Source organism: Sphingobacteriaceae bacterium (assembly GCA_016715905.1).
GTDB lineage: Bacteria > Bacteroidota > Bacteroidia > B-17B0 > Aurantibacillaceae > Aurantibacillus.
Genome location: JADJXI010000003.1, coordinates 288358 through 346028 on the forward strand (window position 1 = coordinate 288358; position 57671 = coordinate 346028).

Consider the following 57671-nt stretch of genomic DNA (forward strand, 5'->3'; position numbering starts at 1 on the left):
TTTACCACAACGTGTTGATCTTTTAGCTAAATGTATAAAAGATTATGAGGCCGACGGTTATATAACCAATTCCATTAAAAGTTGTAATTCCTTCTCTGCAGGTCAACTTTCAATGATGCGTGAAATAGAAGATAGACTTGAAGTGCCGGTTGGCTTCATTGAATCAGACCTGGTAGATCCAAGATATTTTTCTTATTCCAATATTAAAAACAGATTAGAATCTTATTTTCAAATGCTTGCCCAACGTAAGCAAATAAAACAAAAAGAAACCGTATAAGTTAAACGTTCAATTGAAAAAGTCATGAATAAATATTATTTAGGAATTGATTTGGGTTCAACCACATCAAAAGCAGTAATTATAAATCAAAATGATGAGATAGTTGGCAGAGGTATAACCAATACCCGGGCTAACTATAAAGTGGCAGCAGATATTGCACGTGAAGAAGCGATTTATGATGCAAGATTTACTCTCTTGTCAAATAAAATAAAACAAGACATGGATGCCAAACCTGAATTTAAAAAATACATGAGCGATATTCGAACTGTTTTTCAATATCAGCAATTTAAGCGCAGAATGGAAAGTATGGAAGCTATGCTCAAAAAAACAGTTTCCGATTTTACGCATGAAAATAAACATAATATCATTGAGAAATTAAATTGGATCCTTGAAACTATCCGACCCGAAATTAGGACAGAATTTATATATGGCAACTTGGGTTCTAAGAATCAATTCTTTCGTGATATTGTAAGTGAAAAATATAATTTGAAAGTAAGTGAAATTGGTAAGGAATATTATGAACCCTTAATGCTTGCGTTTGATAAAAGTATTACACCGGTTGAAAATGAAATGGTGCAGTACAATTTTAAAGAATTAGTTCTTGAATCAATGGCTGTGCTAGAAGAAAAATATAAAGGATTAGTAGATGAACAAGAGGATGGTAGTAAAGAAGATTGGTATTATGCTGAATTAAATGCAGTAAAAAACAATTACAAAAATGTAGAGTATTCTCTACGTGAACACATTGAGTCAATTGCAGGTGAAGAAATATTCATTGCCAAAATGGTTGGAACAGGATACGGACGTGCCTTGTTGCCTTTCCCCGAAGATTGTATTAAATCAGAAATTCTTTGTCATGCATTTGGCGCTCATGCCATTTTTCCAAACACCCGAACTGTATTGGATATCGGTGGTCAAGATACCAAAGCAATTCAGGTAGATTCGCATGGGTTAGTAACCAGTTTTCATATGAACGATCGTTGTGCTGCAGGATGTGGAAGATATTTGGGATACATTGCAGATGAATTTGGTTTGTCATTGAATGAATTAGGGCCCGAAGCAAACAGCGCTACTAAAGAAACAACAATTTGCTCAACTTGTACGGTTTTTGCAGGTGCCGAAGTAAAAGAATTGTTACATAATGGAGAAGAGCGTCCGAACATACTTGCAGGTTTACATAAAGCTATAGTTCAAAGAGCTATGTCGCTTATCGCGCGTTCAGGAGGAGTGAAAAATGAATTTACGTTTACAGGTGGTGTTGCTAGAAATCAGGCTGTTTTAAAATACGTTAAACAAATGGTTAGAGATTCATATGGGGAAGTAACCATGAATATTCACACAGATTCAATTTTCATGGGAGCTTTAGGTGGAGCTATGTTTGCTAGAAGAAATATTAGCGCAGATTTACCAAATCAAAAATCAAACCAGAAACAAGAAGTACAATAATATTTATCATTAAAATTATACAATATGGGAAATACAATTAAAACCATGGGCGTAGATGTTGGAGGTAGTTATGTGAAAGTAGTATTGATGGAGTATGACAATATAAATGGTGATCATAAATTGCTCGATAAACAAACTGAAAAAATTAGGAAAAGAAATCCTAAAGATGTGGTAGTAGACGCAATTGATATGATTCTGGAAAGAAATAATTTGAATTATGATAAAGATATTTCTTACCTGGCATCAACCGGTGAAGGAGAAATGGTAGAGAAAAAAACAGGACATTTCTACTCCATGACTTCTCATGCAAGAGGTGGAATTTACTTTGCACCAACAGCTAAAACGGTTGTTGATATGGGTGGGTTATATGTGAGAGCAATTAAAGTAGACAATAGAGGGAAAGTTTTGGATTACAAAATGACCGGTCAATGTGCGTCGGGTTCAGGACAATTCATTGAAAATATTTCACGCTATTTAGGTTTAGCCATTGAAGAAGTAGGGGAAATGTCACTTAAAGCTGATAACCCTGAAGTTCCTTCCGGGATTTGCGCCGTTTTGGCCGAAACTGATGTTATTAATTTGGTGTCTAAAGGTTTGTCAACTCCTAATATAGTAAAGGGAATTAATATCTCAATCGCTCAACGTGTGGTAAAATTGTTAGGTTCACTCAATGCAGAATCACCTATTGCTTTAGTAGGAGGAATGGGAATGAATGTGGGAATGGTTCAGGCTATTCAGGAATTATCAATTGAGAATAAAAAGAAAAGTATGGAATTTGTTACGCACACCGATTCAATTTATTCAGGGGCAATTGGCGCAGCATTATGGGGCGGTTTTAGATATTATAAATTAAAAACACAGAAAAAGTTGCAAGTAGCATAGTAGCTGTAATTAATTGTTTAAATAAAAACTTAAAATACAGTAAGTACAAAATATCAGGTAGCATGAAAGTATTAAAGTCGGATAAAGATTTAAGTGAGGTTCTGCCGAATATTGCAACTTTGCTCAAACAAAACGCAGAACAATTTGCTAATGATCCTGTTTTCTTTGAAAAGGATTCGAATGGAAAGTATGTTGCAATACTTTGGAAAGATTTTTATGATTCAATTCTTAATATTGCTTTTAATCTGAAAAAGATTGGTTTAATGTCCGGGGAAAAAGTTATTCTTTTCTCAAGAAACAATATTAAAATGTTGGAAGCAGAATTAGCCATCATGGCCATTGGAGCAATAGCTGTTCCAATTTTTTCCAACTTTAAAAAAGATACAGCAGAATTACTTATCAATCATTCAGATGCTTCCTATCTAATTGCAGCAGATGAGCAACAACTAGATCAATTAAGCGAAGATCTACCTTTAAAAAGAATATGGACTTATAAATCGGTCATAAATGAAAGATTCAATAATCTTTTTCCATTTGATGAGCTTACACAAAAAAGAACGGACTCGGCTTTCTCATTAAACACCCAGGCATTACCCAATGAAATTTGTTTGAATATGTATACCTCCGGCACAATGGGAATACCTAAATGTGTACAGCTTACTCATGCAAATATTTTATCACAACAGGCAGCATTGAAACAAATTTGGAAGTTGGATAAAAACGATCGATTCTTATCATACCTGCCATGGCATCATAGCTTCGGTGGTATCTTCGAATTGTTTTCGGCGCTTTATAATGGAGCCGCCTATTATTTAGAAAGTAGCTATGGCAAAGATCCTAATAGTATTCTTGAAAATTGGCAAATTGTAAAACCAACTGTTTTTTTTAGTGTACCTAAAGTGTATCAATCCTTACTAGAATTAACATACGAAAACAGAATTGCGGATGATACTCTTTTTAGTAATGAGTTAAAATTCATTTTTACTGCCGCAGCCGCTTTACCAGAAAAACTTTCTAATGAATTTGAAAAAAGAAACATACCGGTAATCGAAGGATGGGGTCTGACAGAAACATCACCTTGTTGCACACTTACCGATTCAAGTTTAAAAAGAGAGAATGGTTTGGTGGGTAAACCAATTCCCGGCGTTATGATACGTATTGCTGAAGATGATGAAATTCAAGTAAAGGGACCAAATGTGATGGTTAGCTATTACAAAAACGATGAAGCAAATGAAGCTATATTCACAGAAGATGGTTGGTATAGAACCGGTGATGTTGGGGATATTACCGAAAATGGCTTAAAACTTATTTCAAGAAAAGATAGGATTTTTAAATTATCTAATGGTGAAAAGGTAATTCCTTCCGATCTTGAAAAAGCAATAGAATTAAAATGTCATTACGTTCAATATGCTATTGTTGCCGGTAGTGGCGAAGAACATCCTGTTGCCCTAATTTTTCCAAATAAAAAGTTACTTAATAAACCCGATTATCAATTATCTCCGGAAGAGGGCTGTTTTTGTCCAAGAAGTTTAAATGAATTAGGTCGGTGCTTAACCGGCTGCCTGGCAAAAGCAAACGACAGCATAGGACAAAAAATTTTCTAAAGTAAAATCAGCGGCAATTATTTGGGATGAATTGACTTTTGATAATAACACGTTAACCCCTTCACTTAAAGTGGCGCCAAAGAATGTAGTAGAAAAGTATAAATCACACTTACTAAAACTTTATGGAAATGATGTGCCTGTAGAAGAGGAAGTGTATGTAATAGAATTAGGTGTAGGAAAAAACGCAAAGCCATGTACAAAATAAATTCAACGGGGGAGATGAAAAAAATAATGGAGGATTATTTTCTTTCATTGGAAAAAGGAGAAAAAAAAATCGCCTGGTGCACCAGTGTTGGTCCGGCTGAACTTTTGCGTTCGTTTGGATTTGAAGTGTACTTTCCCGAAAATCACGGTGCCCTACTTGGCGCTACTCGTACAGCAATGGATCATATACCCGAGGCAATCAAATGCGGTTATTCCGGACATGTATGTTCATATACTACGGCAGACATAGGTGCGTATCTTAAAAAACAAACGCCTCTCAAAAGTCATTATGGCCTAAATGGAATTCCAAAACCTGATTTAATCGCATACAACACAAATCAATGCAGAGAAGTTCAAGATTGGTTTCAGTTTTTTGCCAATGAGTTTAAGTGCCCGATAGTTGGAATTATGCCACCGCGGCATGTTGATGAGGTTAGTCAAGATGAGGTGGATTTGGTAGTGAATCAATTCAAGAATATGATTCCGGCTTGTGAAAAAGTGAGTGGACAAAAGTTTGATCTAGAAAAATTTAAGGAAACAGTTCGCTTAAGTAAGGAGGCAACATTATTATGGCAAAAAGTTTTAAAAACATCCATAGCCGATAATGCACCGCTTAGCTTTTTTGATGGAACTATACATATGGGTCCAATTGTTGTTTTAAGAGGTACTCAAATAGCAAAGGATTATTATACCGGTTTACTCAAGGAATTAGAGGATAATGTAAAAAATAACAAAGGCTTTTTACCTGAAACAAAAACACGAATATTTTGGGAAGGAATGCCTATATGGGGAAAGCTTAGAATGATGAGCGATTTATTTACATCCAATGGAGCCGCCGTGGTTGCTTCCACCTATTGCAGTAGCTGGGTGTTTGATAAATTTGATGAACATGATCCATGGAATTCTACTGCGAGAGCTTATACAGAAATTTTCATTAATAGAAGCGAAAAAATGAAGATGAAAATGTTGTACGATTGGCTCAAAGAATATAAAATTGATGGAATTATTTATCATGATACGAAAACCTGCTTTAATAATTCTAATGCAAAATTCGGAATGCCCCAACGATTAAAAGAATTAACTGGAATTCCGTCAATGGTGATAGAAGGGGATCTATGTGATTTAAGATTTTTTAGTGAAGGACAAACTATAACTAAAGTTGAGACATTTATCGAGCAGTTACAAGAACTTAAGGTTTAACTCGAATGGAAGCTGAAAGAAAAAAGTATAAAGTTGCAATCATAGGAATTGGACCTGTAGGAATGATTCTTGCTGTTAAATTACAAGAAGCTGGGTGTGAAGTGGCCCTTTGTGAAGTAAATGAAGGTAAAGCAACAAAAATAAGGAACGATGGATTGATACTTGAAAACGTAATAAAAGCTAATGCAAGTTTTTCTAAAGTTTATCATACAATTCCAGAACTCAAGGAATTTGGGCCTGATTATATTTTCTTTTCTTTAAAATCAAATCATACTGCACATGCTGTAAAGCAAGCTGAATGTTTAATAACTGATAAATTAACTGTTATATCAGCACAAAATGGAATAGATGTTGAGCAATTATTAGTTGCCGGATTTGGTGAAAACAGAACATTAAGATTGGTGATAAACTTTGCCGGGAATACTATATCGCCTAATTGTACAAAAGTTACTTTTTTCACAGCACCAAATTATATTGCTTCGATTAATGATGCGCTTACGGATAAAGCAAAAGAACTGGCCTTGTTATTAACTTCAGTTAATTTGGAAACAAAAGCAATTGATTCTTTCGAGTTAACAAAGAGGGCATGGGAAAAACAATTTTAAACGCCTCGTTAAGCCCACTTTGTGGCGTGAGCAGACTTACCATGGCCGAAGCAATGGCTGATAAGGATACTGTTGAACTAATTGAACAAATTATCACAGAAGGAATTTTAGTTGCCGAATCTGAAAAAATTCGTTTCCCTGATGATTTTTTACGTAATTGTATGCGGTATCTGAAAAAAGGAGGAGATCATTTTCCTTCTCTTGCCGTCGATCTTATAGCAAATAGGCCAACCGAAATTGATTATTTCAATGGTAAAATTGTTGAGTATGGTCGCAAACATTATATACGTACTTCCTTAAATCTGGCATTCACCAATATGGTTAAAGCCATGACCAACAAGAATATTATTTCACGGATTCCGGGTGCAGCCGGAGAAGTAAATAAAAAGATTTTAGAAAAAGGAGCGTTGAATAAAATAAATAGTTCAACTTATAAAAATGCAAATTGTTTTTTAGGATTAGACCTTGGATCTGCTTATGCTAAATTTACCGTAATTGATGAAAGTAGCACACCTATATTCAATTATTTGTTACCCACACTAAATAACGATAAAAATGCTTTTAAAAATGTAATACAAGCAATCAATTCCGGTTTTAATATTAAATACAGTTGCGCTACGGGTTATGGTCGAAAACATTATAATAATACTGATTTAATTAAAACAGAAATAAATTGTGCAGCTACAGGTGTTTCCTTAAATCATCCCGGCGAAAAGAACATCATCGATATTGGTGGAGAGGATATTAAAGTTATTCGTTGTGATAAAGACAATAATGTGCAGAATTTTTATATGAATGATAAATGCGCCGCCGGTACAGGATCGTTTTTGGCAGAAATAGCTGAAAAAGCAAATATTAGTATTTCCGAAATGAGTGGTATGGCTGAGCTTTCTTCCTATGATAAGGAGTTAAATAGTTTTTGTACTGTATTTGCAAAAACCGAAATTATGAATTGGGTTTTTGAAGGAATGAAAATGGAAGATATTGCCAGGGGAATTTATATTTCGATAGCGAACAGAGTTTCTAAAATGCGATTAGATTCCGGTATTCCAACTTACATGATTGGAGGAGTAATTGCCTATCATCCTTATTTAAAAGTGTTATTGAATGAAAAATTCGGAAAAGATATACAGATAATAGAGCAACCTCAATTTGCTGTTTCCTTGGGAGCCGCAATTATTGCAAGGGATGCATGGCTAAAACAAAAAAATTTACAACCAACTGAAAAGGTTGATTCAAAATCTAATATTAAATAAACATGAAAGGATTTCACGATAAACAAAAAGGATTCGGTATTACATACGATGATATTTATTTAGTAAATGGCGCAAGAACTCCATTTGGTAAATTGTGCGGTTCACTCGCCAATATATCGCCAACAGATTTAGGGATTTATGCAACTCGTGCGGCTATTGCTAATTCTGGAATTGCGCCAGAACATATTGATCAATTATTGTACGCCAATATTGGTCAGAGTTCTGCTGATTCTTATTTTCTGCCGCGGCATATAGGTTTGTATTCAGGAATACCAATAGGAGTTCCTGCATTGCTGTTGCAACGCATTTGTGGCTCCGGGTTTGAAACAATCATTGCCGGTGCAGAGCAAATTAGTTTGGGTAAAGCGAAAACAACTTTATGTGGTGGCACTGAGAATATGAGTCTTTCACCCACTTCCGCATTTGGAAATCGAATGGGTTACGTTTTAGGAAAACCAGGCTTTGTAGATATGTTATGGGAAGCTTTGAATGACACGGCTGCTGTTCCCATGGGTTGCACCGCAGAGAATGTTGCACAAAAATATTCTATTTCTAAACAAGAAGCAGATCGATTTGCTAAACAATCAATTGACAGGTATCTATCAGCAAAAGATAGAGGATTTTTTGACGAAGAAATTATTAAAATGAATTCTGTGGTTTTTGAAGCACAAGGTTTAAATCCTCGAAAAGTAAGTTTACCCCGTAAAATAGTAGATTTTAATATAGATGAAAATGTACGCCCGGCAGATTTAGACTCCATGGCTAAATTACCTTCTGTTTTTGCGAGAGATGGTGTTCAAACTGCTGCTAACTCAAGTGGAATTGTAGATGGAGCAGCATCAGTTGTTGTAGCAGCAAAAGATTTTGTAAATGCTCATCATTTAAAACCTTTAAGCAAAATAGTTTCCTCAACCACAAGCGCCTTAGACCCAAGGGTGATGGGATTAGGACCTGTACCTTCTATTCTGTTACTTCTTGAACTTAACGGTTTATCTATTGCCGATATTGGTTTGTTTGAAATCAATGAAGCGTTTGCTGCTCAAGCTTTAGGTTGTATCAAGGAATTAGGAATTGATCAGTCCATTTGTAATGTAAACGGCGGAGCCATAGCTCTTGGTCATCCATTAGCGGCTAGTGGCACTCGTATTGCTCTAACTCTTTCTCGTGAAATGAACGCACGAGGGATAAAATATGGAATTGCTTCGGCTTGTATAGGTGGTGGTCAAGGAACTGCGATATTATTTGAAAATGTAAATATCTAATATGGAAAAATTAAAACAATGGCAAATGACTGAACTAAATAAAGAGTTCTGTTTAGTTGAAACTGAAATGCCTGTAATTACCGAAAATGATGCTTTGATAAAAGTAGCCGGATGTGGTGTTTGTCATACCGATTTGAGTTTTTGGCACGAAGGCGTTAAAACAAAAAAAGAGTTGCCACTCACTTTAGGTCATGAAATAAGTGGAACCGTTTTAAAAGGTCCTTCTCAATTAGTTGGAAAAAATGTAATTATACCGGCTGTGCTTCCTTGTGGTGATTGCGAATTGTGTAATAAAGGAAGAAGTAATATGTGTCAAAATCAAAAAATGCCCGGAAATGATTTTCATGGAGGCTTTGCTTCTCATATTGTGGTACCTCATAAATATCTTTGTCTGGTTCCGGATAAAATCTTAACAGAATATTCGCTTGAACAGGTTTCTGTAATTGCCGATGCCATTTCAACGCCTTATCAGGTTATGAAAAAATCCGAAATCGAAAGCGGGGATTTAGCAATCGTAATTGGAGTAGGTGGAGTTGGCGTTTATGGAGCACTTATTGCTAAAATACTTGGAGCAAAAGTTCTTGCAATTGATATTAACGAGGACAAATTAGTTCAGGCTAAAAAAAATGGAGTTGATGCTATATTAAATTCGAATGGACTAAACATTAAAGAAATAAAAAACAAAGTTAAAGAAAGAGCTAAAGAATTAAATGCGCCAAAATATGGTTGGAAAATATTTGAATTCTCCGGAACTGCTGCAGGTCAGGATTTAGCATTTAATTTAATCACATTCACTTCTACTTTAAGCATTGTGGGATTTACAATGAATAAGCTGGAAGTAAGATTAAGTAATTTAATGGCTTTCGATGCCAAATTAATTGGCACTTGGGGTTGTAAACCCGAGTTGTATCCGGAAGTTGTTCAATTAATTGCTGAGGGTAAATTAAAAATAAAAGATTTTGTACAAACGTTCCCTATGTCAAATATCAATGAGGTATTCAAAAATACACTTGAACATAAGTATGAAAAACGGTCTGTATTAGTGCCTGATTTTGTTTAGTACATACAATTTTGATTTTTTTGTACAAAATATATTTTGCCTTATATTTTGGGTTTTCACTGGTAATTTTCTATCCATTTTTTTGGATTTTTTTAAAAGAAAAACATCGACATCCCAAAGCTTTTAAATTAATGCGCGTTTATGCCAAACTTTGGTTATTTTTTTGTGGCATAAAAATGAATATTAAAGGAGCCGAAAATATTCCTTATAACCGGGCATTTATTATTTGTGCCAATCATTCTTCATTTATTGATATACCCTGTTTGTATGTGATTTTCCAAAATTATTTTGTTTTTACAGGCAAGAAGGAGATCGAAAAATGGCCATTGTTTAAAATATTTTATACGTCAGGTATGAACATCCTTGTTGATAGGAACAACAGTGGTAAATATTCAATAGCTTTTAAACGTATGATGGAAGTGTTAGAGGAAAATATTCCATTAGTGATTTTCCCGGAAGGAACAATTTCGCCTATCTCGCCTTCGCTATGTGAATTTAAAACAGGTGCGGTTTCTTTGGCCATTCATAAAAAAGTTCCCATTCTTCCAATTACTTTTACCACCAATTGGAAACGACTACAAAAAGGTGGTTTTTTTAAAGGAAAAGCCGGCCCGGGAATCGCACAAGTTATCATACACCCATTAATTGATACAAAAGAATTATCAAAAAAAGATATCTCCTTACTCAATGATCGGGTTAAAGAAACCATCAGTACTCCGCTTTATAATCTATATACAAACACTTAATTTAAGTAATATCTACAGTGTTAAAAATGTGATATAGCATATTAAACCGGACATAAAATTTCAAAGAAATGAATCATTTCTAAACTTATTCTTATTATGATTCAGATCATATTTTAGTTTTTCTAACCTACTTAAATTTATTATTCATCTAATCAATAAATTTTACCTATGTCACATTTAGTCAATCATAATATACTGGAGGAAAAAAAGTATAATGCTATTATTTATGAAAAAAGGCCTTGCTTAAATACAGACGGGAAAGCAGTGAATGAACTATTTAATGCTTGGATAATTTTAAATAATCCTAAACAATATAATTCATATACCACTAATGCAGTTAAAGAAATAATATTAGCTTTTGGGGAAGCTTCCAACGATAGAAGTGTGGTGGCAGTTGTATTCACAGGAACAGAAGATAAAGCTTTTTGTACTGGTGGAAATACCAAAGAATACGCAGAGTATTATTCGGGAAATCCACAAGAGTATTCACAATACATGCGATTGTTTAATGATATGGTTTCTGCAATTCTAAAATGTGAAAAGCCAGTTATTAATAGAGTGAATGGAATGCGCATTGGTGGTGGACAAGAAATAGGCATGGCTTGTGATTTTACGGTAGCATCAGATCTTGCACGATTCGGTCAGGCCGGACCTAAACACGGATCGGCAGCAATTGGAGGGGCCACTGATTTTTTACACTTGTATATTGGGGTTGAAAGGGCTATGTCATCGCTCACCCTTTGTGAACCTTTTACTGCACATCAGGCTCTTAATATTGGCATGATAACGGATATAGCTCCGGCATTAAAAGTTGACGGAAAGTTTATAGCAAATCCATTAGTTAATACAGAAAAGTATGCAGACGAATATGGAAGGGTGATTTTTGGCGCAATGAAGTCGGGTGAGGAACTTGCAAAAGCAAAGGAACTAATGGCAAAAGGAACAATAGATCTTTCAAAATTGGATGAACTTGTAGATCGATTCATAGCTAAACTACTACATACATTTCCCAATTGTTTACACAAAACACTTACTGAAGTGAGGAAGAAAAAGCTAGAGCACTGGGACATGAATAAAGAAAGCAGTAGGGAGTGGCTGGCCTTAAATATGATGACTGAAGCCAAAGCCGGTTTCAGGGCTTTTAATGAAGGACCTAAGCATGATAGAGAAATTGATTTTGTAAAACTTCGTCAATTATTAGCTCAAGGTAAAGAGTGGGATGAGGAAATGCATAGAGCTATTTCCCCTCAGTTTAAAAAAGAAAAAATCTGATAAATATTTAAGCGATGGATATGAAAAAGATAAAATTAAATTATTCTCACAAGAACACTGTGGCAAATATTGTTTTGGATGATGGAAAGGGGAATGTGTTGGATAATATTATGATGCTGGAAATTCTGCATTGTATTAAAGAATTTGAAGTGAATAAAAATTTAAAGCTTATTACTTTTCAAGGTGAGGGAAAACATTTTTCTTTTGGGGCAAGTGTAGAAGAGCACACGCAAGAATTGGCCGAAACCATGTTACGAACTTTTCACAAAATATTTAACGAAATAGCTGATTTGAAAATACCAACTATGGCTAAGATTTCAGGGCAATGCCTAGGTGGAGGATTAGAACTTGCTTTAATTTGTAATTTATTGTTTGCTGATAAAACAGCTAAATTAGGTCAGCCTGAGATTTTATTAGGTGTTTTTCCGCCACCTGCATCAATAATATTACCTGAAAAAATTGGTTTAGCACGTGCCGAAGAATTGTTGTTAACCGGGAGAAGTATGGATGCTGATGAAGCACTGAAAATTGGTTTATTGCATCAAGTTCATGATGATAAAATTGCTTTGAATGAAGGTGTGGAAGAGTGGATACAGAAAAATATTATACCTAAAAGCGCATCTTCTTTGCGATTCGCTGTAAGTGCCGCAAGAATAAAGTTTAATCATGTGTTACTTAATTTTCTACCGAAACTTGAATATATGTATACACAGCAACTGATGAACACTAAAGATGCAAATGAAGGGATAAACTCCTTTTTAGAAAAAAGGCAACCTGTTTGGGAAAACGAATAATAATTGTACACATAAAAAAAATTCTGTAGGATGAGAAATATTAAAATAGTTGGGGTGATTGGTGCGGGCACAATGGGTGCGGCCATAGCTCAAAAATTTGCACAGGAAGGGTACACGGTATATTTGAATGATCGTGAACAAAAATTTGTTGATAAAGGAATTAATGGTATTCGCAATGTGTTAGAGCAGGGTATTGAAAGAAAATTATTTACTCGCGAACAGGTTGATAACGTATTAACTAAAATCATCGGGTCAATAAAACAGGTTGATTTAGTTAAATGCGACCTCATCGTAGAAGCAATTTTTGAAGATTTTAAAATTAAATCTGAATTATTTAAAGCTTTGGATAAGATTGTGCCTAAAGAAACAATACTGGCTACCAATACTTCTTCATTTTCAGTAACTGAACTAGCCAAATCCGTTTCGAATCCGGCAAGATTTATCGGCCTCCATTATTTTTATCACGCAGCAAAAAATCGTTTGGTTGAAATTATTCCTGGGGCTCAAACCTCCGAAGAGACTTATAAATCTGTTCAAAATTTTTCAATTCAATCCGGTAAAGATGCCATCACCACAAAAGATGTTTATGGTTTTGCAGTGAATCGTTTTTTTGTCCCTTGGTTAAATGAAGCCTGTAAATTACTTAACGAAGGAATGGGTAGTATATTTGAAATAGATAATGTGTGCATGAAAATTTTTGGAATAGGAATGGGACCTTTTGCTTTAATGAATGCTACTGGCGTTCCTATCGCAATGCACGCGCAAAAGACATTAGAACATTTTGGCCCTTCTTATAAAGTTTCGGAAAAACTTGAACAGCAAGTTAGTAGTGGACAAAATTGGGATCTTAGTGATGTAGAAAATTCAAAGGTCACTTCCGAAAAAGAAATGTTAATAAGCGAAAGAATGTTAGGCTGTACTTTTTTTGTTTGCTCACAAATATTAGAAGAAAAAGTTTGTTCTGCTGTGGATTTAAATAGAGGAGCAAAAATAGGATTGCGTTGGCGTTTTGGACCTATTGATCTTATGAGCAAATATGGAGTGCCTGAAGTAGAAAGAATGGTTAATCGATATTGTGACTTATATAAAGAAGAAATACCGAAAGGGATAAAAGCTTCAAATTGGAAAATGGAATTTATTACACTTACAATACACAACACTATCGCATGCATTACTATGTCAAGGCCTGAAGATTTGAATGCTTTGAACGAAGAAGTGGTTCAGCAACTAGATTCTAAATTCACAGAGGCGGAAAGTAATCCGAATGTAAAAACTATAATCTTAACCGGTTCCGGAAAGGCATTTGTTGCTGGTGCAGATATCAAGTTTTTTGTAAAAAATATTAAACAACAATCAATTGAGAAAATTGTAAATTTCACTAAATATGGGCAGGGAGTTTTCCGGAAAATTGATCAAAGTCGGAAAAAAGTGGTAACGATTTTAAACGGTTTGGCATTAGGAGGAGGGATGGAACTGGCATTGTGCGCCGACGTTTTGTTGGCCGTAGACAAAACAAAAATTGCATTTCCTGAAACCGGAATTGGTATATATCCGGGATTAGGTGGCACACAAAGAACAACCCAAAGAATTGGAAAAGGATTAGCGAAATACCTTGTATTGAGTGGACAAATGATAAGTGCCAAGCAAGCCTATGAAATTGGTTTGATTGACGGAATAATAAAAATGGAAGATATCTCAGCATATGTTTCCGGTGAAAGAGAAATTCCACCACGTGTTAATCAGAAATTGTCAGATAAATGGTTAGCAATAGCTAAATTGTATAGTGATAACAATTATAAGGATATCTTATTAGGGAATTATTCTAACGGAGGTTTGCAAAAAGAGGAAATTGAATCTTTAATAAAAGCCATGAAGTTTAAAGCACCTATTGCAATGAAATTTGCTGATGAACTAATTGAAGAAGCAAATGGTCCTGAATCAGAACTTACTAAATTAGTTGATATTTTTTCCACTAAAGATGCTCTTTTGGGTTTAAGCTCCATTGGTAAAAAGGTGGAGTATACCGGAGAATGAAAAAAATTAATTGAGAATTAATAGAAATTCATTAATTTTATTTAAAACAAATTCCTGTTTTTCTAAATGTGGTGAGTGCCCACATTTTTCAATGATTACCTTCTTATTATTCTTATTTTTACAATGTTTCATAATTGAATCTACTTGTGATTCTGTTCCGTATTTATCCTCTTCTCCTTGTATAACCAATACAGGCGCCTTAATGTACCCTAGGTACGATTCTATATTCCATTGTTTAAATGATTCCCTTTTAATTGTACGCGTAAAAGCAAGCAATGTGCTTTCGGTATGGCCGAAGTGATATTTACTTAATTTTTTCCTGAATATTTCATTGGAATAATATTTATTTTCAAGCGCATGTGCACTTGTTATACTAATATTTTCAGTAAAAACATGAGCTGCCATACTAACTAGGGCTTTAACATTTTCAGGAAACATAGAAGCGTAAAGTAAGGCAATGCTTGCACCATCGCTATGCCCAATTAATATTAATTCTCTATTTTGTAATTTTAATTTTTCCAGAAATAAGGGAAGGTTAATGCGCGATTCATATTCTAGGTATTCATCTGATCTTTCTTCTTGTAAGGGTGTTGAAAAGCCATAACCGTAGCGATCAAAAACAAGTCCGGGTAAGTTTAATTCACTACAAAGTTTTTCAGGAAAATTTTTGAATTGAAGAATACTCCCCATTCCTTCGTGTAAAAAAAGGAGAATAGGCCGGCCTGCTTTTAGTTCACCAATAATGGTGTAAGCAATTTTTATTTTTTTGTTGAGATTTACGTACAGCATCTGGTATGCAATTTGCAAAAAATACTGCACATTAAGAATATTTCTGTATGAATTAGCTGGTTTTGATTAGTGCGGGAATTTTCTCTATCTCTAGCTTATTTTCTTTTCCAAGTTCTCTATCTATATCGGAAAAGCGAAAAAATATTTCCTCTAATTCTTTTTCAGTAAATAAATTTTCGGCCATAACGAAAAGTTCATCGTTTTCGATGGCAATATGGTCCATTAATTCGGTAATGAGTTTTTCTAAAATACTTTGAACTTTCTCAAAGTTTTTTTCTTCTAAAGCATCAATCGCTTCAGCAATATATTCCCTAAAATTCTCATGATGTTCCTTTAGCTCATCCAAAATACCTTGAAGCAGGAATTCCGGGTGTTGGCTCATAGCCGGGAACAATATCTCTTCTTCTTTAAAATGATGATATCCATCACTGTATTTTTGGAGGAAGTAAAAAATATATTCAACTTGTTTTTGGTAATGTTGTTCATCTGTTTTCCATTCATCTTTTAGTGTAAAAATAATATTATTCAATTTACTGATATGCTCATGCTCTATATTTAGAATATGAATGGGGTTATTTTTTATGTTCATATACCTAAGTTTTTGTAACTTTTTTGAATAAAAATAGATACCATGTTTCTTCTGTAATTTCGGGTAAAAACATCGTTATTCACCGGGCGAGCAATCTTCAATATACGTTTGGACAATAAATCCACCGATTCATTTTTATCTGTTTCAATAAATACAGGTTTAGGATCTATTCCTGTTAAGGTCACTCTTATTTTTCCACTTTCATCAATACTTACGGCTGAACTTAAGGAAGTAAATTCCAATGATTCTCTTAGGCGAAGCTTTTGAAAATCGCAATTTACAGCGTTTGAATGAGGGATAAGAATTTCCAATATTAAATCCGTGTTGCGAATGTTTCTTGGATTAACACCGTCGCCGGTATAAATATTTTGTAAGAGTTCTGTTTTTTCTGCGCCTTCTTTTGTAATATACCTGATTTTGGATTGTAAACTAATTAATACGGCTGCAGTATCAGAAACACATTCTGAGAAACAAGCATTATCACCACCTGTAGCAATGCAAACATTGCCGTTGCATTTTAAACAATGACCAACTGCTTCTCTCCACCATTCGGATTGGTTATAATACAAACATCTGTTTTCACATAAGATATTTCCACCTATGGTTGCATTTGATCTTATTAAAGGTGTTCCTACAGAGGCTGCTGCTTTAGTTAAAGCCGGAATCTTATGTTGTAATACAGGATGTTTTATTAGATCATGTAAAGTAACTAGTGCACCAATTCGAATATATTCTCCGTGCTCGTTAATATTTTTCAATTCGTTTAATGAAGTGATGTCAATTAATACTAAACTTTTTTCATTGTTTTGAAATTTATTAACCATTATATCTGTTCCTCCTGCAATAAACCGTGCGGTTTCATTATGGATTTTGGCTAAATGAACTGCATCTGAAATTGTTGTTGGGAGAATATATTTTTTTTCGTGAACCATCATAAGGCAGAAGTTTTTTTAAGGTTTAATTCTTTCATTTTTTTTAGGATTTCCTCAGGCCGAACTGGTAAGGAAGTAATGCGAACTCCTACTGCATTGTAAATGGCATTGGTAATAGCGGGTAAGGACGGATGTAAAGCTCCTTCTCCGCATTCTTTACCTCCAAATGGTCCTTCCGGGTCAATAGTTTCAATAATATTAGTATGAATATCCGGCACATCTAAGGAAGTAGGAATTTTATAGTTTAGAAAATTAGCGTTAGCTAGCAAACCTTTATGGTACAACATTTCTTCGCTGATAGCTTGTCCCATGCCCATATGCCATGATCCTTCCAGTTGCCCTTGTACAGCAAGTGGATTTATAGCCTTACCGCAATCATGTGCGCCCCACATATTTAATACTTTTACGGCACCAGTTTGGATGTCAACTTTTACTTCAGCAACCAGTGCACCAAAACTATACGAAGGACTTAATCCCGCTCCAGCGCCTTTAAAATCTCCCCCCAGTTTTGGTGAATTATATGCGCCACTCACGGTTAATGCGCCTACTTTACGGGTAGCAATTTCTACGGCATCGTTCCAGCTTAAATCAATATGCTTATCGGATGTAAAAACTCTTCTGTTTTCAAATATTAATTCATCGGTATTTCGATCAAATTTCAGGCTCACACTTTTCATAATTATGTTTTTTAGATTTTCCGCAGCTGTTTTAGCTGCATTGCCGGCCATAAATGTTACGCGGCTAGAATAACTGCCCAAATCAATTGGAGTAAGCAAGGTGTCGGCAGCTAATACATAAATATCATCAATATTTATCCCTAGCACTTCTCCAACTACAATGGCTAACATGGTGTCGCTTCCCTGGCCTATGTCGCTTGCTCCGGAAGTTATCAATACTCTTCCGTCAAGATCCACCTTCAAATGTACAACAGATTGAGGGTATTCATTCCAGTGTATAGGCAAAGCACTTCCGCTTATAAAAAAACCGCATGCCATTCCAATGCCGTGTCCTTTTTCAAGTTTGCCGAATTTTTGCTTCCATCCCGATTCTTCCACAACTTTTTGCAAACTCAATTTACTACCATTAGAAGTAATGCGATATTGGCCAACAGTAAGTGTATGCGAGTCCAAAAAATTTTTCATTCGCAATTCGCATGGATCTATTTTTAATTTTTCAGCCATACAATCTAGCATAGTTTCAATGGCAAAACGCGAGTTTACCGCCCCATGACCTCGCATGGCACCCGATTGAGGTTTATTGGTGTAAACACGTAAGGTTTTAAATCCAAAATTTTCCAATTTGTATGGAGCTTGTAATAACACGCCATTATAATACGATGTTACTACTCCAAAACTTCCGTAAGCACCTCCGTCGATTAAAATATTAGCATCCAAAACTTTTAACAAGCCTTTGGAGTCAATGCCTATTGACATATTGATTTTACCCGGATGACGCCCGTGGTTACTTAAAAACACCTCTTCTCTATTGAAACGGGTGCGTACAGGTCGTCCGGTTTTTCTGGCAATATGTGCTATAATCATTTCATGTGGAAAAGGATCACTTTTTCCGCCAAATCCTCCTCCTACGTATGGTTTGATAACACGAACCCTACTCATTGGCACTTCTAATACTTTAGCTAAAAAGCGGTGTAAATAATGTGGAACTTGTGTAGCCGTGATAATGTTTAATCCATTTTCGTCCCACCAGGCGGTAGCAGCATGCGGTTCAGTAAATGCGTGGTTAATCCCCTTAAAGTCAAAACTCATGTCGAGCCTATGATCGGCTTCTTCGAGACCTTTTTTCTGATCGCCAAAGCGAAGTTCTGCTTTTTTATGAATATTATTATTAAACTTTACATGTGCATGAATTTTTTCCTTTTCCCCAATATCCTGAATTGATTCATCCATTTCAAGAAATGGATGAATTGGTGAATATTCCACTTTGATTAATCGACATGCGGCTTCAGCCAATTCTTCAGTTTCTGCTGCAACGGCGGCAACAATTTCTCCTACATATCTTGTTTTATGAACAGCCATTGCCGTTTCATCCTGTGAAATGGGTAGTACGCCAAATGAAATGGGTAATTCTTTTCCAGTTAAAATGTATTTAACCCCTTTTAGATTATTAGCTTTATCAGTATTAATAGAAATGATATGAGCGTGTGGGTATGTGCTACGAAGGAATCGGCAATGAAGTGCATTTTTGGTTTGTATATCATCCGCATAATCGGCACTTCCCGTAACTTTTTTGTTTGCTTCAATATAGGGTCGACCAACTCCCACCAGATGCTTTACTTTTTCATCTTTTTCTGATTTGCAATCTCCGTTGCAAGTGCATTTATCCTCATTCTTTACATAAGCTTCAATGGCATCTATGATTTTAATGTAACCGGTACAACGACATAAATTTCCGGAAATAGCTTCTCTAATTTCATTACGTGAAGGGTTAGGATTTTCATTTAAAAACGATAAAGAAGTCATTATCATTCCGGGGGTGCAATAACCGCATTGTACAGCACCGTATTCAACAAATTTTTTCTGAAGGCGGTGCATTTTTTCTGCGTCACCAATACCTTCAATGGTAGTAATACTTAAGCCTTCATACCTTAAGGCGGGAGAAATACAGCTTTGTACCGGTTTGCCTTCGGCCCAAACGGTACACGCGCCACAGCTTCCTTGTTCACATCCTATTTTAGTTCCGGTGAGGAAAACTTTTTCTCGTAACACTCTGGCCAACGTATCATGCTCATTTACCAATAAATTATGTTCATGGCCATTGACGATCAGTTTCAATATTTTCATATGTATTCTCCTGATATTAATTTATAACTGGTTGACTTTATTTTTTCTTTATTCTTTAATTGAATTATTTTAGCAAGTATACTCACGGCTATTTCTTCAGGGGCATGAGCGTGAATATCGATTCCCATTGGAGAGTCAATTTCAGCAAACTTATTTTCTGTGCAAATTCCTCCTGATATGAACATTTTTTTTGTGACCTCTACTTTTCTTTTACTTCCAATCATCCCTAAATAGCCAAATGGTTTATTAATGCAAAAACCGAGAATTTCCCTGTCCATGGAATGATCTCTTGTCATGATTGCTATAAAAGTATTTTCATCAAAAGGAAGAGTTGGCAAGATTTCTTTGTAAGACATTTGAATTTTATTGATTTTATGAAGTGAAATTTTTTCTTGTTCAGATTTTCGATCATCAATCACATAAACTTCAAATTCTAAAGCGCTCGCTAATTTAGAAAGGGCTCGTCCTACATGTCCCGCACCAAAAACATAAAGTCTTTTTGCCCGTTCTACATAATCTATAAAAACACTTACTTTACCACCACAACACATGCCGTGTTGCTGTAAGAGATTATGGTTAAAGTGTTCTGATTTCTTCTGGATAATAACATTTATTGCATTTTCGATTACTTTTTTTTCCAAATCACCACCACCCACAGTACCAAAAATCTTTCCGTCTCTACAAACAATCATTTTAGCACCAGTCTTCATGGGTGTTGAACCGCTACTGGAAACTATAGTACACAGTGCGCAAGAGGAATTTGCTTTTAAAACATCGTCTATTATCGAATAAATATTTTTCATATTCATCTAATTATTCAATATATAATGCTCATAATCTTCTGGTGTATCAATATCCAAATGGATACAGGAATCATTCACATTCACTCGTTTGCTTATTGATTTTTTTAATTCAACATCTAATCTGCTATTTGATGGAGCCTTAAGTAATAACTTCATCATTTTTTGATTTATTAATACAGGGTGCCCACCTTTATCAGAATAAACCGGTATGATAGAATCTGCAGTATGTTTTAAACTATGCAAAACGAAAAAGGTGTTTGGATTGAGTTCGGGACAATCAGTATTATGTATGAAGCAGTAGTTGAATTTTTTGAGTGCTTTCAACCCGCATTGAATGGAATAAAATCTTTCACTTTTATTGTTTTCATTAATTACCATTTGTATGCGTTTGGTGTTATGTACATCTATTATTTTTCGAATTTCTTCGGAATGAAGGGTAGAGGTAACAATTATAATTTTATCTAAATTGCAAGTTAGCGCAGCTCGAATTTGATTTTCAAGAAAAGAAATTCCGGAGGGAGTTTTTAATAAAAATTTGCATTCACCCATACGTTCTGATTTGCCGGCAGCAAGTAATATTAATGCAGTTTTTTCCAGTTTAATTAATTATGCAGTAAATTTTTTTTTGCTTCAAGTTCTTCTTGTGTTTCTTTATGATTTTCATCAATAACACAACAGTCTACCGGACAGACAGAAGCGCATTGAGGCTCATCATGGAATCCGGTGCATTCTGTACATTTGTCGGGTACAATGTAATAGAAATCGTTTGAAACTGCTTTATTTCTATCATCGGCATTCACTTTACTTCCATTAGTAAGTGTAATTTCTCCGCTTAAATTTGTTCCATCGGCAAAACTCCATTCTTCGGCATTTTTATAAATTGCATTGTTCGGACATTCGGGTTCACATGCTCCACAATTAATACAGTCATCAGTTATTATTATTGCCATAATTTATTTTTTAGAGGGTGAATAACTAAGCGTTAAGTTATGGATCTTAGCAAAAATAAGGTATGATTTGAATCATATTAATGGTGAGTTTAACGATTTAAATTAGTACTAAAATAATTCCACCATGGCGTTTGCAAAGAAAATTATTGAGATTGAAAAAGTAGTAATAAAATTTGCTGGCGACTCGGGTGATGGTATGCAATTAACCGGTTCGCAATTTAGTGATGAGTCCGCTTGGTTAGGAAATGATATAGCCACCTTTCCTGATTATCCATCAGAGATTAGGGCTCCGGCCGGCACCGTGGCCGGTGTTTCTGGCTTTCAGCTTCATTTCGGAAAAAAAGGGATTCATTCGCCCGGAGATATTGCTGATGTGCTCGTAGCAATGAATCCCGCCGCACTCAAAACGAATATAAAAAATATAAGATATCAAGCAAGTATTATAATTGATGTTGATAGTTTCGATAAAAAGAGTTTTGAAAAAGCAGAATTTAATTCCAATCCTTTAGAAGATGGTAGTTTAGATGAGTTTGAACTAATCAAAGTACCCATTACCTCACTCACTAAAAAATGTATTCTAGCATTAGATTTGGGTATAGACAATAAATCTATAATGCGATGTAAAAACTTTTTTGCTTTAGGGTTTATTAATTGCATGTTTAATCGTTCTAATACTCAGTCTGAGAATTTTATAAATGAGAAATTTAAAAAGAATTCATTATTAGTAAAGGCTAATGTTGCTGCTTTACGTACCGGATATAATTTTGCTGATACTATTGAAGCGGTATCTTTTGCATATACCATTCTGCCAAGTTCGAATAAACCGGGTAAATATCGAAATATTACCGGAAATAAAGCGGTAGCTTGGGGTTTAATGGCTGCCTCAGAAAAAACAAATTTGCCTCTATTTTTAGGTTCTTATCCTATTACTCCTGCAACAGACATTATGCAGGAATTAGTAAAACATAAATGGATAGGTGCTAAAGTTTTTCAGGCAGAGGATGAGATTGCAGGTATTTGTTCATCAATCGGAGCAAGTTTTGCAGGTAATTTGGCAGTTACAACTACTTCGGGTCCTGGTTTGGCGTTGAAAGGTGAAGCAATTGGTTTGGCCGTGATGACTGAACTGCCTTTGGTGATAGTAAATGTTCAGAGAGGAGGTCCAAGCACCGGTTTGCCAACTAAAACAGAGCAATCTGATTTACTGCAAGCCTTATATGGAAGAAATGGCGAAAGCCCGCTTGTTGTAATTGCGGCTAGTTCGCCTTCTGATTGTTTTGACTACGCCTACAATGCATGTAAAATTGCTATAGAGCATATGACGCCGGTAATTTTATTAACTGATGGGTATTTAGGAAATGGATCAGAGGCTTGGAGAATAAAATCTGTTAAAGAACTTTCAGAAATTCAAGTTGGTCATGTTGATCATGAGGTTAAAGATTGGAAACCTTATGAACGAAATCCTGAAAGCTTGGCTAGAAAGTGGGTTATACCCGGCATGAAAGGATTTGAGCATCGCATTGGGGGATTGGAAAAGCAAGATATTAGTGGTAACGTTTCACATGATCCCGTAAATCATGAAAAAATGGTTAAACAAAGGGCTGCAAAAGTGAAAAGGGTAGAAAATTTTATTCCTTTACAAAAAGTTAAGGGAAAAGAAAATGACGGCTTATTAGTTGTTGGTTGGGGAGGGACCTATGGTACCTTATACGGTGCAGTTAGTGAATTACAAAATGAAGGACTTAATATTTCATTTTCTCATTTCAATTATATCAATCCTCTACCCAAGAATACTTTCGAAATATTTAATCGATATAAAAAAATTGTAATTTGTGAATTAAACACTGGCCAGTTCGCTTCGCATCTCAGAAATCTTTTCCCACAATTTGATTATTTGCAGATAAATAAAATTCAAGGCCAACCTTTCACAATCAAAGAGCTAAAAGAAAAGATTAGTGGAATAAAAATTTGATTTTATGAGTACAGAATTAAATGTTTGTAGTTTAACGAAAGCTGATTTTGTAAGCGATCAGGCCGTGAAATGGTGTCCGGGTTGTGGTGATTATGCCATACTTGCAGCGGTACAGAATGCATTGCCACGTATTGGAAAGAAAAAAGAAGATATCGTATTTGTGTCGGGTATTGGCTGTTCTTCAAGATTTCCTTATTACATGAGTGCTTACGGATTTCACACTATACATGGAAGAGCTGCAGCAGTCGCCACAGGAATAAAACTTGCTAATAACAATTTAAGCGTTTGGGAAATTACCGGTGATGGAGATGCGCTGGCAATTGGGGGAAATCATTTGATACATCTCATTAGAAGAAATGTTAATTTGAATATTCTATTATTTAATAATCAAATTTACGGATTAACAAAAGGTCAATTTTCTCCAACGTCTGAAATGGGTACGGTTACTAAATCTTCACCACAGGGTACTATTGAAAAAGCATTTTTACCCGGGGAGTTGGCTATTGGGGCGGGGATTACATTTTTTGCCAGGGTGGGTGATAATAACTCAAAATTAATGACAGAAGTTTTTGTGGAGGCTGAAAATCATAATGGAACCGCTCTTGTTGAAGTATTACAAAATTGTGTGATTTTTAATGATGGTGTACATGATATGGTGACCGGAAAAGAAAATAGAGATGAAAATCAAATTTTACTTGAACATAATAAACCAATGATATTTGGAAAAAACAAAAATAAAGGATTGCGATTAAATGGTTTAAAATTGGAGGTTGTTGAAATAGGAAATAATAACATTACTGAAAAAGATATTTTAATTCACAATGCTTATGAAGAAAACCCAATTATGCACCTGATGCTAATACGTATGCGACTACCCGATTTTCCGATAGCCATGGGTGTAATAAGATCGGTTAAACAAGCCACATATGATTCGTTATTAAATTCACAATTGGAAATTGCAAAAGTCAATTCTAAATATAAATCGGCCGACGACTTTTTCAATAGTGGTGATGTATGGGAAATTAAAGATAATATTTAATTTATAGATTATGCTGAAGTAGTAGTTGTATAAATTAAAAATTTATCAAGAAATTAAATACTAATAGGATTTTCTTCCCGAAATATTATTTCTGATAATTTTTTCTCAATTTCATCTAATTCATTTTTCATAATTGCTAAATATTGTTCAGTTTCATTTTTGATCATTGGAATTAATCCTTTATAATAATCAATTCCTTTAAGAAGATTGAGTTTGAATTTTTCCAAGTATTTAGCTTGTGCATTAAATGTAGTACTGCTTGAAATTTCTTTTTTAAAATAGTCTAAATATATATTCAATTCATTTATAAAAACACTGGAGCGTTCATTAGTATTCAGAATATTCACCTTACCATAAATATGTCCCACCATTTCTTTTAACGAAACGACTTTTGAAAAATAGGCTAAATTTGGTCCCGGACAAATTGCTACGGCACTTAATTTGTGAGAGAGAGTAAGGTTATTTTTTAATAGCACGGCTGCTCCCAATCCTTCACATAAACAATCTTTTTCCACTATTTTATCATATTGAAGTTGGTATTCTGTAGAATCTAAGTTCTTTTCATCTAATTGTTTTATTTTCAAATTTTGATATTCTCTTGATGCGCTGCAAATGGGGGTATTGGTAAATTCTGTTTCTGTAGCCAAAAACTTTTTATAGCAGGGACTTCCCGGTCGTCCACTGGCAATTCTTTCTAACCGTTGTTTTTCTGATGAACTTGTTTTTAAAATATTAAACGGAATTCCAAGAGGCGAAGCATAACTTAAATGATAATCTTCTTTTTTAGCATCTTGTAATTTTTGTAATGTATCTTCATCAACATTTGTGGCTTCAGGAACCATTAAAAAAGGACTACCCCACCCAATGCTGGAAAGTTGATAGTGCTCTCGTAAAAATTCATCTTCATTAGAGGTACCAATTCCACCTTGCGCTGTAATATTAAATGGTAAATTATTTACATCTACCTTCATATTCTTTTCTTGCCAGGCGGTTATACAAATATTTAATAACTCGGTTTGTAGTTCAACTCTTTTTATTTTAAACTCTTCCAAAATTGGTCCTAATAAAAAGCCTTCCGTAGGGAAAGCGTGACCTCCACAATTCAAACCCGATTCAATTCTAAATTCAGATACCCAAATACCCTTTTTAGCTAAAATTTTACCCTGAATAAGTGCAGAACGATAATCACTTACTTTAAGCGTAATACGTTTATTAATATGACCTGATTCAATTGGGAAAAAATCTTTGAATTTTTCTATATAAGCATATAATCTGGGATTATATCCTGCCGAAAATATCATAGCAGAGTTAAGGTTACTTTCAGCATATCCTCTTAAAGCTGATAAAGCATCTGAAAAACCTAAGGGCAATTCTTCCCCTTCTTTTGAGTAATTATTTTTGTCGAGTTTTGACATGATATTTACATCTATGTTTCCGGCTGTTATTTTGTTTCTTAAGTAATTTTGCAATTTAGCTTTATGCGTAAAGTCATTCGATTGACACATTTCCAGATATTCTAATTTTAACACGGAAGTGTCGGGTAACATTTCAAAGTATTTAACTATTTCGCTTCCCTCTTCAAAAGGAAGGGTACGAAGCACTTCAATTTGTTTGTCTACTATTTTTTTTATTAAGTTTAAATAGTCGGTAATTCGCCTGGTTCTATAGTCGTCCTCATTTGTTGAAATCTCACTATATTTTTCTCCGATAGAATTGTAATAATACTCACGCATTTTTTCAATCAAATGATCTTCAATTATTGAAACCACTGATGTTATTCCAAAGCGGGCTACTTTAACCGGCGTATCTATTGTAAAACATAAGCCCATCACGGGAATATGAAAAGTGTGATTAGTATATATTTGCATTGAAGTTTATTTAGAAAGGAAATAAATAATTTAAGTTATAGCGAAGGTAATTTTCATCTAAGAGCAATTCTATGATTGTCATCATACTTTATTCTATGTTCACTTTCTCCTACCAACCATTAAATTTAATAGTAAAAACACATACTGTATGTGAAGCTGGCTCTAATGTTGCGCTTTAGAAAATAGGTAATTAATAATCTTTATTAGTTGATGATAACAAATAAGTATGATACCAATAAGCAAACCAATTCCGGAAAAAGTAAAAATTTTTAAGTGAGGCGTTATGGTTTGCATTATCTCTTGAAAAATGAGTTTATTTTCGATTATTAAAACCCCTTTAATGATACCTGACCAAATTAAGGAGGCTAAAAAGACAAACAACGAAATATTGAGTATCCAAAATCCATATTTGGTGAGTTGCTCCTGTTTTGGAGTTAGCGTATAATTTGTCACATGTTTAATGATAAAAAACACAGATGACAATAAGATCATAGTGTTAATTCCTATTGAACTGCCCATTGCATGCGCTACGGTAACATGCGTGCCGTGAGTATAAACATTAATGGCTGGAATGGAGATTAAAATGGCAAGAATTAAATTAAAAAGAATCCAAAAGTCAGAAGCTACTATAAACTTGTAGGAAAGATGTTGAAAGTTTTTTTTGGAATCAGATATAGATTTTTTCCAATTCCAAATTATCTTAACTAGAATTATTAATTCGGTCATACTAATAAAATAAGATAAATGACGAATCCAGGGTTGTGTAGGCAAAATGTAAATGTGGTGTGCCCAACCAAATAATAAATTAGTAAATCCCAAAAAGTACATTAAAAAAGCAATTTTGCTGTGTCCCAAACTTGAATCTCCTTTAATTTTTTCCATTAAAAAAATACCGGTTCCGTAAACTAACATATTCCACGATCCTACTAATGCACCATATGCTTTCCATTGGACCGTTAAGTCTCGAATCGGATCATCTCTAAAAAATGGAAACAACCACAAATAAGCTTCTGAAAAAGTAATCAAGAAAAAACATATACCTGTTGCCCACATCCACATGTATACAGGCCATTGCCCTATTTTTTTTATTACAGTTTTAAAATAATTATAACCAAAGATAATCCAGGAAATGAAAATTGGAATGGAGAGTATTGGTGGAAATTCCCAGTATTCTCTACCTCCAAATTGGCCATAAATATAACTTGCAATAATAATGAGCCCTGTTATTATAAATAACATCAGATGAAGTTTGGCTAATTTGTTGGAAAATAACGGGAGATTACAAAATTTGGGTAAATAAAAATAGATTCCTCCAATTGCACTTAAAAATATCCAAGAAACTACCATAGAAACATGTAAGGGCCTTGTTTTATAGAATGGAATTTGAGGTAAAAACTCGGGGTATATAAATTGAAAGGATGAAATGGAACCAAAAAACATGCCTGCAATTAAAGCCATTAATGCAAAAAAAATAAAAACTATTCCCAATTCTTTTTTCAACTTATTTTTCAATTACTATAGTTCCTAAAAAAGTAGTGTTAAACTTTTTGACAGGTGAAATGCCAGTTTGGTCAACAACTGCTAAGTAAGACAGCAGGTCGTTAATTTCTGTTTCATTTAGATTGAAATTGGGCATTCTATTAGATCCGTATTTCAAAAAAAATTGAGCGTAATCTTTTCCTTTACTTTTCTCTGATATTACGTTTGTTAAATCAGGACCCATATATCCTCCTAATCCATAAATCTGATGACATGCAATACAATTATATTCTTGAAATAATAATTTGCCCCTTGAAGCTTCCTTAATGGATAATTTATTTAGAATCTGGCGTTGGGTCCCGGATAAATAAATGAAAATAGAATTTATTCCAAAAAGTAAAATAAGCGACCAAAAAATTATTCGTTTAGTTTTAGTTGGCATAATTTCTAGCTTGTACGGGCTATTCAGTTATTTATTTTAAGTTCTAATTTTAATATATTTAATTAAAAATAAATTGAAAGTTTTTAATTGACGTAGCACAAGAGTTGGAACTGATTTTAGTTTTTTAGTTAAATTAATTGCATTTCATTTCACTCAAAGCAATAAATACAATTCCACAAGGATAGGCTGTTTAAATAACACAAAAAATGATTGAAATCATATTCGTTTATTATGGTATTGATTCCCGAGAAGCCATTAATCTTTAAACTATACTTGTATTAACAATGATAAATATCATGTAAAATTTGGTTTTGTTTGGATTACATTTTAATTCTAGAATATAAAAATTATTTAATTTTATATTATAATTATCGAACTAAAATTCTTGAGAATTGAATGGATTATTCTGATGGTGAAATGAGTGATTTGGTAAAAAAATACAACATTGCTGTACCCAGGTATACGAGTTACCCTACTGTGCCTTATTGGGAAAATAATGTGAATGAAGAAGTTTGGAAAGAACAAATAAAAAATTCTTTTATTCAATATAACCGTAAAGGCATAAGTTTATACATACACTTACCCTATTGCGAAAGTTTATGCACCTATTGCGCTTGTAATACTAGAATTACAGTAAATCACCAAGTAGAGAAGCCATACATTGAAGCCTTATTAAAAGAGTGGCGCCTATATAAAAGTCTTTTTAATGAAGTGCCTTTAATAAAAGAAATTCATTTAGGCGGAGGTACACCAACTTTTTTTTCGCCGGAAAATTTACACACGCTTATTAGTGAAATTATAAAGGATGTTGCTGTTCATGAGGATTATGATTTTAGTTTTGAAGGACATCCTTCCAATACAACAAAAGAACATTTACGGGTGTTGTTTAATTTAGGATTTAGGCGGGTGAGTTTTGGGGTACAAGATTTTGATGAAAAAATTCAGGAAATCATTAATCGCTATCAAACTTTTGAAGAAGTAAAATCTGTAATCGATTCAGCTAGAGAGATTGGTTTTCGTTCGATTAACCTCGATTTGGTTTATGGATTACCCTTGCAAAGTCCTGAAAGTATAAATAATACAATAAACAAAGTGATTCAACTCAAACCTGATCGTATTGCATTTTACAGTTATGCCCATGTACCTTGGTTAAAACCCGGACAAAGAAAATATTCCGATAAAGATTTGCCTGAGGATCACGTGAAACGCAAATTGTATGAAATCGGGAGGGAAGCGTTTCTGAATTCCGGTTATACAGATATTGGAATGGATCATTTTGCACTAACCAGCGATGAATTGTTTATTGCTTTTGAAGAAGGAAAACTACATCGCAATTTTATGGGGTATACCGATAAGGCTACCAAATTATTAATTGGCTTAGGTTGTTCAGCTATAAGCGATAGTTGGGATTGTTTTTCACAGAATGTAAAAGTAGTAGAAGACTATATTGCACTGCTAAATCAAAATAAATTTCCGATTTTCAAAGGGCATTTGTTAACTGGGGAAGATTTAAAAACCAGACAGGATATTTTAAATTTAATGTGTAAATATCAGGTTATAATTGATCCTAACGCCGAAGAGTTACTGAAGTTAGAAGAACCATTAAAGGATAATTTGATCAAATACCATGATGGTAAACTCGAAATTACTGATGAAGGGAAATTATTCATCAGAAATATTTGTTTGGCTTTTGATAAACGTTATTGGATGGCTCAGCCCCAAAAACAAATATTCAGCACCAGTGCTTAGTTTAAAACTCAGTCTTTTTTCGGGAAACAATAAATTCTATTGAAAAAAAAACCCCCGACAATTATGCCGAGGGTTATCGCTCTTTTTTTGTGATCCCGCTGGGATTACTTTGACCGCATTCCGTTTTTTCAATTTTCACCAATTTGCCCCGTTTTCATTGGGAGATAAGGCAAATATCGGATTAAACGAAAACATCAAAAAACATCAAAATGTTGAAAATGTTTCCCACAATGTTTCCCACAAACACCCATTTTCTTTATATTTGTCTTAATTAATTTCTCCTCTGAAAAATGGCAACAATCACAGTAGTTTTAAGAAATGACCGAATCAATAAAAAGGGCGAAGCCCCCATTAATTTCTTTGTCGTAAAACACCGCAAATTAACTAAGATCTCAACAGGTCTTATGATAGACCCCAAATATTGGGATGAAAAGAACAAACGTGTTAAAGGCACTCACAAGAACTCAGGAAGAATGAATTCTTTCCTGGCTTCTAAACTTGCTGAACTTAATGACAATGTTCTGGAAAGTGAAACATTCTCAAAAAACATCACTGGTAAGCAAATTAAAAAGAAGCTCTATGGCGATGCACCAACAAACTTCTTTGAGTTTGCCAAGGAAGTATTAGCCGGATATGAAAAACAAAAAATGTTTGGCACTTATGATAAGTCAGCCGCAATTATTAATAAGATGAAAAAATTCGTCAAAGAAAAATTCGGGTCGGACACGCTCTATCTTCAGGAAATCACACCCGAGTTCTTAGATAAGTACGATACCTATTGCCGTTCTGAATGGTCTAACAAAACCAACACTGTGCACATGAACATGAAGTTTATTCGCAAAGTGATTAATGATGCCGTTTCATTAGATAAGGTTGAAATAAAAGACAATCCCTTTCTCAAATACAAACTCAAAACCGAAAAAACACAGCGCACTTTTTTAAATGAAGATGAATTAACGGCATTTGCCGATTTTGGATGCACTCCAGGAACAAGAATGGAACTTCATAAGGATATGTTTGTGTTTGCATCTTATACTGGTGGTTTAAGGGTTTCAGATATACTACAATTGAAATGGAAAAACCTTGATAAAACCAATATCAATTTCACCATTCGTAAAACAGGCTCACAAATTTCCATCCGTGTGCCCGATAAAGCCATGGCAATAATTAATAAATACAAGCCGGTAAAGCTTAATCCGGAACACTATATTTTTCCAATGCTTGAAAATGGATTAAATGAAAATGATCTTCGCTTAATGGACAAAGAAATTTCAGGAGCCACCGCCTACATTAATAAAAACCTGAAAGCGATTGCCGAAGGAGCTGAATTAGGTAAGCACGTGAGTTTCCATATTTCACGGCATACTTTCGCCACTCGTGCCCTTCGCAAAGGAATTAGCATTGATAAAGTTTCTAAACTCATGGGCCATTCAGCCATTCGCGAAACTCAGGTCTATGCAAAAATTGTAAATGAGGAGCTTGATAAGGCTATGGAAGTCTTTAATGATTAATCTCATGGTAATTAATAATCAGTTGATTAGTAAATTAATAATGCTGTTTCTTGTATTATGATTATCTTTGTCTAAATGAAAAAAGCACTAGCTATATTCTTCTGTTTGCAAATCCTTTCAGGAAATACGTTTGCAATGGAGATTATGAAGTTGCCTTTTTTAATTCAGCATTATATCGAACACGAGACGGAAGAACATCCTGATTTAGCCTTTGGAACTTTTCTTTGGGAACATTATGTTGAAGATGATCACGAAGATGAACCAAAAGGTCATTGCGATGAAAACCTACCGTTCAAGCATTGTAATGATTGTTGTTCTCATGTGAGTGCAGTAATTACCTGCCTAATTCCCGATAATTGTATTGATATTAATTATCCATGTACAACTAAAGATGTTAATTTCACTGGTGAAATTAATTTTCACTCATTCTACCATAGCTGTATTTGGCAGCCTCCCAAAATAGGTTAATGATTTAGAAGCGAATTTCACGTTTCTGTTAGGACATTTTAATGTCCCGAATTTTCGTTTTCATTAACTTAAACTTTAGAATTATGTTGGATGCTATCATCCGCTTTTCCATTAGGAATAAGCTAATCATAGGCATGTTTACGCTTGCCTTAATAGCCTGGGGAAGCTATTCATTAAAACAACTCCCTATTGATGCCGTACCTGACATCACAAATAATCAGGTACAAATTATTACGGTTGCCCCATCGCAATCTGCACAGGATATTGAACGCTTAGTAACGTTTCCTGTAGAACAATCGGTTGCCACCATTCCTGGTATTGTTGAAGTGCGTTCATTTTCGCGTTTTGGTTTGAGCGTAGTAACTGTTGTGTTCAAGGATGAAGTTGATGTATATAAAGCGCGTCAACTTGTTTCAGAAAGACTCAATGAGGCCATGAACCAAATCCCTCCGGGAGTTGGTATTCCTGAACTGGCTCCTGTCACTACTGGACTTGGAGAAATATATCAATACACACTTCATACTAAACCGGGCTACGAAAAAAAATACGATGCAATGGCCTTGCGAACCATACAAGATTGGATTGTACGCAGACAATTATTAGGTGTAGAAGGTGTAGCGGATGTAAGCAGCTTTGGTGGTTATTTAAAGCAATATGAAATTGCTTTGAATCCTGATAAACTCAAAAGTATGAACGTTACCATTAGTGATGTGTTTACTGCTTTGAAAAAAAATAATCAGAACACCGGAGGTGCTTACATTGATAAAAAACCTTATGCATGGTATATCCGAAGCGAAGGTTTAATCGGAAGTAAAGAAGACATCGAAAACATTGTCGTAAAAAATCTTGACAATGGTATTCCTGTATTGATTCGTAATGTTGCAGAGGTTCGATATGGTCATGCAATACGTTATGGGGCATTAACCTATAATGATAAAGGCGAAGCCGTAGGCGCAATAGTGATGATGCTGAAAGGAGCTAATTCATCCGAAGTAATTGCCAATGTAAAGGAACGCATTGCACAAATTGAAAAAACTTTACCTGAAGGTGTGGTTATTGAACCATTTCTTGATCGCTCGAAATTAGTAGATAATGCTATCAGTACTGTCTCCAAAAATTTAATGGAAGGAGCACTAATAGTAATTTTTATTCTTGTTGTTTTCCTTGGAAATTTCCGCGCAGGATTAATTGTTGCTTCAGTAATTCCATTAGCCATGTTGTTCGCTATTTCACTAATGAATGTGTTTGGTGTTTCGGGAAACTTGATGAGTTTGGGGGCAATTGATTTTGGTTTAATAGTGGATGGTGCAGTAATTATTGTTGAAGCTACCTTACATCATCTACAGTTAAAAACTATTGGTCGCAGACTTACTCAAAACGAAATGGATGATGAAGTTTTTACTTCTGCAAGTAAAATCAGAAGTTCAGCAGCCTTTGGCGAAATCATTATTCTAATTGTGTATTTACCAATTCTCGCCTTGGTAGGCATAGAAGGGAAAATGTTTAAGCCAATGGCGCAAACAGTCTCTTTTGCCATTCTTGGAGCATTTATTTTATCACTTACTTATGTACCTATGATGAGCGCCTTGCTATTAAGCAAGAATACGGAACACAAACGAAATTTATCCGATAGAATGATGGATTTCTTTCACCGCATCTATAGCCCTTTTATTATTGCTGCAATGAAAAGACCAATTGCAATAATTGTAGGGTCGTTGATTCTTTTTGCTTCAAGCTTTATTGTATTCAAACAATTGGGAGCCGAGTTTTTACCATCCTTGGATGAAGGAGATTTTGCAGTTGAAACAAGAGTGATGTCCGGCAGTAGTTTGGAAGAAACCATTGACGCATCAAGTAAAGCATCAAAAATTATATTAGAACGTTTCCCAGATGAAGTGAAAATGGTAGTTGGTAAAATTGGTTCAGGTGAAATCCCAACGGATCCCATGCCCATTGAAGCCTGCGACTTAATGATTATTTTGAAAGATAAATCGGAGTGGACAAAAACAAGTGATAAGGAGGAATTAGTAGAGTTAATGACAAAGGAACTGGAAGATGTACCAGGAGTAACATTCGGTTTTCAGCAGCCGATACAAATGCGTTTTAACGAATTGATGACGGGAGCAAGACAAGATGTTGTGGTGAAAATTTATGGTGAGGATTTAAATATGCTCACATATTATTCTAATCAGGTAGCTTCATTAGTTACTTCCATTGATGGCGCAAAAGATTTGTACGTGGAGAAAATTGCTGGAGCAAGACAAATTCTAATCAAATACAAACGCGATGAAATTGCCAAATTCGGAATGAATATTGAAGACATCAACATGACTGTCAATACTGCTTTTGCCGGACAAAGTTCTGGTATGGTATATGAAGGTGAAAAACGATTTGATTTGGTCGTACGCTTAGAAGGCGAGGAACGAACAGGAATTGAAGATGTTCGAAATCTATTTGTCACAACCCCAAACGGAAAACAAATTCCGTTGGAACAAGTTGCCACTGTAGATTTTGACGATAAAGCACCTACACAAATTCAACGAGATGATGCAAAACGTAGAATCATTATAGGATTTAATGTTAGAGGTCGCGATGTAGAAAGTGTCGTTAAAGAACTAAAGGCAAAAGTTGATAAGAACATCAAATTTGAGTCGGGATATTATCCTACTTATGGCGGAACTTTTCAAAATTTACAAGAGGCCCGGGCAAGGCTAAGCATTGCAGTGCCTGTTGCACTGCTTTTGATTTTTGTTTTACTCTATTTCACATTTGCTTCTGTAAAACAAGGATTACTTATTTATACTGCCATTCCGCTTTCAGCAATTGGTGGCGTATTTGCCTTATGGTTGAGAGGTATGCCATTCAGTATTTCAGCAGGTGTTGGCTTCATTGCTTTATTTGGAGTAGCAGTGTTGAATGGTATTGTATTGATTGCAGAATTCAATCGCTTGAAACAAGAAGGATTGATAGATGTGAAAGAAAGAATTTTGCGTGGAACAAAAACACGATTACGTCCTGTAATCATGACGGCTGCCGTAGCCTCACTCGGTTTTTTACCTATGGCATTGTCGCAGGGAAGCGGAGCAGAAGTTCAAAAACCATTAGCTACTGTTGTTATTGGAGGTTTGATTACAGCAACTTTATTAACACTACTTGTCCTTCCTTGCATCTACCTATTAGCAGAGGGAGGATTTAAACGTATTCGAAAACCTAAAAAAATGAACCCAACAATTAATCTAATTCTACTACTCTTATTGTGCGGGGGATCATCCTTTGCCCAAACAAAAACTGTTTCACTTGATTCAGCTTTGAATATTGCATACGGAAATAATAAAAATTTGCAAGCAACATCACTTCAAACAGAGTATTATCAATACCAAAAGAAAACTAGTAGTGAGTTGCCTAAAACGGATGTAAGTTTAACTTATGGTCAATACAACAGTTTTTACCGAAAGGACAATAATATTACGATTTCGCAAACCATTCCTTTTCCAACTGTATTCGGTGCTAAAAATTCATTGGCAAACGCACAAATTACCGGAGCTGAACTAAAAATCGCATCTACTAAAAATGAACTCACTTATCAAATAAGAACAGTTTATTATCAGTTGTTGTTTTGGATTAGCCACAAAGATTTGCTATTGAAACAAGATACGATGTACACTCAATTTGTAAAAGCTGCTGACTTGAGATACAAAACTGGCGATGGAACATTATTAGAAAAAACTTCTGCCGATGCGCGCTTGAGTGAAATTCAAAACAAACTTAAAATGACAGATTCAGAAATACAATCTCTGAATCTGAAACTACAAGCACTTATGGGTGTTTCCTATCAGGTATCAATTGAATCCAAAGAATCATTAATGAGGCCGTTTATTTTAGCAAATGATAGTACTGCCGTTGCTGCTAATCCACAGCTTGCTTACATCAAACAACAAATTGAAATTGCAGAAAAAGAGAAATCAGTTATTTCTAAATCAGGTTTACCCGAATTTAAAATTGGTTATTTTAATCAAACATTATATGGTGGAGCTTTGAATGATGCCAATACCCAATTTGCAGGAGCAGGAAATCGTTTTCAAGGTGTACAAGTTGGATTAGTTATTCCGCTTTGGTTTTCTCCCCAGGTAAATAAAAATAAAGCTGCTCAAACACAGGTTCAAATCAACCAGCTAAACTATGAAAACGAACAAATCATGTTTCAGAGTTATTATGATCAGGCCATTCAGCATTACATCGCTGCTAAAAACAACCTTGATTATTACCAACAGGTTGCTTCGCCCAATGCTAATTTGATAGAAACCCAATCTCAAAGTTCCTATTCTAAAGGAGAGATTAGTTACACAGAACATTTGCTGAATCTGCAACAAGTAATTTTAATTCGCGAAACCTACTTAAATGCAGTGAGTAATTACAATCAAACAGTTGTTTATATTGAATATTTAACAGCACGTTAATTAAAAAATAGAAATTATGAAATCAATAAAGAATCAATTCAAAAAATATAAATACATCATGAGTAATTCAACAAAATATATTCTTGGTTACTTTTTAGCAATGGGGTTGCTATTAAGTTCCTGTGGTGGTAATTCCGAAGAAACCGCCAATGAAGAACATCATGATGAAAAACCAGATGTGGTAGAATTAACCAATGCTCAATATAAAACTGTGGGTATAGAGTTAGGAAATATCGAAATGCGTACCATTAGCGGCACCATTCCGGCAAGCGGAATGTTAGATGTTCCACCACAAAGTAAGGTGAGCATTTCTGCACCAATGGGTGGATTTGTAAAATCAACAGATTTGCTTCAGGGATCACGTGTTGAAAAAGGTCAAATAGTAGCAGTGATGCAACATCAGGATTACTTACAGCTTCAGCAAGACTATTTAGAAAACATAAGTCAACTTGAATTTCTGAAATCGGAATATGAAAGACAGGAAGAACTTGCAAAAGAAAATGTGAATGCAAAAAAATCATTGGAACAAGCCAAGGCTAATTACTATTCCATGAAAGGAACTCTTGAAGGTATAAAATCCAAACTGCGAATGTTGAACATTAATTTAGAAACTCTTTCAAAAGGAAATATTCAAAGTACAATCAATTTATATTCTCCTATTGCTGGCTATGTTACTAAAGTAAATACCAACATAGGGGCATTTGTAAATCCTACTGATGTATTACTAGAAATAGTAAATACGGAAGAGTTACATGTTGAACTTACAGTATTTGAAAAAGATGTACCACTGCTAAAAATTGGTCAACGTGTTTTATTTACACTAGCTAATGAAGTTAATCATCGTTTTGCAAAAGTGCATTTGATTGGTAGAGAAATCAATTCCGATAGAAGCGTTCAAATTCATTGTGAAATTGAAAATCAGGATAAGGAACTTATACCTGGGATGTATTTAAAAGCAATTGTTGAAACGGATAGCTCACATGTTACAGCAGTTCCCGAAGAAGCAATAGTAGATTTTGAGGGCAAGAAATTCATATTTATTGAAACAATTGATGAACATGAAGACGAAGGTAAACATCATAAAGAAGAAGAAGAAAAGCACCATTTCAAAATGATTGAAGTATCTTCAGGAGAAACGGAATTAGGTTTTGTTGAGATAATTTTACCCGAAGCATTTAATTTGAATTCAAAAATCGTTGTAAAAGGAGCATTTAGTTTACTCGCAAAAATGAAGAACAGCGAAGAAGAAGGAGGACATGCACATTAAAATTAATTTGGGCAGAATCCCGGTTTCTTTTCCATGCAGTTGTATGGTTTTCATAGCCGGGAATTCTTGCCCGCCAAAATTGAATAGATTATGATGAATACAGATATCAAACATAAGCATACCTATGATGAACAGGGTAAAATTACCTGCTGTTCGTTAGAAGATAAAGTAAACCTCGAAGCAGAACAGAAACTAAAACGAAAAGAATTATCATCGAGTATTCTTACGGATGGTATTAAAGAATATTTACCTTCAATAGTTAGTTTTGTTCTGCTGTTAGCGGCCATTATCATAGATAATTTTATTGAACAAAAATGGTTTACGGGTTATCTAAGAATTGTTTGGTATGTAATTTCTTATCTACCTGTTGGAATCCCTGTCATAATGGATGCAGGAAAGGCGATGCTTAAGAGAGATATATTTTCAGAATTCTTTTTAATGAGTATTGCCACCATTGGTGCATTTGCTATTGGAGAATATCCTGAAGGTGTTGCCGTAATGTTGTTTTATGCTGTTGGAGAATTATTTCAATCGGCTGCCGTAAAACGCGCAAAAGGAAGCATTAAAGCTTTGTTAGATATCCGACCTGACTCTGCAACTGTAATTCGTAATGGAAAAACTGAAATAATAAATCCAGAAACAGTTCAGATAGGAGAAACGATTCAAGTAAGGTCAGGTGAAAAAATTCCATTGGATGGTTTTTTAATTAGTGAAAAAGGAAGTTTTAATACAGCTGCGCTTACTGGTGAAAGTAAGCCTGATACTAAATATAAAAATGAAACTGTCTTAGCAGGTATGATTAATATTGGACAAGTAATTGAAATAAAAGTGACCAAACTTTTTTCTGATAGTTCAATTAGTAGAATTCTAGACTTAGTTCAAAATGCAACCACACGAAAAGCACAAACAGAATTATTCATACGCAAGTTTGCAAGAATCTATACGCCAATAGTTGTTGTACTTGCAACCATGCTAACGATGATACCATACTTTTTTATGAAAGAGTATGTGTTTTCAGAATGGTTGTATCGTTCGCTAATTTTTCTTGTGATTTCTTGTCCGTGTGCATTGGTTATCTCCATACCACTTGGATATTTTGGTGGTATAGGAGCAGCATCCCGTAATGGAATACTCTTTAAAGGCTCAAATTATTTGGATTTAATGACCAAGGTGAATACCGTTGTGATGGATAAAACCGGAACACTCACAAAAGGAATTTTCAAGGTTCAAAAAGTAAAATCAGAGACATTAGAAGAAGACGATTTTATTTCACTCGTTGCAGCAATAGAGGCTAACTCAACGCATCCAATTGCAAAAGCAATCGTAGCGGAGGCGGATGGTAAATACAAAAACATTTCCATTACTTCAGTTGAAGAAATTTCGGGACATGGGTTAAAGGGAATATTTAACAGTGAAACTATACTTGCCGGTAACACAAAACTGCTTCAAAGATTTAATATTAAATATCCTTCTGAAGTAGATTTGATTATTGATACTATAGTTGTGGTCGCCTTAGGAAATCAATATATAGGTTATATCACCATTTCGGATGAAATAAAAGAGGATGCTGTAAAGGCAATTCAGGATTTAAAATCGATGTCAATTCAAGCAATAATGTTGTCGGGCGATAAACAGGCAGTAGTTGATCAAGTGGCAAAAGAATTAAAAATTGAAATATCATACGGAGATTTATTACCGCAGGATAAAGTTGCAAAAGTAGAAGAACTTAGAAAAGATAAATCTTTAGTTATTGCTTTTGTTGGTGATGGAATCAATGACGCTCCTGTTCTCGCTTTAAGTGATGTTGGAATAGCAATGGGAGGATTGGGAAGTGATGCTGCAATTGAAACAGCCGATGTAATTATTCAAACAGATCACCCTTCAAAAATTGCCACGGCAATTGCTATTGGGAAGGCAACAAAAAAAATAGTTTGGCAAAATATCGCTATGGCATTTCTTGTAAAAGCAATTGTACTTTCATTGGGAGCCGGTGGATTAGCAACAATGTGGGAAGCAGTTTTTGCAGATGTTGGTGTTGCATTGTTGGCAATATTGAATGCAATAAGAATTCAACGTGTAAGATTTGTATAATGTTATTTTTTTACAAGTAGATTCAAAACCATTTGTAAACTCAACCTGATCTCATTCTTATTGCAATTAATCAGCATTGACCCATCAAATATTTCTCTTCCGAGTATCTTAATTTGGTCGCCAATCTTGAGTTTATTATAATCAAGAAATTTCAGAAATGCACTCGAATGATCGGCAACTCCACTAAGAATATAATTTCTTCCCACTTTGGCTTCGGATAGCTTGATAAATTCAATTTTATGAAATTTACCATTCTCATCAGGTATTGGGTCACCGTGTGGATCAAATAAGGGATTTCCTAATTTTTGAAATAGCTTTTGAATTAGTTTTTCGCTCGAAACGTGTTCTAGTTCCTCAGCAATTTCATGCACCTCGTCCCAGCCAAAACCAAGCTCTTTGGCTAAAAACGTTTCCCAAATCCTATGCCTTCTCACTATTGCCAAAGCTTTTTTTGTTCCTTGCGTTGATAGCTGAGTACCATATGATTTCTCATATTTAACAAGATTTAATGCGTCAAGCTTCCTCACAGCTTCTGTTACAGTAGCCGGATTCACCTTCAAAGTAAAAGCAAGCTGTTTATTTGTAACAACACACGTATTCCCATTGGATAGATGGTAAATGGTTTTTAAGTAATTCTCAATAGTTTCATTATGCATAAAAAATATTTTAGGTATACCAAAAATAATAATTTAAACATTATAAATATTCTTCAGCTTTGCAATTCCTAATTTAATACTATGAAAAAGACACAATTAGTTATTTCAGTAGCAATTACACTAGTAATATGCCTTGTTGCATGCCAAAAGATGCTACCACCTTTACCCGCTGATGAAGATGTTCTTGATGGTCCAATTGCGGGATTAAGCACTCAGGAAAACCAACAATTCTTAGCGGGAGATGTAGCATTTAGTGAGGTGTTCACAAAGGAAAACGGTCTTGGTCCATATTTCGTTGCTTCATCATGTATGAGCTGTCATGCAGGTGATGGTAAAGGACATCCATCCACAACGCTTACGAGATTTGGTCAATCAGATACCATTGGTAATTTTTTTATGCAATACGGAGCACCGCAATTACAGAATAGAGCAATACCAGGTTATAACCCTGAAATCATTCCTTCCGGAGCAGCTTCGGCAAAATTCACCCCTCCATCAAATACTGGTCTAGGATTCCTTGCTGCATTAACTGATGCTCAAATTCTAGCCAACGCTGATCCTTTCGATTCCGATGGGGATGGAATTTCTGGTGTGCCCAATTACATTAATCCACCTTCCTATTTTATTCCGCAATCATTTCATCAATCATTTGCGGGAAAATACATTGGTCGTTTTGGAAAAAAGGCGGCAGCTATAGACCTATTGCACCAAACCGTAAATGCATACAATCAGGATATGGGTATTACCACAATATACGCACCATATGAACCGGGAATGAATGGTCTTACATTTCCTTATCCAGATGATGTTCCTGATCCGGAAGTTTCAAGTAACACGGTACTTAATATTGTTTTCTATTTGCGCACGCTTAAAGCACCTGTTCAAAGAAATCAACATGATGCGGATGTAATTACTGGTAAACAAATTTTCTCAACTATAAAATGTGCAAGTTGCCATACCCCCGAATGGACGACTGGAGCAAGCGATATTTCTGCACTTTCTTATAAAACATTTTATCCATATTCCGATTTACTCCTTCACGATATGGGAAGCGGATTAGATGATGGTTACACAGAAGGAACAGCAAAAACATATGAATGGAGAACACCTCCGCTTTGGGGTTTGGGGCTTGCCAAAAATTCGCAAGGCAGGCAATATTTTTTGATGCATGATGGAAGAGCCACAAGTATCGAGCAAGCTATTTTACTGCATGGTGGAGAAGCAGCGATTAGCAATAATTTGTATCAAGCTTTAAGTGTATCCGACAAACAAAAATTAATTAAGTTTTTAGAAAGTTTGTAATGGACAGAAAAGAATTTATCAAAACATGCGGCTTCGCCTGTTTAGGTATGGTTGGTATTACCTCCATACTTGAATCATGTGTTTCAACCAAACTAATCAATACAACAAGCACGAATAATTTACTCACAGTTGCGAGAACTGAATTTATCGAAGTAAAAAAAGATAAATCGAAAACACGCAGGCATATTCTTGTAAAGACTTCCGAATTGAATTTTCCCATTGTGGTTTATCGATTTTCAGATTCCGAGTTTTCAGCTTTGCTTTTGGAATGTTCGCATCAAGGAAGCGAGTTGAATGTAAACGGTGATTTGTTGACTTGCCCTGCACATGGGAGTGAATTCAGTAATAAAGGAGAAATCATTCAAGGCCCAGCCGATAAAATACTTACATCTTATATAGTTTCCTCAGACATCAATAATATTTACATCCATCTAGCATGAAATGAAGCATAAAATTTAACCTTATCTCAACTGGGCATGAATAAAATTTTTGCGGAATTCCATGTGACCATTAAAAAATAAATTATATACACATGAAAAAAATAATACAATTATTCCTTCTCACAACTATCACTTTCTCTGCATCTGCGCAGACAGATACAAATTTGATAAAAAGAATACCAACGGATAGTAGCAAGTTAAACATGAATATGGATGCTGTTTACAATAGACCGTTTCTTCAAGTTGGAAAAGTTCCTATTTCATTGGGAGGATATGTTGAAGCAAATAGTAGTTATTTTCAAACGGATGGAGTTACAGAAGGACTTTCATTTCAACTTCCAAGGTTAACACTATTTATTGCCTCAAGCATTAAGAACAGAATCAAATTTCTTTCCGAAATTGAATTAGAAGAAGGAGGTAGAGAAATCAATATTGAATTTGCTTCAATGGATATTCAATTACATCCTTTATTAAATTTAAGAGGAGGAGTAATCATGAACCCCATTGGTTCCTTCAACCAAAATCACGATGGTCCTAAATGGGAATTTATAAGCAGACCAATTTCTGCAACAACTATAATTCCTTCAACATGGAGTAATGTGGGGTTCGGACTTTTTGGAAAATACGCAAGAAATAATCTTGTTTGGGCTTATGAATTCTATTTAACCAATGGGTTTGATGATAAAATCATTTCCAATACTCAAAACAAAACATGGCTTCCTGCAAGTAAAATGAATGCGGAGAGATTTGAGGAATCATTTAATGGTGTTCCACTTGTTACCGCAAAAACGGCTTTCCGTCATCGTAAAATCGGAGAAATTGGATTTTCGTGGATGGGTGGAGTTTACAATAAGTTTCAAGAAGATGGATTAGAACTTGACTCAAGAAGAAGAGTTGATTTATTTGCAATTGACTTTAACACAACCATCCCAAAAATTAAAACCTATGTCAATGCTGAATGGGTATGGGCTTTTATTAATGTTCCGGAAACATACACTCAGCAATATGGTAATAAGCAACAAGGAGGATTTATAGATATTGTCCAACCGATTTTGAAACGAAATGTATTTGGTTGGGAAAACAGTACAATTAACATGGCTTTAAGAGCTGAATATACCGATTATAACCTCGGAAACTTCGCTGAAACGGGAGGAAATATTTATGACCATATTTTCGCAATCGTTCCTGGAATAAGTTTCCGACCCTCACCACAAACGGTTATCCGCGCAAACTACCGCTATCATTGGGAACGTGATTTGTTGGGTAACCCATCCGCAAGAACTGCCGGATTTCAATTCGGTTTTTCCACATATTTTTAATAATAACCTCATTAATAAATGATTAATCATTTTTCTTTGCTATGATTTGTAGCAAGACTTTGCTATAATTTTTAACAATGAGATAATATTCAAAGCAAATTGATATTTTTGAGTGTCGATTTTGACTAATTTATAGTCAGTAGTTGACAAATATTTAGTCAACTTGAATCATTTTACCCTATGCTCAAAGGCCCGGTGCAGGTTGCTCCATTTGCGGAGCACATTATATTGGATATAGCGAGATGCGAACCGCATGAGTTCGATGTAATTTCTCTTTTACCTGACCAGCCTTCTGATTTTATTCTTACCGGAAAATTTTCTTTGCAGCAATATTGCCAATGTTTACTTCGCAAATTATTTTCATTGAATAAATCTAAAATCAAACCATTCATTCAATACCAATGTGAGCAGCTGGCAGATCCTTTTGTTTGGTTAAACAAATTTGAAAAACTCATCGATCTCAACAGAGAATTATTCATTACAAAAGAGCAAAATATTAAAATAGAAAAAGCTCTGATGGTAATTGAACTCATTCGCCAGGATATTGAAAACAACAAATTCAATAAAGCTGCAAGGTTTGATTTTGACAAGGTAAAATCAAAATTAAAACAATATGCAACAGTTGAAGATCAACTGTGTTTTCTTTATGAAGCAAAGGCAGATTATCAGCAGAACAAACCAAAACTAGTTGACCCTACAGATACTCCTTTTGACGAGAAAATTGTAATCGAGATTGAAAAAATTGAGCAGTTGGAACAACTAAAAAAACGTGCACCGGAACGAGCTGCACTATTGAACGGAAAAAACACAAAAAAGAAAATTCCTATTCGCGGACACTTAAATATTTTGGTTGATGCATTTTATCAAATGCTCCATGAGAAAAAAGCAAACGGACTTCCATACCTCGATGCCAATGCAACCGAAATTACTACCTTCATTGTAGATAATTTCGTTGATAAAGATGGTCAACCAATTTCTGAAAGTACTGTTAGGACTATATTGTCGCCAAATAAACCGGAGAAGCGACCAAAAAATGATAATAAAATCAATTTGTAGGCTTTTCACTCTTTATAATTTGCCCTATTAAATTTGGATAAAAATTAAGCAAGAAGTGAAATCTTGTTAAAATTTCTGAAAGAGTATGTGAATAATTAATTGAAAACGTGACGAGTATCACTATCTTAATATTAACAACAACAAACTAAAATTCGTATATTTGCGTTTAGAAATATAATGACAAAAAAGATTTACATACTGTTGATTATTATGTTGGGCTTAACCTTAATGCCTAACCAAACTTTTGCATGCGGATCGAACGCCAAAAAATCTTGTTGTAAAAAAGAATATTCAGAAAAGTCAGCCGACAAAGATTGCTGTAAAAAAGAAAAACAAAATTCAAACGATAAAGGAGATTGTAGTGGAAAATGTGGGGATAAATCGTGTAATTGTTCCATCTCCAACTTTAGTTTAGTATTACCCTTTTTTCAAGATGATAAAAATAATAATTTTAATTTCTCTTCCGAAAAACAGATGCCTTCATATTTAGAAGCCGATATTTCATCTGGTTTTTATTCTATTTGGACACCACCTAATATAAGCTAAATTTTTAGCCAAGACAGCCATAAGACTGTCCAATCGGAAGTAAATACTTTACTTTCAAAATAATTATTTACAATTTAATTTTTTTAAAAATGAAATCAATATCAAAAATATTGATGGCAATCATGTTATTGCTGTCATTCAACGGGTGCAATGCACAAATTAAGAATGCCAAAACCGAAACCGTAAAAATATACGGCAATTGCGGTATGTGCAAAAAAACGATCGAAAAAGCAGGTAACCTCAAAAAAGTCGCCAGTGTAGATTGGAATAAAGACAATAAACTGGCCATAATTACCTATGATTCAAAAAAAACAAATCAAGCCGAAATTTTAAAGAGAATTGCATTAGTAGGTTATGATAGCGACAGCTTTTTAGCACCGGACAATGCCTATGAAAAATTACCGGGCTGTTGTCACTATGAAAGAGCAAAAAAAGCGGTAGTAAAAACTGAAGAAGCAAAAACGAAAACGGATAGCACCAACCAATCCTCTAATACAGTGGTAGGCGAACCGCAACTGGTTAATCAATTAACAGCTGTTTTTGACAATTATTTTTTAGTTAAAGATGCTTTAGTTCAAACCAACGGAGAAATGGCTGCTGAAAAATCAAAAGCCCTTTTAATCGCAATTAAAGCTGTAAAAATGGAAAAACTCTCAACAGATGTACATATTGTTTGGATGAAAGTATTAACCAATTTACAGGAAGATTCAGAACATATTGCCGATACCAAAGATGCCTCACATCAAAGAGACCATTTTATGACTTTATCAAAAAATATATACGAACTAATAAAAGTTTCAAAATATGAACAACCAATTTATTATCAATTTTGTCCAATGGCAAATGATGGTAAAGGTGCTAATTGGTTGAGCAAAGAAAACACAGTGAAGAATCCTTATTACGGATCACAAATGTTGAGTTGCGGTAAAACAGTTGAAACAATTAAATAATGAAGCTATACATCAAAAATATGGTATGTAGCCGCTGCAAGATGGTGGTGAAGTCCGAGTTAGAAAAACTTGGACTTCATCCTATTTCTGTTGAGCTTGGCGAAATTGAAATCACCGAATCTAATATTGATAAATTAAAAAATGAACTGGCACAAAATTTTATCTTATTGGGCTTTGAATTAATCGATGATAAGCGAAGTAGAATAATTGAAAAGATAAAAACATTGATTGTAGATCTAGTACATAACAAAAACAACAATATCAAAATCAATCTTTCCGACTACCTTACTCAGCATATCACACAAGATTATAATACAATTAGCAACCTTTTTTCCGAAGTAGAAGGTATAACCATCGAAAAATATTTTATCAATCAAAAAATAGAGAAAGTAAAAGAATTGCTGGTATATGATGAACTTACGTTGAGCGAAATATCATACCGGCTTAATTATAGCAGTATCGCTCATTTAAGTAACCAATTTAAGAAAACTACAGGATATACTCCTTCTTACTTTAAAAAATTAAAACATAAAAAACGTAAGCAAATTGACGATTTATAAATATTGCAAATCAAACCATAAATAGTGTAAATAATAAAACGAAATTAAGTCAGAAGTTTGCTTTATCATTAACAATTTAATCCATTAAAAATGAAACACACATATCAAATCACAGGAATGACTTGCTCTGGTTGTCGTAATCATGTTCAGAAAATTCTAAGCAAAGTGCAAGGCGTGATTAAAGTTGAAGTAAACCTTGAAGAAAAAACGGCCTCTATTGAAATGGAAAAGCACATTTCAATAGAAATATTCAAAACTGCTTTATTAGAAGATGGTGGTAGGTATGATATTGGAATGGTCAATGAAAAAATGGAAGAAAGATTAAAAACTAAGCGTCCTTCAAAGTTAAATCAAGATGGAAAATATTATTGTCCAATGCATTGTGAAGGTGATAAAATGTACGATAAAAAGGGAGACTGTCCGAAATGCGGAATGGATCTGGTACAACAAGCAAAAAATTCTCAAAGCATAAAATATACATGTCCGATGCACCCCGAAATTGTAGAAGATAAACCGGGTAATTGTCCCAAATGTGGAATGGATTTAGTCCCCATGGCACCAGTTGATGAAGAAAATAAAACTTATCTGACGCTTTTGAAAAAATTTAAAATTGCTGTTGTATTTACTTTACCAATTTTGATTTTAGTAATGGGCGAAATGATACCTCACAATCCATTTACAAAGTATCTAAGTGTTGATTTTAAAAACTGGCTGCAATTCTTTTTATCGTTGCCGGTCGTTTTTTATGCTTGTTGGATGTTTTTTCAAAGAGCATGGGTATCTTTCAAAACATGGAATTTAAATATGTTTAGTTTAATAGGTGTTGGAGCAGGTGCAGCATTTATTTTTAGTATTGTTGCTCTGGTTTTCCCTTCAATTTTCCCTGACCAATTTAAAAATCATGATGGCAGTGTTTACCTTTATTTTGAAGCAGTAACTGTAATTCTCACCTTAGTATTGCTAGGACAATTATTAGAAGCAAGAGCCCACAGTCAAACCAGTGGCGCAATAAAGGAACTTTTAAAGCTAGCCCCTACGCAAGCTATATTAGTAGAAAATGGAATCGAAAAAACAATTTCTATTCACGATATAAAAGTAGGCGACTTATTACGAGTTAAGCCTGGTGATAAAATTCCTGTTGATGGAAGTATTACAGAGGGAAATAGTAATATTGACGAAAGTATGATAACAGGGGAACCTATTCCGGTAGAAAAGAATGTAAATGATAAAGTAAACTCAGGTACTATAAACGGAAATAAATCTTTTGTAATGAAAGCAGAAAAAGTAGGTGATGAAACACTGCTTGCTCAAATAATAAAAATGGTGAATGATGCCAGCCGTAGCAAAGCACCCATTCAAAAATTGGCTGATACTATTTCCAAATATTTTGTGCCAACTGTTATTATTATTTCCGTAATTACCTTTTTAGTTTGGAAATTCTTTGGTCCCGAACCTTCTTATGTTTATGCATTCGTAAATGCTTTAGCTGTATTAATAATTGCTTGTCCTTGTGCTTTAGGATTGGCTACACCCATGAGCGTTATGGTTGGTGTTGGTAAAGGCGCTCAAAATGGAGTGCTTATAAAAAATGCAGAGGCCTTAGAAAAAATGAATAAAATAAACGTATTAATAACTGATAAAACAGGTACTATTACCGAAGGAAAACCATCTCTCGAAAAAATTTATTCTTTTCAAGAATATACTGAAAAAGAACTATTGCTTTTAGCCGCCTCTATCAATTCGCAAAGCGAACATCCTTTGGCAGCCGCAATCGTGAATAAAGCAAAAAGCGAGGCTATGTCCTTAAAACCAATTTCTAAATTTGAAGCTGTTTTAGGAAAAGGCGTTATTGGAATAGTCGATAACAAAAATATCATTATTGGAAATGATAAACTTTTGTTTAATAACAACATTACGATTTCTGAAAACCAAAAAATGCAAATAGTTGCTGAACAGAAAAAAGGTAAAACTGTTTCCTATTTTGCAATTGACGGTAAACTCGAAGGTTTTCTTGTAATCTCTGATGCCATCAAAATAAGCAGCAAAGACGCTATTCAAAAACTAATGAATGAAGGTGTAGAAGTAATCATGCTCACAGGCGATAATCAAAATACTGCAAAAGCTGTGGCAAGTGAATTAAACCTTACCCATTTCAAAGCTGAATGTTTGCCTCAAGATAAATTAGAAGAAATAAAAAAACTTCAAGCTCAGGGCAAAATTGTTGCTATGGCAGGAGATGGAATTAATGATGCACCAGCATTAGCACAAGCCGACATTGGTATAGCTATGGGAACGGGAACAGACGTAGCTATTGAAAGTGCAAAAATAACATTGCTTAAAGGCGATTTACAAGGTATTGTAAAGGCGAAAGCATTAAGTCATAAAGTAATGCGAAATATTAAGCAAAATTTATTGTTTGCATTTGGATATAATATTTTAGGAATACCTATTGCTGCAGGTGTTCTCTTTCCATTTTTTGGACTACTACTTTCTCCAATGATAGCAGCAGCAGCCATGAGCTTTAGTTCGGTATCTGTTATTATTAATTCACTTCGACTGAAAAAAATAAAAATATAAAAAGAAATTCAAAAAAAATGAATATTCAAAAAACGCTAAATAAAATAACATTGCTGGTAGTAATTGTTCTATTCACAACCAATTTAATTCGTGCCCAAAAAGTAGTACACTACGACCTCTATGTAAAAGACACAATTGTAAAATTTGCAGGAAAAGAGAAACGAGCCATAGCAGTAAATGGTCAAATCCCTATGCCCACTCTTACCTTCACTGAGGGTGATACTGCGGAAATATATGTGCACAACGAATTAAACGAAGAAACAGCTTTACATTGGCATGGATTATTTTTACCCAACAAAGAAGATGGAGTTCCCAATCTTACACAAATGCCAATAAAACCACATACCACACATATTTATCGTTTTCCAATAATTCAAAGCGGTACCCATTGGTATCATTCACATTTTGGCTTACAAGAGCAAATCGGCATGTATGGTAATTTTATTATGTACAAGAAACCAGATGACCCAACTTTCAGAAAAGGCATAGATGATATTCCAAGCGTTCCTATCGTTTTAAGTGAATGGACCAACTTAAAACCCGAAAACGTACATCGGATGTTACATAATGCTTCCGATTGGTTTGCAATAAAAAAAGGAACAACACAAAGTTATGCTGAAGCAATAAAAGCGGGGCATTTCAAAACCAAACTTACCAATGAATGGAAACGAATGTTGGCAATGGATGTAAGTGACGTATATTATGATAAATTTCTTATTAACGGAAAAAATGAAAGCCAACTTTCACAATTCAAAGCAGGCGACAAAGTTCGTTTACGTATTTCAAACGGTGGCGCATCTACATACTTTTGGCTTACTTATGCAGGTGGCAAAATAACCGTTATTGCAAACGATGGCAACGATGTTGAGCCGGTAGAAGTAGATAGATTGATAATTGGCGTTTCTGAAACCTATGACATTATTGTAACTATTCCGACTGAAAATACAGCTTATGAATTTTTGGCAACTTCCGAAGATCGTATTAAATCCACTTCCCTTTATTTAGGTAGTGGAGTTAAACAATTAGCAAGTCCACTACCAAAGTTAAAATACTTTGAAGGAATGAAAATGATGAATGGCATGATGAAAATGAATGGCGATTTAGACGATATGGGAATGAGCATGAGTCTTAATCAAATGGATATGAACGTAGTTATGTATCCTGAAATTACAGGCGAGTTAAAAAAGAAAGAAAGAGGAATGAAAGACATGAAAATGACCGAAGATGATTATAGGAGCAATAAACTTTCAAACATAGTTACATTAAATTATGCAATGCTAATAGCTCCAAATCCAACAACACTTCCGCCAGACACTGCGGTCAAAGAATTGCGTTTTGAATTAACAGGAAACATGAATCGCTATGTATGGAGTTTAGATAATAAAGTAATTTCTGAAACCGATAAAATACTTATCAAAAAAGGAGAAAACGTACGTCTTATTTTATACAACGGTTCAATGATGCGTCACCCAATGCACCTGCACGGTCACGATTTTAGATTACTAAATGGGCAAGGTGTATATGCTCCATTAAAAAATGTTGTTGATATTATGCCAATGGAAACCGACACATTAGAATTTAATGCTAATACTGAAGGAGATTGGTTTTTCCATTGTCACATTCTTTACCACATGATGAGTGGCATGGGAAGAGTTTTTAGTTATAAAAATCAAGCGCCCAACCCTGAAATACCCAACCCAAAATTGGCTTATAGACGACTTAAAGCTGACGACCGCAGATTTCATTTTATGGCAGAAAATGATTTTGCTTCTAACGGAAATGATGGTATGGCCATGTTGCAAAATACACGGTGGAGTATTGGTTCCGAATGGCGATTGGGTTATAACGATATGATGGGTTATGAAACTGAAACACATATTGGTCGATACATTGGGAAAATGCAATGGTTTATGCCTTTTGTAGGTTTTGATTGGCGCTATAGAAAATTTGGAATAGACGAACAAGAAACTAATTTATTTGGGCAAAGCAACACAAAAGACATTCGTAATCTCGCAAGTGTAGGTTTTAACTATACCTTACCATTGTTGGTAGTTTTTCAAGCTGAAGTTTTTCACAATGGAGATGTGCGATTACAATTAATGCGTGAAGATATACCAATTTCAAAACGCTTACGTGCTGGCTTTATGATTAACACAGACAAAGAATATATGGTAGATTTGCGCTACATTATAAACAAGAATATAGGCATTAGAACACATTATGATAGCGATATGGGTTTTGGAGCAGGACTAACTTTGAATTATTAATGGCAAGATTCTAATTATAACAAATTAATTTAAAAATGACCTCATGACCTCCGCCAATTCAGGGCTTCGCCCCTCTTGGCAATAATATTTAAACGCAATTCAGCTTCGCTGTCTTGCGTTTTTTTTTCGTGAAACTCAAATTTTACAAGTGAAAACGCAGTAAAATTTCTTAGTTGAACAATCCCGATCGCTTGCGCATCGGGAATTTCGCTTTTTCAAAGCTCAATACACCTCAACACTTTAGCAAAAAACTCGGTCACATGTGACCAGTTTTGACCAATGTGACCCTTTGCGATTTTATTCTTTTGCTTCATAAACAATTAAAAAGCACAAATTATGGAAGCAGTAATCTTAAGCAAAGAGCAATTCACCGAATTGAAAGGTTCAATCGATGAAATCAAAAACAAAATCGAAAACCAAAACAAAAAACCACATGAAGTTTTTATCGATAATCAAGAGTTCCTCTTGATGATGAAAATTTCAAAACGCACAGCTCAGACCTGGCGCGATGAAGGAAAAGTTTCTTTCTCTCAGGTAGGAAACAAAATCTACTACAAACTTTCAGATGTAGAAACTTTATTAAATCAGCATTTAGTTAGAGCATTTAAAAAGTAAGGAGGAAGCAATGGATAAGTACAAAGAAACTTTAAACGATCTCACTTGGCCGGAACTACTGCAACAAGTTGCAGCAGTTCTTGCTCGTGATGAAAAAGCATTGGAGAACAATGTAAACTATTACAAAAAAATGTTAGGCGATAGCAATGCCGATAAAGAAAAGTTGAATCGTTTATTTGATAAACTGCAACTCGATAAGCTGCGCTTATCTTATTTCTCCGAACTGTTTTTTCGTATTGATGAAGGCAATTTCAAATTCATCATTATGAATTTAGAATCATGTATCAAACAGGAAACTGAATTGCAAAACCGTTCACCCAAAGATTGGGTTGCAACAGTTAGATACGAGAACGGTGAAATCAAAGTGTACTTCATGGCATTGTCTTACTATCAATAAAAAATCAGATGATCGATATACCAGCACCACCAAACAAAAATCACACTCCCCTCTCTACTGGAGAGGGGTCAGGGGTGAGGCTTGAATCACAACAAGCCAAGCTTGCAAGGCTGCTGGCCTCACAACAGCAGATCAAAGAAAATAAAGGCAAGCCTATTTCATTTAGTCAGCCAATATTGTGGCAAAAAGAAAATCCGGTTTTCTTTCCGAAAACCATTAACGTAATTCAGGGCAAAGCCGGTGTACACAAATCACGCTTGGCAGAAACTATTTGCGCAGCACTTCTTAAAACTCCCGAAAGTAATCGCGACCTTTTAGGATTCAAGAGAAGTTTACTCAGTCGTTATGCTGTGTGTTATGTGGACACCGAACGCAACCTCTCCGACCAATTACCTTATTCTTTACAGCAAATTCAATTAAAAGCAGGATTCACTATTCAAGACCATCCGTACGGTTTTGATTATATCTCGCTACTTGAATTTGCTCGTGAAGAACGTTTTGAAATGCTCAACATGTACATCGATCATATTCGGAAAAAATTTCCAATGCATTTATTTATCGTGTTGGATGTAATTACCGATTGTGTTTTCAATTTCAACGATACAAAAGACAGTATGAAATTGATTGACATGATGAATCAAACCATCAACCGATACGATGTAACATTTCTTGCACTCATTCACGAAAACCCGGGAAGTACAGATAAAGCGCGAGGACATTTAGGAACCGAAATTTTGAACAAAGCAAGTACAGTGGTACAAATCGGATTTGAAAAAGATGCCGAGAACCATAACACCAACTTGATTAAAGTAGCTTATCTCAAATGCAGAAGTTCCAAAAAACACGAACCATTCTTTGTACAATATTCCGATACGGAAAAAGGATTGGTCATTGCAGACCTCACCACTATACAGGAAACAATGGACAGCAGAAATCATAAAGCATCGTTAGATAGCACACTTGAATTCATTGGTGCATTCCTAACAGAACCGATGCCTCGAAAAGATTTCATTGAGAAACTGTGCGCAGAAATGAACTGCAAGGAGAGAACCGTTGAAGCCCGGCTTAAATCAATCATCACTCATAGCTTCGCTATTCCTGTGGGTGATGGCAAAGCGAAAACGCTTTGTAAAAAAACCGAGAATAGAGAAATCATTTATTACCTAACAGATTAAAAAAAACAAAAATCATGAAAACAAAAATTCAAGAATTCTTCTGCAAACTAAAAGTAGTTTTCGGAGGCAAAGGTCAAATTCAAGACCCCGCTGAAGCTCGTGAATACGAACAACTCGAAAAAGAAAACAAACTGGTGTTATCGTACCTTACGGTACGTAAACTCATTGGTATTTTAGGCTTTTTACTGCCTTTTATACTTCTGATTGGTCCGTTTATTCTTTCAGCATGTTGCTACATTCAGCCATCCATCAGCAATTATTATCACACCATCATGCGTGATGTCTTTGTGGGTTACATGTGTGCGCTTTCAATTTTCCTGCTCTCATATAAGGGTTATGATATTGTTGATCGTGTACTCACATTCCTTGCAGGTACTTTTGGTTTGATGGTGGCATTATTACCAACAACATTTAAAATACCGATGTTACCATGCAACATTGAATGTTCAAGATTCATTCCTGATTTAGTTGGAACAATTCATTTAATTTCGGCAGGTCTGTTTTTACTTTCCCTGGCATTTATGAGCTTGTTTCTTTTTACAAAAGGAGAAACTACGCCAACACCTCAAAAACTCATCAGGAACAAAATCTACAAAGCTGCCGGGTACATAATTCTTATCTGCGTTGGCTTACTGATTCTATATTTTGCCCTGCCTGATTCAATCACCGATCCTCTGATTGTTCTTAAGCCGATTTTCTGGTTAGAGACAATTGCAGTAATGGCTTTTGGTTTTTCATGGCTTGTAAAAGGTGGTTTATTCTTTGCAGACCCTGAATAGCAACATATTGATATTGTGTAAAATAGCACTTTTGCAAGTTTGCAGACCCTTATATATGGGTCTGCAAGACTGCAAAGGTGTCACCCTGAGCTGCCCGCCTTGAGTTTACCGAAGGGTCGAAGGGCCAAAATTGAATATGAGCAAATTTTTCAAATTTTTGCTCATATTCCTTTTATCCGAGCAAAACTTGCTCACGTTTATTCCTTTGATTTTTAGCTATTGCAGCCTCTGAAACTGAACTAGTATAATAATTTGTTTGCTATTTACTACGATTTCCGTAGTTAAACGCAAATGCTTCATATTGCACCATTTTTATTATATTTGCTTTTAACTACGCTTTTAGTAGTACAACGCAAATAAAATATGCACAGGGAAAACACCGTTACTTATAACTACTTAGAGGATTTTATAAATAAAATTCGCTCTAAGGGTAGATATTCCTTTACTTGGTCCGAAGCAAAAAATCAATTCGATATTTCTGATAAAGCATTAAATCAAGCATTGTATCGCTTGAAAACAAAAAAAATGATTGCACAAATCCGAAAAGGATTTTACGCCATTATTACTCCTGAATATTCCAATCGTGGAATGATACCGGTTAATTTGTTTGTTGACGATTTAATGAAATCACTGAACAAAAGATATTATGTCGGATTGCTTTCTGCAGCGGCATTGCATGGCGCTTCTCATCAGCAGCCAATGGAATATTTTATTGTTACAGAAAAACCGGCATTGCGTAACATCAAAAACAAAAAACTTAAAATTAACTTCTTCGTCAAAAAACAGTGGTCGGATGAAGATATCATTCAGAAAAAAACGGATGCCGGATACATTAATGTTTCGACACCTGAATTAACAGCATTGGATTTGTTTTACTACATGGATAGTTTTGGTATCAACAGGATTGTTACCATAATACAAGAACTGATGGAGGAAATAAAAATTTCCACCCTTACAAAAACCGCAAAAAACTATCCTCAGGTTTCAGCAATACAACGCCTGGGCTTTTTACTCGATAAAGAATTGCATAACGAAAAACTGGCGGAGCCATTATTAAAAATAGTTACTGAAAGAAAACATCAGTTGGTTCCATTGGCTTTAAATAAAACAAAAGAAGGTGTAGTTGATGACAAGTGGAAAGTAATTCAGAATATACAAATTGAAAGCGATTTATGATACCAAGACGATATATAGAAGAGTGGAAAGAATTTGCGCCATGGCCTGATGATTCACAAGTTGAACAAGACTTGGTAATTGAACGGGCATTAGCAGATTTATTTTCGGATGATATGATTCGGAAAAATCTTGCGTTCAGAGGAGGAACAGCATTACATAAACTATTCTTAAAACCGCAGGTAAGATATTCTGAGGATATTGACCTTGTTCAAATAACAGCTGAACCAATTGGTCCGATATTAAAAAAAATTCGAGAACGTTTAAGTTTCCTTGGTCAAAAAAGAACAGTAAAGCCCAAGAAATTTAACAACACCATCGTTTACACATTCGATACGGAAATTGAACCGGTGGTAAAAATGAAACTGAAAATTGAAATTAATTGTATAGAACATTTTACAGTATTAGGATATCAGGATATTCAGCACGTTGTTAAAAATTCTTGGTTTGAAAGTAGCAACACCATTGTTTCATATCAATTAGAAGAATTATTAGGTACAAAACTGAGAGCATTGTATCAAAGGAGAAAAGGACGTGATTTATTTGATTTGTATTGGGCATATCAAAACGCAAAAATAGATACTGATAAATTAATTACTTGTTACAACGAGTATATGAAAAAATCTGTCCCGCAACCGCCAACGCAAAAAGAATTTTTATTGAACATGGAAGAAAAAATGCAGGACAAAGAGTTTACAAATGATATTCATGTAATCCTTCGCCCAGGTGTAGAGTATGATAACCAAAAAGCCTACGAGTTTATTAAAACAGAATTGATAGAAAAGATTTAAAGCTGCTTAAATGAAACTAAATATATATAACCCAAAACAGGCGCTTAACAAAGCTTACTTAAAAGAAAAAGTGAGCAGGGATAATATTGAGTTATTCAAAAAAAATCTTTCTACCCTAATTGGTAAAATTGATGAACAAGAAAGCGAAGAACATTTAAAAAACGTTATTTCTGATTTCCTAAAAGATACCTGGTACAAAGAAACCAACGAAATAAATACAAAGGATAGGAAAGATTTAGTTATTCATACAGGTAAAACTACCAAAGAACCAGTTGGCGTTATCCTAGAGGTTAAAAAACCCTCTAACAAAAGCGAAATGATGACAGAGGCAAAGCCAAATGCAAAAGCCTTACATGAATTGGTTTTATATTACCTGCGTGAGAGAATTGAACACAACAACATCGATATAAAATATTTGGTAGTTACCAATATTTACGAGTGGTTTATAATTGATGAAGTTTGGTTTGAGAAAAATGTATTCCGCAACCTAAAGCTGAAAAAGGATTTTGAAAACTGGAAACTGAGTGGTAACGATACAAAATTCTTTTACGAAAGTATTGCAAAACCTTTTTTAGAAACAATTACGGAAAAATTAGATTGCACTTATTTTGACCTAAGAGCATTCGAAAACATAATTACAAACGAAGATAAAAAAGACGACAACAAATTAATTGCCCTTTACAAATTACTATCCCCAGTCCATTTATTAAAGCAACCATTCGCGAATGATAGTAATACCTTAGATACTAAATTCTATTCTGAGCTATTGCACATCATTGGTCTCGAAGAAGTAAAAGAAGGAAGTAAAAAATTAATAAAGCGTAAAGAAAAACAAGACCCCGCTTCAATCTTGGAAAACACCATAATGAAGTTAGAGGATAAGGATAGCTTAAGAGGCATCACCAATCTTTCAACATTTGGTGATACTAAAAAAGATCAATTGTTCAATGTGGCATTAGAACTTTCAATCACATGGATAAACCGCATACTATTTTTGAAACTTCTTGAAGCGCAATTATTCAAATACCATAAGGGAAATGCCGATTACATATTTCTTAACCATAAAACTATTCACGATTTTGATGAACTAAGCAATTTGTTTTTTCAGGTGCTAGCCGAACGACAATCAAAACGCAGAGAACATTTAAAAGAAAAATTCAAACGTGTTCCATACCTCAATAGTTCATTGTTTGAGCGCACCGAATTAGAACGACAAACA

At 34.7% G+C, this 57671-nt stretch carries 48 protein-coding genes (2 of these 48 only partly in view); 37 read left to right on the plus strand and 11 right to left on the minus strand.

Annotated features, from left to right (window positions below):
• The 13 genes from bcrB to IPM51_01695 all read left to right on the plus strand — a co-directional run.
• Positions 1-277, plus strand: partial view of a benzoyl-CoA reductase subunit B gene (gene bcrB / locus IPM51_01635; protein MBK9283001.1) — the 3' end only. Its footprint begins 1013 nt before the window's first position; the window shows 277 of its 1290 coding nt (coding positions 1014-1290); the start codon falls outside the window, past its left edge; it ends in the stop codon at positions 275-277.
• A gap of 24 nt (positions 278-301) precedes the next feature.
• Positions 302-1723 carry a benzoyl-CoA reductase subunit A gene (locus IPM51_01640; GenBank protein MBK9283002.1) on the plus strand — a complete coding sequence of 474 codons (1422 nt, stop codon included), beginning with the start codon at positions 302-304 and terminating at the stop codon, positions 1721-1723.
• Positions 1724-1747: 24 nt separating this feature from the next.
• The gene (locus tag IPM51_01645; GenBank protein ID MBK9283003.1) at positions 1748-2605 is read left to right on the plus strand and encodes a benzoyl-CoA reductase subunit D; all 858 of its coding nucleotides are present in this window, start codon (positions 1748-1750) and stop codon (positions 2603-2605) included.
• Between the two features lie 62 nt (positions 2606-2667).
• Positions 2668-4209, plus strand: a complete 1542-nt coding sequence (locus IPM51_01650) for an AMP-binding protein (protein MBK9283004.1) — start codon at positions 2668-2670, stop codon at positions 4207-4209.
• A 192-nt stretch (positions 4210-4401) separates the two neighbouring features.
• On the plus strand, positions 4402-5613 hold the full coding sequence (locus IPM51_01655; protein MBK9283005.1) for a 2-hydroxyacyl-CoA dehydratase: 1212 nt from the start codon (positions 4402-4404) through the stop codon (positions 5611-5613).
• 5 nt (positions 5614-5618) lie between these two features.
• Positions 5619-6218 (plus strand): FAD-dependent oxidoreductase, encoded by a 600-nt coding sequence (locus IPM51_01660; protein MBK9283006.1) that lies wholly within the window; start codon positions 5619-5621, stop codon positions 6216-6218.
• Positions 6200-7474, plus strand: a complete 1275-nt coding sequence (locus IPM51_01665) for a hypothetical protein (protein ID MBK9283007.1) — start codon at positions 6200-6202, stop codon at positions 7472-7474. The genes IPM51_01660 and IPM51_01665 overlap by 19 nt, the downstream gene beginning before the upstream one ends.
• A gap of 2 nt (positions 7475-7476) precedes the next feature.
• A complete protein-coding gene (locus IPM51_01670; GenBank protein ID MBK9283008.1) occupies positions 7477-8736 on the plus strand; it encodes a thiolase family protein in 1260 nt (419 codons plus the stop codon).
• Position 8737: 1 nt separating this feature from the next.
• Complete coding sequence (had, locus tag IPM51_01675) at positions 8738-9796, plus strand: 6-hydroxycyclohex-1-ene-1-carbonyl-CoA dehydrogenase (GenBank protein ID MBK9283009.1); 1059 nt, start codon at positions 8738-8740, stop codon at positions 9794-9796.
• A gap of 176 nt (positions 9797-9972) precedes the next feature.
• Positions 9973-10542 carry a 1-acyl-sn-glycerol-3-phosphate acyltransferase gene (locus tag IPM51_01680; protein ID MBK9283010.1) on the plus strand — a complete coding sequence of 190 codons (570 nt, stop codon included), beginning with the start codon at positions 9973-9975 and terminating at the stop codon, positions 10540-10542.
• A gap of 168 nt (positions 10543-10710) precedes the next feature.
• Positions 10711-11814, plus strand: coding sequence for a 6-oxocyclohex-1-ene-1-carbonyl-CoA hydratase (oah, locus tag IPM51_01685; protein MBK9283011.1), 1104 nt, complete (start codon positions 10711-10713; stop codon positions 11812-11814).
• A 20-nt stretch (positions 11815-11834) separates the two neighbouring features.
• On the plus strand, positions 11835-12608 hold the full coding sequence (locus IPM51_01690; GenBank protein ID MBK9283012.1) for an enoyl-CoA hydratase/isomerase family protein: 774 nt from the start codon (positions 11835-11837) through the stop codon (positions 12606-12608).
• Positions 12609-12638: 30 nt separating this feature from the next.
• Entirely contained in the window at positions 12639-14642 is a 2004-nt protein-coding gene (locus IPM51_01695; GenBank protein MBK9283013.1) for a 3-hydroxyacyl-CoA dehydrogenase/enoyl-CoA hydratase family protein, read from the plus strand.
• A gap of 6 nt (positions 14643-14648) precedes the next feature.
• On the opposite strand, the gene IPM51_01700 is transcribed toward IPM51_01695, so the two are convergent.
• The 7 genes from IPM51_01700 to IPM51_01730 are packed head-to-tail and all read right to left on the minus strand — an operon-like array spanning position 14649 to position 21506.
• Positions 14649-15431: an alpha/beta hydrolase gene (locus tag IPM51_01700; protein ID MBK9283014.1), complete on the minus strand. Its 783-nt coding sequence runs from the start codon at positions 15429-15431 to the stop codon at positions 14649-14651.
• Between the two features lie 52 nt (positions 15432-15483).
• Entirely contained in the window at positions 15484-16020 is a 537-nt protein-coding gene (locus IPM51_01705; protein ID MBK9283015.1) for a hemerythrin domain-containing protein, read from the minus strand.
• The gene (locus IPM51_01710; protein MBK9283016.1) at positions 16017-16955 is read right to left on the minus strand and encodes an FAD binding domain-containing protein; all 939 of its coding nucleotides are present in this window, start codon (positions 16953-16955) and stop codon (positions 16017-16019) included. Before IPM51_01710 ends, IPM51_01705 begins: the two co-directional genes overlap by 4 nt.
• Complete coding sequence (locus tag IPM51_01715) at positions 16952-19753, minus strand: molybdopterin-dependent oxidoreductase (protein ID MBK9283017.1); 2802 nt, start codon at positions 19751-19753, stop codon at positions 16952-16954. The genes IPM51_01710 and IPM51_01715 overlap by 4 nt, the downstream gene beginning before the upstream one ends.
• Entirely contained in the window at positions 19750-20556 is an 807-nt protein-coding gene (locus tag IPM51_01720; GenBank protein MBK9283018.1) for an XdhC family protein, read from the minus strand. The genes IPM51_01715 and IPM51_01720 overlap by 4 nt, the downstream gene beginning before the upstream one ends.
• A gap of 6 nt (positions 20557-20562) precedes the next feature.
• On the minus strand, positions 20563-21105 hold the full coding sequence (locus tag IPM51_01725) for an NTP transferase domain-containing protein (GenBank protein MBK9283019.1): 543 nt from the start codon (positions 21103-21105) through the stop codon (positions 20563-20565).
• A 53-nt stretch (positions 21106-21158) separates the two neighbouring features.
• The gene (locus tag IPM51_01730) at positions 21159-21506 is read right to left on the minus strand and encodes a 4Fe-4S dicluster domain-containing protein (protein MBK9283020.1); all 348 of its coding nucleotides are present in this window, start codon (positions 21504-21506) and stop codon (positions 21159-21161) included.
• Between the two features lie 124 nt (positions 21507-21630).
• Between IPM51_01730 and IPM51_01735 the strand changes: the two genes are divergently transcribed.
• Positions 21631-23478 carry a 2-oxoacid:acceptor oxidoreductase subunit alpha gene (locus IPM51_01735; protein MBK9283021.1) on the plus strand — a complete coding sequence of 616 codons (1848 nt, stop codon included), beginning with the start codon at positions 21631-21633 and terminating at the stop codon, positions 23476-23478.
• 4 nt (positions 23479-23482) lie between these two features.
• Positions 23483-24517, plus strand: coding sequence for a 2-oxoacid:ferredoxin oxidoreductase subunit beta (locus IPM51_01740; protein ID MBK9283022.1), 1035 nt, complete (start codon positions 23483-23485; stop codon positions 24515-24517).
• Positions 24518-24570: 53 nt separating this feature from the next.
• Here IPM51_01740 and IPM51_01745 read toward each other — a convergent pair whose 3' ends face one another.
• The 3 genes from IPM51_01745 to IPM51_01755 form a co-directional block, all read right to left on the minus strand.
• Entirely contained in the window at positions 24571-26385 is a 1815-nt protein-coding gene (locus tag IPM51_01745) for a hypothetical protein (protein ID MBK9283023.1), read from the minus strand.
• Between the two features lie 162 nt (positions 26386-26547).
• Complete coding sequence (locus IPM51_01750) at positions 26548-27885, minus strand: cbb3-type cytochrome c oxidase subunit I (protein ID MBK9283024.1); 1338 nt, start codon at positions 27883-27885, stop codon at positions 26548-26550.
• A 1-nt stretch (position 27886) separates the two neighbouring features.
• Positions 27887-28306, minus strand: a complete 420-nt coding sequence (locus IPM51_01755; protein MBK9283025.1) for a cytochrome c — start codon at positions 28304-28306, stop codon at positions 27887-27889.
• Positions 28307-28723: 417 nt separating this feature from the next.
• Between IPM51_01755 and hemN the strand changes: the two genes are divergently transcribed.
• The 6 genes from hemN (at position 28724) to cadA (ending at position 39849) form a co-directional block, all read left to right on the plus strand.
• Positions 28724-30055 carry an oxygen-independent coproporphyrinogen III oxidase gene (hemN, locus tag IPM51_01760; protein MBK9283026.1) on the plus strand — a complete coding sequence of 444 codons (1332 nt, stop codon included), beginning with the start codon at positions 28724-28726 and terminating at the stop codon, positions 30053-30055.
• Between the two features lie 290 nt (positions 30056-30345).
• Complete coding sequence (locus IPM51_01765) at positions 30346-31566, plus strand: site-specific integrase (protein MBK9283027.1); 1221 nt, start codon at positions 30346-30348, stop codon at positions 31564-31566.
• A gap of 135 nt (positions 31567-31701) precedes the next feature.
• Positions 31702-32034 carry a hypothetical protein gene (locus IPM51_01770; protein ID MBK9283028.1) on the plus strand — a complete coding sequence of 111 codons (333 nt, stop codon included), beginning with the start codon at positions 31702-31704 and terminating at the stop codon, positions 32032-32034.
• Between the two features lie 83 nt (positions 32035-32117).
• Positions 32118-36491: a CusA/CzcA family heavy metal efflux RND transporter gene (locus IPM51_01775; protein MBK9283029.1), complete on the plus strand. Its 4374-nt coding sequence runs from the start codon at positions 32118-32120 to the stop codon at positions 36489-36491.
• A gap of 58 nt (positions 36492-36549) precedes the next feature.
• The gene (locus IPM51_01780; protein ID MBK9283030.1) at positions 36550-37758 is read left to right on the plus strand and encodes an efflux RND transporter periplasmic adaptor subunit; all 1209 of its coding nucleotides are present in this window, start codon (positions 36550-36552) and stop codon (positions 37756-37758) included.
• Between the two features lie 90 nt (positions 37759-37848).
• Positions 37849-39849, plus strand: a complete 2001-nt coding sequence (gene cadA / locus IPM51_01785; protein MBK9283031.1) for a cadmium-translocating P-type ATPase — start codon at positions 37849-37851, stop codon at positions 39847-39849.
• Positions 39850-39851: 2 nt separating this feature from the next.
• Here the strand turns inward: cadA and IPM51_01790 are convergent, their stop codons facing one another.
• Positions 39852-40505: a metal-dependent transcriptional regulator gene (locus tag IPM51_01790; GenBank protein MBK9283032.1), complete on the minus strand. Its 654-nt coding sequence runs from the start codon at positions 40503-40505 to the stop codon at positions 39852-39854.
• Between the two features lie 81 nt (positions 40506-40586).
• Between IPM51_01790 and IPM51_01795 the strand changes: the two genes are divergently transcribed.
• The 16 genes from IPM51_01795 to IPM51_01870 form a co-directional block, all read left to right on the plus strand.
• The gene (locus IPM51_01795; GenBank protein ID MBK9283033.1) at positions 40587-41807 is read left to right on the plus strand and encodes a thiol oxidoreductase; all 1221 of its coding nucleotides are present in this window, start codon (positions 40587-40589) and stop codon (positions 41805-41807) included.
• Complete coding sequence (locus IPM51_01800) at positions 41807-42247, plus strand: Rieske (2Fe-2S) protein (GenBank protein MBK9283034.1); 441 nt, start codon at positions 41807-41809, stop codon at positions 42245-42247. Before IPM51_01795 ends, IPM51_01800 begins: the two co-directional genes overlap by 1 nt.
• Before the next feature lie 92 nt (positions 42248-42339).
• The gene (locus IPM51_01805; protein MBK9283035.1) at positions 42340-43566 is read left to right on the plus strand and encodes a hypothetical protein; all 1227 of its coding nucleotides are present in this window, start codon (positions 42340-42342) and stop codon (positions 43564-43566) included.
• A 180-nt stretch (positions 43567-43746) separates the two neighbouring features.
• On the plus strand, positions 43747-44622 hold the full coding sequence (locus IPM51_01810; protein ID MBK9283036.1) for a hypothetical protein: 876 nt from the start codon (positions 43747-43749) through the stop codon (positions 44620-44622).
• 177 nt (positions 44623-44799) lie between these two features.
• Positions 44800-45168 (plus strand): hypothetical protein, encoded by a 369-nt coding sequence (locus IPM51_01815; protein ID MBK9283037.1) that lies wholly within the window; start codon positions 44800-44802, stop codon positions 45166-45168.
• Between the two features lie 89 nt (positions 45169-45257).
• Positions 45258-46118 carry a DUF3347 domain-containing protein gene (locus IPM51_01820; protein MBK9283038.1) on the plus strand — a complete coding sequence of 287 codons (861 nt, stop codon included), beginning with the start codon at positions 45258-45260 and terminating at the stop codon, positions 46116-46118.
• Positions 46118-46678 (plus strand): helix-turn-helix transcriptional regulator, encoded by a 561-nt coding sequence (locus tag IPM51_01825; protein ID MBK9283039.1) that lies wholly within the window; start codon positions 46118-46120, stop codon positions 46676-46678. Before IPM51_01820 ends, IPM51_01825 begins: the two co-directional genes overlap by 1 nt.
• A gap of 90 nt (positions 46679-46768) precedes the next feature.
• Positions 46769-49255, plus strand: coding sequence for a heavy metal translocating P-type ATPase (locus IPM51_01830; GenBank protein MBK9283040.1), 2487 nt, complete (start codon positions 46769-46771; stop codon positions 49253-49255).
• Between the two features lie 17 nt (positions 49256-49272).
• Positions 49273-51522 (plus strand): multicopper oxidase domain-containing protein, encoded by a 2250-nt coding sequence (locus tag IPM51_01835; protein ID MBK9283041.1) that lies wholly within the window; start codon positions 49273-49275, stop codon positions 51520-51522.
• Between the two features lie 336 nt (positions 51523-51858).
• Positions 51859-52137 (plus strand): helix-turn-helix domain-containing protein, encoded by a 279-nt coding sequence (locus IPM51_01840; GenBank protein MBK9283042.1) that lies wholly within the window; start codon positions 51859-51861, stop codon positions 52135-52137.
• A gap of 10 nt (positions 52138-52147) precedes the next feature.
• Positions 52148-52534: a hypothetical protein gene (locus tag IPM51_01845; protein MBK9283043.1), complete on the plus strand. Its 387-nt coding sequence runs from the start codon at positions 52148-52150 to the stop codon at positions 52532-52534.
• Positions 52535-52542: 8 nt separating this feature from the next.
• Positions 52543-53709: a hypothetical protein gene (locus IPM51_01850; protein ID MBK9283044.1), complete on the plus strand. Its 1167-nt coding sequence runs from the start codon at positions 52543-52545 to the stop codon at positions 53707-53709.
• A 14-nt stretch (positions 53710-53723) separates the two neighbouring features.
• A complete protein-coding gene (locus IPM51_01855) occupies positions 53724-54488 on the plus strand; it encodes a DUF998 domain-containing protein (protein MBK9283045.1) in 765 nt (254 codons plus the stop codon).
• 363 nt (positions 54489-54851) lie between these two features.
• On the plus strand, positions 54852-55664 hold the full coding sequence (locus IPM51_01860; protein MBK9283046.1) for a type IV toxin-antitoxin system AbiEi family antitoxin: 813 nt from the start codon (positions 54852-54854) through the stop codon (positions 55662-55664).
• Positions 55661-56452 carry a nucleotidyl transferase AbiEii/AbiGii toxin family protein gene (locus tag IPM51_01865; protein ID MBK9283047.1) on the plus strand — a complete coding sequence of 264 codons (792 nt, stop codon included), beginning with the start codon at positions 55661-55663 and terminating at the stop codon, positions 56450-56452. The genes IPM51_01860 and IPM51_01865 overlap by 4 nt, the downstream gene beginning before the upstream one ends.
• A gap of 10 nt (positions 56453-56462) precedes the next feature.
• Positions 56463-57671: the 5' end (the start) of an Eco57I restriction-modification methylase domain-containing protein gene (locus tag IPM51_01870; protein ID MBK9283048.1), read on the plus strand. The gene runs 2415 nt beyond the window's last position; the window shows 1209 of its 3624 coding nt (coding positions 1-1209); the start codon lies at positions 56463-56465; its stop codon lies off the right edge, out of view.

Excerpts from the sequence above, each read along its gene's own strand:
- IPM51_01810 (MBK9283036.1), top strand. The coding sequence starts at position 43,747 with ATGCTCAAAGGCCCGGTGCAGGTTGCTCCATTTGCGGAGCACATTATA.
- IPM51_01655 (MBK9283005.1), top strand. The coding sequence starts at position 4,402 with ATGTACAAAATAAATTCAACGGGGGAGATGAAAAAAATAATGGAGGAT.
- IPM51_01770 (MBK9283028.1), top strand. The coding sequence starts at position 31,702 with ATGGAGATTATGAAGTTGCCTTTTTTAATTCAGCATTATATCGAACAC.
- IPM51_01730 (MBK9283020.1), bottom strand. The coding sequence starts at position 21,506 with ATGGCAATAATAATAACTGATGACTGTATTAATTGTGGAGCATGTGAA.
- IPM51_01740 (MBK9283022.1), top strand. The coding sequence starts at position 23,483 with ATGAGTACAGAATTAAATGTTTGTAGTTTAACGAAAGCTGATTTTGTA.
- IPM51_01845 (MBK9283043.1), top strand. The coding sequence starts at position 52,148 with ATGGATAAGTACAAAGAAACTTTAAACGATCTCACTTGGCCGGAACTA.
- oah (MBK9283011.1), top strand. The coding sequence starts at position 10,711 with ATGTCACATTTAGTCAATCATAATATACTGGAGGAAAAAAAGTATAAT.
- IPM51_01735 (MBK9283021.1), top strand. The coding sequence starts at position 21,631 with ATGGCGTTTGCAAAGAAAATTATTGAGATTGAAAAAGTAGTAATAAAA.
- IPM51_01860 (MBK9283046.1), top strand. The coding sequence starts at position 54,852 with ATGCACAGGGAAAACACCGTTACTTATAACTACTTAGAGGATTTTATA.
- IPM51_01775 (MBK9283029.1), top strand. The coding sequence starts at position 32,118 with ATGTTGGATGCTATCATCCGCTTTTCCATTAGGAATAAGCTAATCATA.
- IPM51_01690 (MBK9283012.1), top strand. The coding sequence starts at position 11,835 with ATGAAAAAGATAAAATTAAATTATTCTCACAAGAACACTGTGGCAAAT.
- IPM51_01815 (MBK9283037.1), top strand. The coding sequence starts at position 44,800 with ATGACAAAAAAGATTTACATACTGTTGATTATTATGTTGGGCTTAACC.
- had (MBK9283009.1), top strand. The coding sequence starts at position 8,738 with ATGGAAAAATTAAAACAATGGCAAATGACTGAACTAAATAAAGAGTTC.
- IPM51_01745 (MBK9283023.1), bottom strand. The coding sequence starts at position 26,385 with ATGCAAATATATACTAATCACACTTTTCATATTCCCGTGATGGGCTTA.
- IPM51_01670 (MBK9283008.1), top strand. The coding sequence starts at position 7,477 with ATGAAAGGATTTCACGATAAACAAAAAGGATTCGGTATTACATACGAT.
- IPM51_01665 (MBK9283007.1), top strand. The coding sequence starts at position 6,200 with ATGGGAAAAACAATTTTAAACGCCTCGTTAAGCCCACTTTGTGGCGTG.
- IPM51_01660 (MBK9283006.1), top strand. The coding sequence starts at position 5,619 with ATGGAAGCTGAAAGAAAAAAGTATAAAGTTGCAATCATAGGAATTGGA.
- IPM51_01710 (MBK9283016.1), bottom strand. The coding sequence starts at position 16,955 with ATGATGGTTCACGAAAAAAAATATATTCTCCCAACAACAATTTCAGAT.
- IPM51_01850 (MBK9283044.1), top strand. The coding sequence starts at position 52,543 with ATGATCGATATACCAGCACCACCAAACAAAAATCACACTCCCCTCTCT.
- IPM51_01755 (MBK9283025.1), bottom strand. The coding sequence starts at position 28,306 with ATGCCAACTAAAACTAAACGAATAATTTTTTGGTCGCTTATTTTACTT.
- IPM51_01715 (MBK9283017.1), bottom strand. The coding sequence starts at position 19,753 with ATGAAAATATTGAAACTGATCGTCAATGGCCATGAACATAATTTATTG.
- IPM51_01695 (MBK9283013.1), top strand. The coding sequence starts at position 12,639 with ATGAGAAATATTAAAATAGTTGGGGTGATTGGTGCGGGCACAATGGGT.
- IPM51_01865 (MBK9283047.1), top strand. The coding sequence starts at position 55,661 with ATGATACCAAGACGATATATAGAAGAGTGGAAAGAATTTGCGCCATGG.
- IPM51_01825 (MBK9283039.1), top strand. The coding sequence starts at position 46,118 with ATGAAGCTATACATCAAAAATATGGTATGTAGCCGCTGCAAGATGGTG.
- IPM51_01765 (MBK9283027.1), top strand. The coding sequence starts at position 30,346 with ATGGCAACAATCACAGTAGTTTTAAGAAATGACCGAATCAATAAAAAG.
- IPM51_01645 (MBK9283003.1), top strand. The coding sequence starts at position 1,748 with ATGGGAAATACAATTAAAACCATGGGCGTAGATGTTGGAGGTAGTTAT.
- IPM51_01835 (MBK9283041.1), top strand. The coding sequence starts at position 49,273 with ATGAATATTCAAAAAACGCTAAATAAAATAACATTGCTGGTAGTAATT.
- IPM51_01725 (MBK9283019.1), bottom strand. The coding sequence starts at position 21,105 with ATGGGTGAATGCAAATTTTTATTAAAAACTCCCTCCGGAATTTCTTTT.
- IPM51_01705 (MBK9283015.1), bottom strand. The coding sequence starts at position 16,020 with ATGAACATAAAAAATAACCCCATTCATATTCTAAATATAGAGCATGAG.
- IPM51_01650 (MBK9283004.1), top strand. The coding sequence starts at position 2,668 with ATGAAAGTATTAAAGTCGGATAAAGATTTAAGTGAGGTTCTGCCGAAT.
- IPM51_01855 (MBK9283045.1), top strand. The coding sequence starts at position 53,724 with ATGAAAACAAAAATTCAAGAATTCTTCTGCAAACTAAAAGTAGTTTTC.
- IPM51_01780 (MBK9283030.1), top strand. The coding sequence starts at position 36,550 with ATGAGTAATTCAACAAAATATATTCTTGGTTACTTTTTAGCAATGGGG.
- IPM51_01830 (MBK9283040.1), top strand. The coding sequence starts at position 46,769 with ATGAAACACACATATCAAATCACAGGAATGACTTGCTCTGGTTGTCGT.
- IPM51_01790 (MBK9283032.1), bottom strand. The coding sequence starts at position 40,505 with ATGCATAATGAAACTATTGAGAATTACTTAAAAACCATTTACCATCTA.
- cadA (MBK9283031.1), top strand. The coding sequence starts at position 37,849 with ATGATGAATACAGATATCAAACATAAGCATACCTATGATGAACAGGGT.
- IPM51_01700 (MBK9283014.1), bottom strand. The coding sequence starts at position 15,431 with ATGCTGTACGTAAATCTCAACAAAAAAATAAAAATTGCTTACACCATT.
- IPM51_01800 (MBK9283034.1), top strand. The coding sequence starts at position 41,807 with ATGGACAGAAAAGAATTTATCAAAACATGCGGCTTCGCCTGTTTAGGT.
- hemN (MBK9283026.1), top strand. The coding sequence starts at position 28,724 with ATGAGTGATTTGGTAAAAAAATACAACATTGCTGTACCCAGGTATACG.
- IPM51_01640 (MBK9283002.1), top strand. The coding sequence starts at position 302 with ATGAATAAATATTATTTAGGAATTGATTTGGGTTCAACCACATCAAAA.
- IPM51_01680 (MBK9283010.1), top strand. The coding sequence starts at position 9,973 with ATGAATATTAAAGGAGCCGAAAATATTCCTTATAACCGGGCATTTATT.
- IPM51_01795 (MBK9283033.1), top strand. The coding sequence starts at position 40,587 with ATGAAAAAGACACAATTAGTTATTTCAGTAGCAATTACACTAGTAATA.
- IPM51_01820 (MBK9283038.1), top strand. The coding sequence starts at position 45,258 with ATGAAATCAATATCAAAAATATTGATGGCAATCATGTTATTGCTGTCA.
- IPM51_01840 (MBK9283042.1), top strand. The coding sequence starts at position 51,859 with ATGGAAGCAGTAATCTTAAGCAAAGAGCAATTCACCGAATTGAAAGGT.
- IPM51_01805 (MBK9283035.1), top strand. The coding sequence starts at position 42,340 with ATGAAAAAAATAATACAATTATTCCTTCTCACAACTATCACTTTCTCT.
- IPM51_01720 (MBK9283018.1), bottom strand. The coding sequence starts at position 20,556 with ATGAAAAATATTTATTCGATAATAGACGATGTTTTAAAAGCAAATTCC.